The organism is Streptomyces sp. NPDC038213, from assembly GCF_055600495.1.
The window spans coordinates 1-57,671 of sequence record NZ_JBVJYM010000039.1 but is presented as its reverse complement, the minus strand read 5'-3'; the positions used below and the strand labels follow the sequence as shown (position 1 = coordinate 57,671).

Annotated in this window: 36 protein-coding genes and 2 pseudogenes (1 of these 38 running past the window's edge); 12 read left to right on the top strand and 26 right to left on the bottom strand. The window is 70.3% G+C overall.

What is annotated here, in order from left to right; all coding sequences use genetic code 11:
- The 3 genes in view from ACZ7JZ_RS32920 to ACZ7JZ_RS32910 are tightly spaced (each overlapping or abutting the next) and all read right to left on the bottom strand, a layout consistent with a single transcriptional unit that may run on beyond the window.
- Positions 1-1,504: the 5' portion of an integrase gene (locus ACZ7JZ_RS32920; protein WP_470945992.1), read on the bottom strand. 638 nt of this gene lie to the left of the window's left edge; only the first 1,504 of its 2,142 coding nucleotides appear in the window; its start codon is at positions 1,502-1,504; its stop codon lies beyond the left edge, outside the window.
- Positions 1,501-3,234, bottom strand: a complete 1,734-nt coding sequence (locus ACZ7JZ_RS32915) for a hypothetical protein (protein WP_470945989.1) — start codon at positions 3,232-3,234, stop codon at positions 1,501-1,503. Before ACZ7JZ_RS32915 ends, ACZ7JZ_RS32920 begins: the two co-directional genes overlap by 4 nt.
- Positions 3,231-4,760, bottom strand: coding sequence for an integrase (locus ACZ7JZ_RS32910; protein WP_470945987.1), 1,530 nt, complete (start codon positions 4,758-4,760; stop codon positions 3,231-3,233). The genes ACZ7JZ_RS32915 and ACZ7JZ_RS32910 overlap by 4 nt, the downstream gene beginning before the upstream one ends.
- 51 nt (positions 4,761-4,811) lie before the next feature.
- On the opposite strand from ACZ7JZ_RS32910, the gene ACZ7JZ_RS32905 reads away from it, so the two are divergent.
- A complete protein-coding gene (locus ACZ7JZ_RS32905) occupies positions 4,812-5,189 on the top strand; it encodes a hypothetical protein (protein WP_470945984.1) in 378 nt (125 codons plus the stop codon).
- 302 nt (positions 5,190-5,491) lie between these two features.
- On the opposite strand, the gene ACZ7JZ_RS32900 is transcribed toward ACZ7JZ_RS32905, so the two are convergent.
- The gene (locus ACZ7JZ_RS32900) at positions 5,492-7,561 is read right to left on the bottom strand and encodes a Shedu anti-phage system protein SduA domain-containing protein (protein WP_470945981.1); all 2,070 of its coding nucleotides are present in this window, start codon (positions 7,559-7,561) and stop codon (positions 5,492-5,494) included.
- Between the two features lie 380 nt (positions 7,562-7,941).
- Here ACZ7JZ_RS32900 and ACZ7JZ_RS32895 point away from each other — a divergent pair, with 380 nt between their 5' ends.
- Positions 7,942-8,115, top strand: coding sequence for a hypothetical protein (locus ACZ7JZ_RS32895; protein ID WP_470945980.1), 174 nt, complete (start codon positions 7,942-7,944; stop codon positions 8,113-8,115).
- Between the two features lie 9 nt (positions 8,116-8,124).
- On the opposite strand, the gene ACZ7JZ_RS32890 is transcribed toward ACZ7JZ_RS32895, so the two are convergent.
- The 13 genes and pseudogenes from ACZ7JZ_RS32890 to ACZ7JZ_RS32830 all read right to left on the bottom strand — a co-directional run bounded on the left by ACZ7JZ_RS32890 (position 8,125) and on the right by ACZ7JZ_RS32830 (position 30,741).
- Positions 8,125-9,975 carry a hypothetical protein gene (locus ACZ7JZ_RS32890; RefSeq protein WP_470945977.1) on the bottom strand — a complete coding sequence of 617 codons (1,851 nt, stop codon included), beginning with the start codon at positions 9,973-9,975 and terminating at the stop codon, positions 8,125-8,127.
- 836 nt (positions 9,976-10,811) lie between these two features.
- Positions 10,812-10,958, bottom strand: a pseudogene (locus ACZ7JZ_RS32885) (IS256 family transposase); the annotation flags it as partial.
- 237 nt (positions 10,959-11,195) lie between these two features.
- Positions 11,196-12,026: an SDR family oxidoreductase gene (locus ACZ7JZ_RS32880; protein WP_470945975.1), complete on the bottom strand. Its 831-nt coding sequence runs from the start codon at positions 12,024-12,026 to the stop codon at positions 11,196-11,198.
- Entirely contained in the window at positions 12,023-12,751 is a 729-nt protein-coding gene (locus ACZ7JZ_RS32875) for a thioesterase II family protein (RefSeq protein ID WP_470945972.1), read from the bottom strand. Before ACZ7JZ_RS32875 ends, ACZ7JZ_RS32880 begins: the two co-directional genes overlap by 4 nt.
- A 34-nt stretch (positions 12,752-12,785) precedes the next feature.
- Positions 12,786-13,928: a cytochrome P450 gene (locus ACZ7JZ_RS32870; RefSeq protein ID WP_470945970.1), complete on the bottom strand. Its 1,143-nt coding sequence runs from the start codon at positions 13,926-13,928 to the stop codon at positions 12,786-12,788.
- Complete coding sequence (locus ACZ7JZ_RS32865) at positions 13,925-15,202, bottom strand: MFS transporter (RefSeq protein ID WP_470945968.1); 1,278 nt, start codon at positions 15,200-15,202, stop codon at positions 13,925-13,927. Before ACZ7JZ_RS32865 ends, ACZ7JZ_RS32870 begins: the two co-directional genes overlap by 4 nt.
- Before the next feature lie 17 nt (positions 15,203-15,219).
- Complete coding sequence (locus ACZ7JZ_RS32860; protein WP_470945967.1) at positions 15,220-16,257, bottom strand: amino acid--tRNA ligase-related protein; 1,038 nt, start codon at positions 16,255-16,257, stop codon at positions 15,220-15,222.
- A gap of 2 nt (positions 16,258-16,259) precedes the next feature.
- The gene (locus tag ACZ7JZ_RS32855; RefSeq protein ID WP_470945966.1) at positions 16,260-17,660 is read right to left on the bottom strand and encodes an FAD-binding oxidoreductase; all 1,401 of its coding nucleotides are present in this window, start codon (positions 17,658-17,660) and stop codon (positions 16,260-16,262) included.
- Positions 17,661-17,665: 5 nt separating this feature from the next.
- Entirely contained in the window at positions 17,666-25,309 is a 7,644-nt protein-coding gene (locus ACZ7JZ_RS32850; RefSeq protein ID WP_470945964.1) for an amino acid adenylation domain-containing protein, read from the bottom strand.
- 50 nt (positions 25,310-25,359) lie between these two features.
- Positions 25,360-26,628 (bottom strand): condensation domain-containing protein, encoded by a 1,269-nt coding sequence (locus ACZ7JZ_RS32845; RefSeq protein ID WP_470945963.1) that lies wholly within the window; start codon positions 26,626-26,628, stop codon positions 25,360-25,362.
- 6 nt (positions 26,629-26,634) lie between these two features.
- Complete coding sequence (locus tag ACZ7JZ_RS32840) at positions 26,635-29,346, bottom strand: amino acid adenylation domain-containing protein (protein WP_470945962.1); 2,712 nt, start codon at positions 29,344-29,346, stop codon at positions 26,635-26,637.
- Between the two features lie 2 nt (positions 29,347-29,348).
- Positions 29,349-30,362: a methyltransferase domain-containing protein gene (locus ACZ7JZ_RS32835; protein ID WP_470945959.1), complete on the bottom strand. Its 1,014-nt coding sequence runs from the start codon at positions 30,360-30,362 to the stop codon at positions 29,349-29,351.
- A 73-nt stretch (positions 30,363-30,435) separates the two neighbouring features.
- A complete protein-coding gene (locus ACZ7JZ_RS32830; RefSeq protein ID WP_470945957.1) occupies positions 30,436-30,741 on the bottom strand; it encodes an MbtH family protein in 306 nt (101 codons plus the stop codon).
- A gap of 301 nt (positions 30,742-31,042) precedes the next feature.
- Here ACZ7JZ_RS32830 and ACZ7JZ_RS32825 point away from each other — a divergent pair, with 301 nt between their 5' ends.
- The 3 genes from ACZ7JZ_RS32825 to ACZ7JZ_RS32815 all read left to right on the top strand — a co-directional run bounded on the left by ACZ7JZ_RS32825 (position 31,043) and on the right by ACZ7JZ_RS32815 (position 36,463).
- Positions 31,043-34,003: an amino acid adenylation domain-containing protein gene (locus ACZ7JZ_RS32825; protein ID WP_470945999.1), complete on the top strand. Its 2,961-nt coding sequence runs from the start codon at positions 31,043-31,045 to the stop codon at positions 34,001-34,003.
- A gap of 16 nt (positions 34,004-34,019) precedes the next feature.
- Positions 34,020-35,012, top strand: a complete 993-nt coding sequence (locus ACZ7JZ_RS32820) for an aspartyl/asparaginyl beta-hydroxylase domain-containing protein (protein WP_470945954.1) — start codon at positions 34,020-34,022, stop codon at positions 35,010-35,012.
- Positions 35,013-35,119: 107 nt separating this feature from the next.
- The gene (locus ACZ7JZ_RS32815) at positions 35,120-36,463 is read left to right on the top strand and encodes an ATP-grasp domain-containing protein (protein ID WP_470945952.1); all 1,344 of its coding nucleotides are present in this window, start codon (positions 35,120-35,122) and stop codon (positions 36,461-36,463) included.
- Here the strand turns inward: ACZ7JZ_RS32815 and ACZ7JZ_RS32810 are convergent.
- The 3 genes and pseudogenes from ACZ7JZ_RS32810 to ACZ7JZ_RS32800 form a co-directional block, all read right to left on the bottom strand.
- Positions 36,442-36,765, bottom strand: coding sequence for a hypothetical protein (locus ACZ7JZ_RS32810; protein WP_470945951.1), 324 nt, complete (start codon positions 36,763-36,765; stop codon positions 36,442-36,444). The genes ACZ7JZ_RS32815 and ACZ7JZ_RS32810 overlap by 22 nt on opposite strands.
- A gap of 52 nt (positions 36,766-36,817) precedes the next feature.
- A pseudogene (locus ACZ7JZ_RS32805) lies at positions 36,818-37,353 on the bottom strand (transposase family protein); the annotation flags it as partial.
- A 776-nt stretch (positions 37,354-38,129) separates the two neighbouring features.
- Positions 38,130-38,474, bottom strand: a complete 345-nt coding sequence (locus ACZ7JZ_RS32800) for a DUF6415 family natural product biosynthesis protein (protein WP_470945948.1) — start codon at positions 38,472-38,474, stop codon at positions 38,130-38,132.
- 101 nt (positions 38,475-38,575) lie between these two features.
- Here ACZ7JZ_RS32800 and ACZ7JZ_RS32795 point away from each other — a divergent pair, with 101 nt between their 5' ends.
- Positions 38,576-39,418 carry a helix-turn-helix domain-containing protein gene (locus tag ACZ7JZ_RS32795; protein WP_470945946.1) on the top strand — a complete coding sequence of 281 codons (843 nt, stop codon included), beginning with the start codon at positions 38,576-38,578 and terminating at the stop codon, positions 39,416-39,418.
- 17 nt (positions 39,419-39,435) lie between these two features.
- Positions 39,436-40,005: a class IV adenylate cyclase gene (gene cyaB / locus ACZ7JZ_RS32790; protein WP_470945945.1), complete on the top strand. Its 570-nt coding sequence runs from the start codon at positions 39,436-39,438 to the stop codon at positions 40,003-40,005.
- Between the two features lie 42 nt (positions 40,006-40,047).
- Here the strand turns inward: cyaB and ACZ7JZ_RS32785 are convergent, their stop codons facing one another.
- From ACZ7JZ_RS32785 to ACZ7JZ_RS32775, 3 genes are read right to left on the bottom strand one after another with little or no spacing between them, the layout of a single operon-like run.
- Positions 40,048-40,275, bottom strand: a complete 228-nt coding sequence (locus tag ACZ7JZ_RS32785; protein WP_470945943.1) for a hypothetical protein — start codon at positions 40,273-40,275, stop codon at positions 40,048-40,050.
- Positions 40,276-40,298: 23 nt separating this feature from the next.
- The gene (locus ACZ7JZ_RS32780) at positions 40,299-40,631 is read right to left on the bottom strand and encodes a DUF6233 domain-containing protein (RefSeq protein WP_470945942.1); all 333 of its coding nucleotides are present in this window, start codon (positions 40,629-40,631) and stop codon (positions 40,299-40,301) included.
- Between the two features lie 5 nt (positions 40,632-40,636).
- Positions 40,637-40,813: a hypothetical protein gene (locus ACZ7JZ_RS32775; protein ID WP_470945939.1), complete on the bottom strand. Its 177-nt coding sequence runs from the start codon at positions 40,811-40,813 to the stop codon at positions 40,637-40,639.
- 198 nt (positions 40,814-41,011) lie between these two features.
- Here ACZ7JZ_RS32775 and ACZ7JZ_RS32770 point away from each other — a divergent pair, with 198 nt between their 5' ends.
- The 3 genes from ACZ7JZ_RS32770 (at position 41,012) to ACZ7JZ_RS32760 (ending at position 46,006) form a co-directional block, all read left to right on the top strand.
- Positions 41,012-41,857 carry an alpha/beta fold hydrolase gene (locus ACZ7JZ_RS32770; RefSeq protein ID WP_470945937.1) on the top strand — a complete coding sequence of 282 codons (846 nt, stop codon included), beginning with the start codon at positions 41,012-41,014 and terminating at the stop codon, positions 41,855-41,857.
- Positions 41,858-42,710: 853 nt separating this feature from the next.
- The gene (locus ACZ7JZ_RS32765) at positions 42,711-45,122 is read left to right on the top strand and encodes an AAA family ATPase (RefSeq protein WP_470945936.1); all 2,412 of its coding nucleotides are present in this window, start codon (positions 42,711-42,713) and stop codon (positions 45,120-45,122) included.
- 557 nt (positions 45,123-45,679) lie between these two features.
- Positions 45,680-46,006 carry a hypothetical protein gene (locus ACZ7JZ_RS32760; protein ID WP_470945933.1) on the top strand — a complete coding sequence of 109 codons (327 nt, stop codon included), beginning with the start codon at positions 45,680-45,682 and terminating at the stop codon, positions 46,004-46,006.
- Between the two features lie 93 nt (positions 46,007-46,099).
- Here the strand turns inward: ACZ7JZ_RS32760 and ACZ7JZ_RS32755 are convergent, their stop codons facing one another.
- Entirely contained in the window at positions 46,100-47,080 is a 981-nt protein-coding gene (locus ACZ7JZ_RS32755) for an endonuclease/exonuclease/phosphatase family protein (RefSeq protein ID WP_470945931.1), read from the bottom strand.
- A 494-nt stretch (positions 47,081-47,574) separates the two neighbouring features.
- On the opposite strand from ACZ7JZ_RS32755, the gene ACZ7JZ_RS32750 reads away from it, so the two are divergent.
- Positions 47,575-53,778 (top strand): RHS repeat-associated core domain-containing protein, encoded by a 6,204-nt coding sequence (locus tag ACZ7JZ_RS32750; protein ID WP_470945928.1) that lies wholly within the window; start codon positions 47,575-47,577, stop codon positions 53,776-53,778.
- Positions 53,779-53,876: 98 nt separating this feature from the next.
- Complete coding sequence (locus tag ACZ7JZ_RS32745; protein WP_470945926.1) at positions 53,877-54,305, top strand: hypothetical protein; 429 nt, start codon at positions 53,877-53,879, stop codon at positions 54,303-54,305.
- A 222-nt stretch (positions 54,306-54,527) separates the two neighbouring features.
- Here the strand turns inward: ACZ7JZ_RS32745 and ACZ7JZ_RS32740 are convergent.
- Both ACZ7JZ_RS32740 and ACZ7JZ_RS32735 read right to left on the bottom strand, forming a co-directional pair.
- Positions 54,528-55,738 (bottom strand): IS3 family transposase gene (locus ACZ7JZ_RS32740; RefSeq protein WP_470945997.1). Its coding sequence is split into 2 segments (ribosomal slippage): positions 54,528-55,447 and positions 55,447-55,738, totalling 1,212 coding nucleotides; the frame shifts between segments, so codons are not numbered across the junction.
- 221 nt (positions 55,739-55,959) lie between these two features.
- The coding region (locus ACZ7JZ_RS32735; protein WP_470945923.1) for a trypsin-like serine protease at positions 55,960-57,671 on the bottom strand (1,712 nt) is incomplete at its 5' end.

Below are 57,671 nucleotides of genomic sequence, written 5' to 3'. Positions count from 1 at the left end.
TGCGGAACCGTGACATGCCGATCGCTCCGTGCGGGTCCTCGGGAACGGTCTGACGGGACAGCCCCAGGGACGTGGCCTCGCGATTCACCCAGACGACGAATCTCTCGATCCGGTCGTTCAGCGAACCGCCCTTCAACGCTCCGTGGTGCCCGCCTGGGGAGGCGAAAGCGTGGTGACGGGCGCTGAGGAGGAGTTCCCCGTCAGGAACCATGCGTTCCAAGACACGGATGGCATGGACGACCGGAGTGATGGCCACCCAGGGAACTTCGCGGTCCTCGCCTGCGGAGATGTGGTTGCCGTCTTCGTCGGTGACGTTCTTGTAGTGCTTGCTGCGGATCAGGTGCCGCCCGGCGGCGCCATCGGTCGTGGGCTGGGGTTCAGGACAGCAGCCTGATCGCAGACCCTGCACTTCCTGCGGACGCATACCGGTCAAATACAGGCAGAGGATCACTGCGGCTGTGCCGAGATGCCTCATCAGCTCGGCGGCCTCTTCGAAGTCGATGTGCTCGCGCCAGGGCTTCCCCCCAATCTGGCCGCGGATCGGCACGCGCAAGGGAGACGTGCCCGGACGGTCGGCGAGCAGGCCATAGAGCTGGTGCTTGGTGGCGAACCGGTTGACCTGGCTGGTGCTCGCGCCCGTGAGAGCGGCTATGTAGGTGCGGGCCAGTGTGCTCCGGCCTTTTTGGCGGATGGAGGGCAGCGGGGTGCCCAAGCGAACCCGGGGCAGCAGGAACTCTTCGAGGGCAACCTGGCTCTCGGCGGTCGCCTGGTTGGCGGCGGCTGCAGCGAACAGCCGGCATCGTTCGGACCAGGCCGCCAGGATGTCGTCGGCGAAGTCGTCGACGAAACGGATCGCCCAGACCAGCAGAGGGCCGAGAACCTGCGGGTCCAGCGGCTCGGTGCTGTTCTCGCCGCCGTCCGAGCCGCCGACCGGGGGAAGGAAGTCGTCGACTCCCTCGATGTCCCACGGAGGCCGGACGGCGCCGGTGGGCTGGGCGCTGAGCTGATCGAACGCCCACAGATCCGTCAACATGGAGCAGATCTTCTCCGCATGACCGCGGCCAACATCGCTGCAGCGTTCGGCAATGTAGGCCCGCCACACATCATCGGTGCAGCCGGCCAGGCGGGTGATGCGGCGTTCGTGCAGCCAGCGGGCCAGCCGTATCCACTCGCCGTGGGTGTCCCGAAGGTCATGGGCGGATGTGCGGGCCCTGGCTCCGGCTCCTCGGGCCTTGAGATGGGTGGGCCGGAGCCGTCCGTTGATCATCGTCCAGGTGACGAGCTTCAGCTCGTCGAGCAGCGGAGCCGGACACCGCTTCCAGTGCATTTTGACGAGGTAGGTGCTGGGGTTGTCGATCAGTGGTGCCAGAGGCCAGACGGTATCTCCGTAGCGGGAGTTGGGGTGGGTATTGCCGGGGCTGATCCACTGGGGCAGCACTACCGGGGTCTGCGGGGTGGGAAGGGGCAGAACGTAGGGGTCGTACTCGACAGCGGGGCTGGTCACGGGCCGAGATCTTCTTTCAGTAGAAGCCGGACAACGGTGCGGTCGGCCTCGCTGACACGGGCCAAGGACGCCTTCCAGGCGACCGGACCGATCTTCTTGTGCAGGTCTTCCAGCCGCGTCAGATGAACGCTCCATCGCTCACGGAACGTGGCCTCCTCCAGGACGGACCGCAGACTCACGATCTGCTGGTGCAGGTGGGCGAGCCGGGGATGATGGCCGGGATGTACGTATGCGTTGGCGCAGGCCAGGCAGAGCAGGAAGTCCGCTCTGCAGCCGCCTTCGGGAGCCGGCCAGGGGCTGGCTTCCTCGTCTTCGCAGTCCACTGTCGCCGTCTGCTGATGTTGTGGATTCGGCTCGTTCGCCATCGTTCCGCCGAAGACGACGGCCCGGGCCTGGTCCAGGGCCTCGAGGGCGCCGTCGGCGAACACATCGCGCGAAGCGCGCTGAACCCTTTTGTCGGGCAGCACGTAGACACTCTCGTGCGTGTCTTGGGTGTGCTGCAGGGGGCGTCTCTGGTTCGTCACGGTCGTCCGGCGAGCTCGCTGGAAGGGCGACCCGCCGAGCCCGCTGCTGGCGGCCCACCACCTGCTCATCCCGAGGGAGACGCCGAAGGACAGGGGCCAGTGTACGGCCGGCCGGTCCAGGTTCGTGTGCTCGTCCTCACGCCGGCGGACGCGAGCAACCATCAGCAGATCGACGCCCGGCTGCAGCCGGTGGCCCAGTGCCCGTGCATGAGCCGTGGCCTCCAGGGCCTGGGTAATCAGCCTCCCGGGCGAGTCGGCTCCGGAATCGGTGACGTTCTCGGTGGAGAACCACCGTCCGCTGCCTGCTCTGCGCTTCTCGACCTGGACCTGATAGGTCAACGAGGTGATCTCCCCGGCTGACGGCGCGAGCGTCGGCACCGGCATGCGGTCGTACTGCGACAGGTTCCACCCGAACCGGTCCGTCAGCAGCACGGCCAGGGCCGTGAGCTCACCGCGGGACAAGAACAGCCGCCCCCACGTCCGCTCGGCCCCCTTGCCGCCCAGCAGACGGCCGCTTCTCACGGCGCGTTCTCCGCTCGGGTGCACAGTGTGGGGGACATCGCCGGTGCGGGCGAGGTGATCAAGAATCTTCCCGATCTTCCATCCACGGCTTCCCTCGGCAAGATCGTTGGCTCGCCAGCTGTCCAGCAGCCGTGTGTTCTCGCTGATCCGCAGCCAGGCCGACCGGAACTGCCGTTGAGCAGTCAGCACCACCCGCTCCCACGCGGCATCCTCAAACGACTGTTTGCTCGGCTTCAGGGCCGGGATCCGGCGGGCCAACTCCTCCGCCGCGACCCCCGTCGCCAACCGCACGTCTTGTCGCAGCACCGTGCGAACCGCGGACTGCTTGTTCGTGCCGGCGCTGGTGCCGCTGTTCACCTCCCGCCAGCTCAGCATCATGGCCGGGGTCAGACCGTCCAGGTCCTCGGGCGGGCTGTCCAGTTCCGAGAGGAAGTCCGCGAACAACTTCAGGCTCGACCAGTAAGTCTGAGCTGACCGGTGGCTTGTCCAGTTTCTGGACTGGCTGGCGAACGCGCCGGCCAGGGACCGCTGCATCGGACCGGCCACAGGAAGTTCAGCGAAGTCGTACTCCTTCTTGAACCCGGCCTTGTTGATGACCGTCACCACCAGCCCCTGCGGGCCCAGCGGCGGCTCGACGTGGTGGTCGGGCGGTGGCGGGACGGCCTTGCGGCCACGCCCGCTCACGACGCCACCCCAACGATCGTGTCGATGTCCTGGATGCCGACCGTCTCCCGGGCCAGCCGGGCGAACACGCCGTCCATGTCCTCGATGTCCTGGCCCTCGTCGGCGCTCTCCGCGGCAGCGAGGATCGACTCCAGTTGCAGGTGGGACACGGGCGCGAGGTAGTGCCGCTTGGTCGTCTCCACGTCCGAGTGCCCCAGCAGCGTCTTTACCAGCCACCACGGATCACCGAAGAGCTGGGCGAAGTCCCGCCGATCCTTCCGGGTCAGCCCGTAACGCTTCTCGAACAGCTCGTTGAGCAGGATCAACATGTAGAGCGCGAACGAGTGCCGGCCGGAGTGCGGCGTCGCGTACGGACTCTTCCCCCGCACCTCAGCAAGCCGGAACCTGCGGTGGACCGCCCTGTCCTCCTCGGTGAGCAGGGCCTGCTCGCAGCGCAGATTCGCCGCCCTGAACACACCGTTCCACCGGTCCGGGGCCATCGGCAGACCCTGCTCGGTCAGCCACAACCACGCCGGCTCCGGCCCGTCGGGCCCTTCGATGAACAGCCACAGCCGGTCCCGCCAGCCCAGTCGGCTCAGCTCCTGAGCGCCGGCGACACCGTTCTGGTCCACCCACTCGACCTTCGGCCTCAAACCGCGGGTCACTCCCGTGATCAGCCGTATCACCGGCAGCCGCTCATAAAGGCCCCGCTCCTGGGCCCGCTGAACGGCCCACGCCCGCTCCGACTCCACATAAGCCTCGACCTGGCCGACCGAATCCACCGACGCGTAGTAGGTCCGGCTGTTCTTCGACCTGGTCGACGCACTCGCCAGCTGGCCATGCACATAGCGGCCGCGGCGAAGACGCTGGGTCGGCAGCTCCAGCGTCAGCAATGAGCCGCACTCCTGCCGACGGAGCCCAGAACTCAGCACCAGCTGCACGAAGCTGGTGTTCCGCAGCTCCGTGCGCGATTCCCACCCCAGCTCGGTGACGCCGGCACGGGTATGGCCGCGCAGTCCGATGTTCAACCACAGATCCCAGGTCCGCGGCGTCAGCCACGACACCCGCGCACTCACCGAGTCCGGCGCCCTGTCCTCGCGCCGGGAGACGTCCACCGGCAGTGGGTAGACCTTGCCCCACTTGAACAGCTTCGTGAACGCGGCCGCCTCACGGTCCCACTTCGACCCACCGATCCGGCCCGGATTCTCCGGCGCATCACACCGCCAGTGCCGGTAGTCCGCCAGATCCTGCCGCGTTGCTTCCCGCCACGACAGCCCACGCGAGGACAGGAAATTCAGTAACGGCCGGTAATCCGTTCCGTAATTCCGCTTCGTCTCCCGCTCCAGATTCCGGAAGACCTCGGACCGTACGAAATCCAGGAAGTCCGGGTCCACCTTGCCGTCCGGCCGTAAGTACACCGGATCACCCGGCCTCAGGCCCATGCGGGCCACCGCTTCTGGCAGGTCCGGCACCCCAAGGACACCCTCCGCTGGCAGCGTTCCCCATCGGTCTGGATCCGGCACCCACTCCACGTGCCACTCGCTCAACTAGACCCCTCCTGATGCGCTTGAACACACCAGATCATCAGGGAAGCGGTGGTGGGCGCCGTCACCGGGACCCTGGCCCGTCCCCAGGTCCTGGTCTTGGGCTGCCCGGATGCCGCCGGGGTGCTGCACGTGGTGGGGCGTACGGTGCCGTTGCGGCCGGAGCAGTCCCGGCAGGCCGGGGAACACCTCGTGGCTGCGGCCGGTGGGCATCCGTGGGAGGGGGTGCGGTTCACGGCATCGTGGCGCAGCCGCGCCGTCCTCGACCTGCTGCTCGTAGACCCCGTTCTGGTTGCGGAGGTGAGTGCGGACCGGGCGGTGGACCGCGGCGGGGTCTACCGCCATCCGCTGAGCTTCAAGCGTCTGCGCCTGGACGTGGCGGCGGGGGAGGTGCCGCTGTTCAACGGGGGGTCTGCGGCCGCGGCTGGCTGACCGTGGTGGCTGGGGAGGCCGGGGAGGCGGGCCGTACGCGAGGGGGGCGGGGGAGGCCCCTTGCGCGGCCCGCCGCCTGACGTTTCGGGGCATGGTCGTCAGGGGCCGGGTCTGTCCAGTAAATGGCCGTACAGACCCCCGTCGAAAGCCGCATAGTGCAGCGCCGCCCGCCCCAACCGATCCCGATCCGTCATGCCGCCGTCCTGACCCGCGACCTTGACCAAACAGATAGGTGCACCCCCCGTACTTGTAACACTCCGTCACCGGGGCATGTCGGCGAGCTGGCCTGGCAGAGATCTGTCTCAGTGATCTCCGACGATGAAGCAGGCCCTCTCGTAGAGTTCGTCGAACGTGATGACCTCGACGTCCTGGATGGACGTCCGGTACAGCTCGAAGGAGCTCAGCTTTTCCGGGTTCACGTCGCCGTTCTGGATGAACTCGCGCAGGCTCCCGATCACTACGACCTGTCGCGGGCGCGTGGTGGACAGCTCGATGCCTGTAGGGGTGCCGTCTTCCTCGTAGATCCGGGTGAGGAACTTGCTGGAGATGAGCTGCTGGGCCCTGCTGGCTGTCTTCTGCACCTGCGCCACGCCGCCGCCGAGTTCCTTGGATGCCTGGAAGACGCCCGAGCGGTAGGGGGTCCGGGCGAGCAGTTCGGTGTCGTGTCTCTTGATCTCGCAGAAGAGCATGCTGCTTATCAGGCCTCTGGACCGCATGATGGCGTCGATGCGCTTACCGGCTCCGCCGAAGAGGTTGGCGCCGGTGGTGATCTGTTCCAGTTTGCCGTCGTTGATGGATTCGCAGGCGATGAGGTTGAGGCCGTAGCCGAATATCCACTGATTCGCCTCGAAGAAGGCCTGCCAGACCGCTTCCACCCCACGTGTCGTTGCCAGACTTTCCTCCTGCCGGAAATATTCCGGATCGTTCAGCAGTCGCTCGAACCTCTGGAGCTGTTCCTTGCGGTTGCTGATCAGCCGGATGTCCTCCTCCGTGAGACCTCCGCCGATGGCTGTCCTGACCGCGCCGAGAACCGTGGTCCGGTCCTGGCCGGTCAGCAGCTGGGCCAATTGGGTCTCGTCGCCGGCCACGAGCTGGAAGGAACTGCCGGGTGTGCTCAGGCTGGTGCAGCCCTGAAGAAAGTTGATGACTTTCCAGAAGTTCTCGTGGGCGTCCCCGGTGTCGACGAGTGCTTTGACGGCCCGGGTGGTCCCGGTCTCAGGCACTGTCTGCGTGGCGGCGACTTCCCCAGCCTTCTTCTTGTCCTTCTTCCAGAGCTTGATCCTTGGCGTGAAGGTGTCGCCCTTCTTGATGATGGTGACGTTGCACAGGGTCGCTACCTGCGGTCGTTCGTCGAGAACGAAGTCCGTGATCATCCGGGATGCGCGGATGTCGTAGAGGTAATGGAACCCTCTGCTGTCCTGCGTGCCGCGGATCTCCAGGTCGGTGAAGTCCCTGTGGCTGACGTCGAACTCGGTGGTGGAGAACGGGAGCCGGAAGCCTCGAACGATGGGGGTCGCGGGTGCTGCGGCCTGGGTCCGCCAGTCCGGTGGGATGCTGGGCAGCGGGCGGGTGTCGCCCTCGATAACGAGGTCCTGGACGTCGACGCGCCCGAGCTGGATGAGCACGGACTGCAGCGTCTGCCAGACCGACTCCTTCACCTCCGGGGTGCAGGTGGGCAGAAGCTCGCGTTCAACCGTCAGGACCGCCTCGTAGGTGGAATCCGTCCAATTGTCACCAGGTATGGGGTGGAAGCTGCCACCATCACGACGGAGGGTCAGTACCGCGGTGCGAAGCAGGTCGCGTGCGGTCTCCTCGCCAGCGCAGTCCAGGAGGCTGAAGGCCTGGCCGAGGACCAGGTCGAGCTTGCCCGTGTCCTCGTCCTCAAGCGGCAGCGAGACCAAAGGGCCACTGGGTGGAACTCGTACCGGCTCGTACAGGGGGCGGCCCGAGAAGAACTCGTGCGCACGCAGACCCCATCCGTCCGGTGCCAGAAGCAGGTTCAGTTCCTCGACGTGTCTTGTGGCCTCCTCGACATCAGTCGCCACCTCAGGGTGGACCACCCGCGCCAGAAACCTGAGCAGTACCTCGTCCGGCCCGTCGGAGAGCTCCAAGCGGGAGTCCTCGAAGATCCAGTCGTCAGGCAGGTCATCGTTGTTGAACCGGTGCTGGCGGATATCGGAACGGACAGTTGGAAGCTGACTGTCCCCGACTTGAGCTCGGTCCAGGTCGTAGAGGCCCTCTAGGAACGTGACCTCGTCCATTTTCCCCCACCAGGGGCGCGATATCCCGCCCAGGTACGTGAAGATGTCACGTCGTGTGACTGCGGTGATGCTCGGCGGCTCGTTCGCGCTGGCGGGAACTGTGGAGGTCATGTGTCCAGGATGGACGGTTAGGCAGCAGGGCGCCGGATAATTGCGGCTTTCACCCAGGCGATCACGATGCCACCCCGGGCGTGGGGCCTGGGGTACATGTCCGGCGAGTCCAGGACGCCGGGAAGCGCCGCCCGGCCGCCGGGCAGTCCGCCGGCCGGCCCCGGTCCGGGCAGGACTGGATCGGCAACGCGGCAACGCGCCGCGACGCCCGAGAAGGACGGGTTGCTGGAGCTCGGTGACCCGGGTGCTGCTCACCCGCGAGCGGATGCGCGCGTACGGCCTCCTGGTGATGGAGGGTAAGCGCGGCGACCCGTGGTGGCCGGCCTTCACCCGCCTCTACGGAGGTCGACTTCGAGCGCCCGGGCCAGTGGGAGGTGGAGGTGCTGGAGCCGGACGAGCTCAAGCGCCTTGTCATCGAGGCCGTCGCCCTGTACGTCGACCGCGATGTCCTCTCGCAGGAGAACGCCCGCGAGGAACAGCAGCGCGTTGTCCTGGAGAGGGGTCGCCGGTCGGTGGGGTGCGCCGAACAGGGGGCCGTCCTAGGCGGGCCCTGATTCGGGCTTCTACGCCGTGGTGGTTTCGCGGGGAGGCAGGCCCGGGATCACGCCGTCGACCAGGTTGGTGCGGATTTCGCGGACGGCTGGTCCCGGGGTTCCCCTGAGTTCGGTGCAGGCGATGATGACCTGTCCTCCGCTGCCCGAGGGATCTTCGAAGGCGGCGAGGTCGGTGAGGCCGGCGAGGAGAGCATTGCCGGTCCGCTGGTCCTCCGGGCTTTCGCCGAGGCCGGTGAAAGGGCCGTCCACCATCAGGAACTGGGGCACCGGCATCGCCGGTACTTCCCGGGCGGCGTCGCGCAGGGCCAGCAGGACACTGACGTTCGTGCGGGTCATTCCGTGGCCGGCGACGACCCGCGCATCGAAGGTGCCGCCGTTGATGGTGACGGAGAAGTCCTCCGCGCTGATGGAGACCGTGTTGATCTCCGGGTCGCAGGCCTGCATCCGGCGCAGCGCATGATGCGACCACCGGTCGGTTCCCTGCTTCACCATCAGGTCGGTGTCCTGCCGGGCGGCGGCATACGCGGACTCGGCGACCGCCTTGTCCTTCTCCAGCCGGGGGAGCCGTTCTCGTAGTTCCGCCAGTTCCGCGACCTCGCGCAGGTGCTCGGCGTTCTGCTCCAGCCGTGCGGCGAGCTCACGCACCGCCGCCTCGGCCTCCACCACGATCCGCTGCTGCGGCGCGATCTCGTCTTGAGCGAAGGCCCGTGCGGCAGCCGCCGCCTCCACCACGGCCCGGTCGGCGTCGCCGACCCGGCCGCGGGCGTCTTGTGCCGCCTGAGCCGCACGGCGAGCCGCGTCGCGCGCCTGCTCGGCGGCCTGCTGCGCGCGGTCCATCCTCTGCTGGAACTGGTCGGCGCGCTGCTGGCGTTCGGGGTCGAAGCGCCGGCACGTGGGGCAGTCGTCTTTCGACAGCCCTGTCAGATCGAGCGCCCGCACGCAGGTGGGGCAGAGGCTGGGGTCGGTAGCGGCCTCCCGCAGCCCGGCCAGACGCCCCTGCGCCTCGGCCGCCGCCGCTTCCAGCAGCCGCGCCGTACGCTCCCGGTCGTCGGCGGCCTCACGAGCGGCCCGCCGAGCCTCCTCTGCCGCGGACGTCTTCGCCTGGAGCTCGGCGAGCCGGGCGTTGAGACGGCTGAGCTCGGCCCCGGCCTTCTGCGCCACCCGCGCCTGCTCCTTGTGCTGCGCGGCCCACTGCGCGCCGCGGCGCTGGAGGTCCTCGACGGACGGCAGGTCACGCTCCTCGCGATCGCGCAGGATCCGCGCCACGCGGTTCTTCGCCTTGCGCCAGTCCTTCTTCCGAGTGTCGGCTTCCTGGCGCAGTTCGTCGACCGCCTGGTCATCGGCTCCCAGCAGCACGCGCCCCACCGCGATCCGCTGCTCCCTGCTCTGCCGGCCTAGGTAGTCGCTCGGCAGATCGCGCTGGCGTGCGTAGAGCCACGGCACCAGCAGGTCCAGCGTCACCCGCGTACGCCCCGCGCCCAGCCGGGGAATGCCGAGGAGGTCCTGGAAGACATCAGCGGCCGACCTGCGGGAATCGCTGCGCTTAACCGGGTGACGCTCCTCGGCGTTCAGCGCGCCGCGGGTGAAGGACACGTCTTCCCTCCGGGCGGTGGTGCTGCGCGTGATCTGCCACCGCTCCCCGTTGATCCGGGCGACGAACCCGACGCGACCGCACATCGCCGCGGCATCCATCAGCTTCGCGTTCTCCACCGCCAGCGCCCACCACACAGCTGCTTCCAACGCCGTGCTCTTGCCTGACCGGGTCACTCCCGTCAGCGCGGGCAGAGGGGCATCGAGTCTGACCTCGCCCAGCACGCCGCCGACCTCGAACAGCATGCACTCGATATTGAGTGTGATCACCCGGTGCCTCCCGCAGCCTCGACAGCGCTTCAGCGCTCGTAGCGGGTAACGACACGCAGCCGCCCCAGTGACGTGCCGCCCCAGACCGGCGCCGACTCTGCGAAGATCCGGTAGCCGTCTACGTTCCGAAACGCGACTAGGACGGTCTGCTGCGCTCCTCAGCCTCACGCGAGATCTTGTTGACAAGGTCCCAGAATGGACCCCCCTGACCAGCACCAGCGCCCGGTCGGGGAACAGCACCCACACCGAAGAGCTGACCGATGCGAGTCTCCCAGCAACCCCGGCACTGGCAGTCCCCCGCACTGTGAGTCGGGCAGACCCGGTCAGCCGTCTCGACGACCAGCGCGGCCAATGCCTCCGCACGCTCCTTCCAGCGTGCCGCGCCGGAATGAGCCTCCGACGCCTCCCGTTCTGCCCGCCGCCGCGCGCCGATCATCGCCCAGTCAGGACCGCCTCCGCCGTAGTAGCCCACCACTCGCTCCCGCTCGTCCCGACACCCTTTCATCCGAGGACAACGCCCTCACCAGCAACAAGACACGTCACATCACCCAGGAGGCTCCGAAACCTGGGACGTGGGGTGTCGCCTGCACCGCCGGCGCCCGGCCGCACCTGATCCGCGCGGACCGGGCTCTGCTGAGCCCCCGGGCCGCCCCGCGGGGCGGCCTCCCCGTTGTGCTGGATGCCGACATCTTCGGCGGGCACTGGCTCGCCGACCGGATGGAAACGCTTGAGGTAGTCCCATCGCGACCGCTGCGGGCCCCGATGGTGTCGCCCCGGCCACACGCCCACAGGGAACCTGAACGCCGTAGCGCCTTCCGCTCCGATGGATCTGTACCCATCGCCGTGTAGCGTTCGCCCAGCTCAGATGCGGCGAAGGCATCAAGGGCCCGTTCTGCGGCCTGCTCGGTCGGGGCCGTGTAGATGGTCTTCAGAGTCGGCGCAGGCTTGGGGTTGTCCCGCACTGAGGGGAGCCGGAGCGCTGCCGTCCACGTGGCCGCGCCGTCGCCCTCGGCGCCGGCCTGCAGGCCCAGAACATCGGTTCGTCGCGGGGGCCGGCCCGCCGTACCGGGCCCGGTCCCGCCCGGGTTCCTTGAAGGGACATGCAACGAGCCGGACGCCGAAGCGAAGGACGAGCGTGTAGCCCGTGATCAGGAGGGCGAGGCCCAGGCGGACCTCTCCGGAGACAGCGCGGGGCCGGCCGCATCACGGCCCGCGCGCAGTCAGTAGGCGGTGTAGCCCCCGTCTACCGTCACGACGCTGCCGGTGACGCGGCGGGATTCGTCCGCGGCCAGCCACAGGGCGGCCGAGGCGATGTCCTCCGGCTCCATCAGGGCGTTCATGGGCTGGGAGCGGACGAAGATCTCTTCGTGTTCGGCGACCGGGACGTCGAGGGAGCGTGCGATCTCGGTCAGCATGCGCCCTTCGGCCTGGTCGTCGTCGCGGACCGAGCCCGGGCACACGGCATTGACCCGTACCTTGTAGGGGGCGTAGTCGAGAGCAGCCGCCTTGGTCAGGCCCACCAGGCCGTGCTTGGCGGCGACGTATCCGGCGAAATGGCGGTAGCCGACCAGGCCGGCGGTGGAGGCGATGTTGATGATGCTGCCCGACTTCTGACGGACCATGTGGCCGCCGACGGCCCGGATCAGCCGCCACGCGCCCGACAGGTCTACGTCCAGCATCAGCTGCCACTCCGGCTCGTCGATCTCGTGGACGGGCCGGCCCGACGGCGCGGCGATGCCGGCGTTGTTGACCAGCACATCGAGCCGTCCGAACCGGTCGAGCGCGGTCCGGACGGCGGCCTCGACCTCGGTGGTGTGCCGGACGTCGGCCTCGGTCACCAGTACGGCCGCTCCGGCCTCCCGGCACAGCGCCGCCGTGTGCTCCAGTTGGCTGGCCGAGCCGAGGGGGTAGGGAACGCCGGACAGGTCGGACGCCACGTCGAGGAGGACGAGGTCGGCGCCCTCCCGTGCGAAGGCGCAGGCGGTGGCCCGGCCGAGGCCGCGTGCCGCGCCGGTGATCAGGGCGGTCCTGCCGACCAGTCGGCCGGTCATCGCGCCGCCACCGGACCTTCCCGGAGGGCCTCGGTGACGATGCGAAGAAGGTCCTCCGCGCTGTCGGTGAGGTACATGTGGCCGCCGGGGAGTTCGGCACACTCGAATCCGCCGGTCGTGGCGTCCGCCCACTGGGCGGTCTCCTGCGAGCTGACGAGGTCGTCGTCGGCGCCGCGCAGGGCCGTGATGGGTGCGCTCAGCGGTCCGGGGTACGAGGGGCGGTAGTTCTCGTGCATCTCCACGTCCGCGCGGAGCAGCGGGACCAGCAGTTCGAGCATCTCCTCGTCCTGCATGGCCTGGTGGGTGTATCCGGCGAAGCCCCGTACCCGGGTCAGGAACTCCTCGTCGCCCAGGCCGGTGGCACGGCGGGCCCGGGGCTTCCACGGGCCCGCCGATCCGCTGACCACCAGTCGCTCGACGGGCAGCCCGCCCAGGTCACCGATGCGGTGCGCCAGTTCGTACGCGAGGACCGCGCCGAGGCTGTGTCCGAAGACGGCGACGCCCTCGGCGCCGTCCAGCTGGGGCTCAAGCCAGGCCCAGGCTTCGTCCATGGCCGCGGAGGCGTCCGTGTGGAACTCGTCCAGGAACCGTTCCTCGCGGCCGGGCAGCTGGACGGCGGCAATCCGCAGGCCGTCCGGGGTGAGGGGCTGCCACTTGCGGAAGAAGGAGGCTCCGGCTCCGGCGAACGGGAGACAGACCAGGACGGTGGGCTCGATGGATTGCATGGGTACCTCTGCTCGGGGTTCGGGGGGAAGTCGGCTACCGGCGGGCGCCGTCGAGGTCGAGCACCAGGCGCTCGAAGCCGCGGAAGGTCCGGTTCTTCCGCCAGGTGACGTCCTGTACGGTCGCGTCGGGGAACCGCCTGGCGAACCCGGTAAGCAGCTGGGCCACCGTGAGGCGGGCGAGCGGGGCTCCGACGCAGTAGTGCATGCCGAAGCCGAACGCGACGTGGTCGGAACGGTCCGTGCCCTGGGGGTGCGCGGTGGGGGCGGTCGGCAGCTGCGGGGTGTCGAAGAGGTCCCGGCCGGTGAGGGACACCAGTACAAGGTCTCCCTCCGGGATGGTTTCGCTGCCCAGTTCGGTGGTTGAGGTGGCGATGCGGGCGACATGGCCGAGCGGCGCGTAGACCTCCAGGGCTCGCTCGACGACGTCCTTCGCCGCTTCGTCGGTGTCCGCGGCGGCGATGCGGGGGGCCAGGCCGTTGCCCAGCATGTGCCAGAGGGCGAAGCCGATCAGTCCGACGGTGGTCTCCAGGCCGCCGAACATGACCATGGAGGAGGTGGCCAGGCGGTCCCATTCGCTGCCGCTGGCGCGGCTCCAGATGCTGTCCTCGTCGGGGGCGTTCTTGATGAACTCTCCCATCTCGCGGAGCGCTTCCTGGGCGTCGACGGCGCAGTCCCGGCGGTAGGAGGTGCCGAGGAAGTCAGTGAGTGCCTTGGCCCAGCGGTGCAGGCTGAGGTGGTCGCCGCCCGGCAGGCCGAGCAGCAGGCCGATGGTGCGGGCCGAGATCCGGTCCGCCAGCTCGGGGACGGCGTCGCGGCTCGCGGACGCGGCGTAGGCATCCAGCTCCTCTTCGATGATGACCTCGATGGTCTCCTCCAGCTTGCGGATGCGGCGCGGCGAGAACAGGGGCTGCACGGCCCGGCGGGCGGTGGTGTGCCCGCTGCCGTCGAGCAGGACGAACCAGCGGCGCATCGTCTCGATGAGGTGCGAGCACTCCTCGTGCATGTCGGCCGGGAGGTAGCTGAGGTTGGCCGCTTCGAGGGTCTCGGAGGAGAGGCGGGGGTCTTCCAGGGCGGCCTGGGCCGCCTGCCGACCCCATACAACCCAACAGCCGAGTTCGTCGTAGTAGCGGACCGTGGAGCCGGTGGTGGATGCGGTGGTGGTGCCGTCGGCGGTCACGTTCTGTCCTTCTCTGGGTTGTCGGCGGACCGGGGGCTGGTGGGGAGGTCGCGCTGGCGCCGCATCGGGCCGAAGGCCAGGACGATCCAGCAGGGCGCCAGGAGTCCGGTCATGATCCACATGGCGCTGCGCGGCCCGAGTGCATCGCCGAGGAATCCGCCGAGGAGCGAGCCGAGGGGGATGGTGCTGTGGTTGAGCACCATGGTGGTGGCCACGACGCGTCCCAGCAGGCGGGGCGGGCAGTACGTCTGGCGGAAGCTGCCGAGGACGACGTTGCAGGCGGTGATGCCGACACCGATCACGAACGCCCCGGCCGCGTAGAAGGCCAGGCCCGCCCCCTCGGAGGCCAGGGGCATCAGCAGCGCGAAGGGGCTGGTGAGGAGCTGCATCAGCAGCATGCCGCGGCCGGTGCCGAAGCGGCGTCCCACCGCTTCGGCGAGTACGGCCCCGACGATACCGCCGATGCTCCCCGAGGTCAGCAGCAGCCCGACGGTGGCGGAGTTGACGCCCACCGTACGCACCAGGAACACGACATGGACCGCCTGGTAGCCCATCAAAGCCAGGTTGACGAGTGCCCCATAGATGACCATGGGCCGCAGGTAGTGGTCGCGGAGGACGAACCGCAGCCCCTCGCGGATCCTGGTCCGCAGGCTCTCTTCCGGGGCGTCGGGCGCCGGGGGCTCTTCCTTCGCCCGGATCGAGGTGAGGCAGAGCGTGGAGACGAGGAAGGTGAGGGCGTCGAGGAGCAGTCCGGCGACCGCTCCGATGAACTGGGTGATCAGGCCGGCGAGGCCGGGGCCCGCCACATTGGTCGCCGACTCGCTCGCCTGGAGCTTGGAGTTGCCTTCGAGTAGATCCCCTTCCGCCAGGACGGTGGGCAGGTATGCGTGGTTAGCGGTGTTAAAGAAGACCGCGCTGGTGCCCAGCGCCACCGCGACGACCAGCAGATGTGTGAAGGTGAGGGCGTCCAGCCAGGCTGCGAGCGGGACGCTGGTGCAGAGCGCGGCGGACACCGTATTGCAGACGATCATCACGGGGCGTCGGCGCATGCGGTCCACCCAGGCGCCGGCCGGCAGACCGATCAGCAGCCAGGGCAACCAGACGGCGGCCGCCAGGACGCCCACCGCCGTGGCACCCGTGTCTAGCACCGTGACCGCGATCAGCGGCAGGGTCACGAAAGTCACGCTGTTTCCGAGGGTCCTGGCGGTCTCGCCGGTCCACAGCAGCCGGTAGTCCCGTATTCGCAGCACCGAGCCACGCAATGTCGTGTTCATGAGAGTATCCTGCGCCCTTACGGACGGATCACCGCGGCCGGGAAGGCGGGGGTCTCGTTGATCCGGTCGATCAGGGGGATGTCGCGGATGTCGCCGTGTCCGAGCGCCCACATCAGGAAGCGCTCCACGCCCATGCCGAACCCGGCGGTGCGCATGGGGAACTCCTCGCGCATGCGGACGTACCAGGCGTACTCCTGCTCGTTGACGTCGTGCATGACCATGGACTTCCGCAGGAGCTCCACGTCCGCGTGGCGTTCTCCGCCGCCCACGATCTCGCCTAGGCCGAAAAACAGGTCGGCGTTGCGCGCGGTCCGTCCGTTCTCGTCTCCGAAAACCTGGTAGAACGGGACCGCCAGGGAGTCGAAGTGGTGCACCCACACGAATTCGCTGACCCGATCCATCAGCAGCCGCTCGCCCTTGCGGGTGAGGCTCCGCCAGTTGCCGGCGTCGTGGACGCAGCCGTCGGTGTCGCCGACAATCCGTACGGCCTCCGCGAAGGAGAGCTGCTCGAACGGGGCGCCGTGGTCGGCCATGCGCTCCAGGTGGGAGATGTCGCCGCGGGCGGTGGCCAGACGGTCTCCGTGCTGGTCCAGGATCGCGGCGGCCAGGGCCTTCACATAGCCGTCGACGTAGTCGATCATCTCCTCAAGGCCGCCGGGTATCTCGGCCTCGCTGTGCGTGTATTGGTTCAGGTGGGTCTCGTCGGGGGTCTCGCCCCGGTACGAGGGCTGGATGTCCCAGCAGCCGCCGGGGGCGAGCCGGCAGCCGTACTCGAGCGCGAACTGCATGGAGTCCGGAAGGTAGGTCTCGACGCCGAGGACGGAGACGGGGACGGGCTCGGAGTCGCTGCCGAGCGCGGTCGGGCAGGTGACGGTCCGGGTGGTCAGCGGGAAGGGGAGGTTGCGCAGGCCCCGGCCGTTCGCGTAGTCGGCGGTAGCCGTGCGCACGGTGTGGAACAGGTCCGCGACCAGGGCGTACCAGGGTGAGCGCAGGGCGTGTACGAAGGCGTCCGGCTCGTTGATGCCGTGGGTGGACGGCGGTTGCAGGATCGGCATGTTCAGGACTCCTTGCTGCGGTTTTGCTGTTCGTCCGCCGTGGGCGGGATGTTCTGGTTGCGGTGCAGGACGTTGCCGGGGTCGTAGGTGTTCTTCACCTTGGCGAGGCGGGCGTGGCGGGCTGCGCCGTACACCTCGCGCACCCGCCCGTCGTGCTCGTCCTGGAGGTAGTTGACGTACGCACCGCCGGTACTGAGGGGGGCGAGCCGCTCGAGGGAGCGGCGCGGCCAGGCGGTGTTCTCGGCGTCCTGTCCGGGGTCGGTCCACTGTGAGGAGACTGTGCAGATGTAGCGGGCTTCCCGGCTGGGGAAGGCGGAGTCGTCGTCGGGGACGTCGGTGATGGCCCCGCGGAGGTACTCGAAGTCGACGGAGGACAGCCGGGAGGGCATATCGCGCGCGATCGCCGTGAACTCCTCGGCCTCCTCGGGTGAGAGCTCGTCGAGGTAGCACGACTTGGTGAAGTACCGGTTGCCGTGTGGTTCGCCGTGGTCGCCGAGGGCCTGGAGCTCCGCGTAGGACAGCAGACGGGTGAGTTCGGCCGCGGGCCTGACGTCCGCGAAGAGGGGGGCGGTGCGGGAGGGCCCCTCGGCGGGGTCGCCGAACCAGGCCACGGCGAGGACCAGGGCGCGTTCGCCCCGGAGCTCGGCGGGGATCCATTCCTGGTCGCCGGCGAACTTCAGGCATCCGACGGCGTGCAGGTCGGGCCCCTGCCGCTCGGCGTACGTGCGGTAGGCGGCCAGCGCGGCCGGGGCCTGGTCCAGTGGGTAGACACCGACGTGGTGATGTACGGGTCCGACCTGCCTCAGCCGGAGCGTAAACCGCGTGACGATGCCGAAGTTGCCGCCGCCGCCGCGGAGGGCCCACAGCAGCTCGGGGTGGTTGTCCTCGTCGGTCTCGATGACCGTGCCGTCGGCCAGAACCACCTCGGCGGCAAGGATGTGGTCGCAGGTCAGCCCCCACTTGCGGGCGAGCCAGCCGTATCCTCCGCCGAGGGCCAGTCCGCCCAGCCCGGTGTGCGAGACGACGCCGGCCGGACAGGCCAGCCCGTGCGGGGTGGTGGCGGCGTCCACGTCGCGGAGCAGTGCGCCGCCCCCGGCCCGCGCGGTCCCGGCGACGGGGTCCACGTCCACGTCCGACAGCGGGGCGAGGTCGATCAGCAGGGCACCGTCGGCGAGCGCCGTCCCGGCCACGTTGTGGCCTCCGCCCCGGACTGTAACGTCGAGGCCCGCGGCGGCGGCGTGCCTCAGGGCCAGTGAGACCTCGCCCGCGTCGCGGCAGCGGGCGATGAGAGCCGGACGCCGGTCGTGCATGCCGTTCCAGATGCGGCGGGCCTCGTCGTAGCCGGGGTCCTCGGGGAACAGCCAGTGGCCCGGCAGGGAGGCGGGAGGATTCGCTGTGTGCATGGGTGTCACTTGGCTCCTTGCGTGTCCGCCGCGGCACCCCTGGGTGCGGGGGCAACGGCCTTGAGAATGTCGGTGAGGGTTCGCGCGATCACCGCGCGGGGCTGCTCCGCCATGGCCTCCTCGTGGGCACAGGCCAGCGCAACGGTGTTCAGTTCGCGCACGTACGGCAGCCATGCCTCGGGCACGGGCCCGTCGGCGTTGCGGCCCTCGGTGGCGGTGAAGAACACGGCCGGCCCGTCGAAGGTCTCGGGGTGCCAGGCGGAGGCCAGCCTGCTGCTGTTGACGCCGACGTCGACCATCCGGTCGAACTGGTCCCGGTCCATCGGCAGGCGCCGCGCGGCGTCGGCCCGGAGTGCGGTGAGCCATTCGCCGAAGTCGGCGCTCTGTCCCGCCGGGTCCAGGGGTTCCCCGGCCAGCGTTGCGAGCAGGGCGTACTCGTCCCACTGTGCCGGGTCCGCGTAGTCCGGGCAGGGCCAGGTCTCGCCCGGGTAGGAGTCGATGAGCGCGAGCAGTTCGACCTCGTCTCCGTCCGTGCGGAACCGGGCGGCCAGGGCCTGGGCGATGTTGCCGCCCAGCGACCAGCCGAGGAGCCGGTACGGGCCTTCCGTCTGGACGGTGCGGATCTGCTGGGCGATCCGGTCGATGACGGTGGCGAAGTCCTCTGGCACGGCGGCGCCGGGCGCCAGGCCGGGGGCCTGGACGCCGTACACGGGCAGCCATGCGGGTAGTTCCCTGGCCAGTTGCGCGTAGCTCCAGGCCAGTCCGGTGGCGGGGTGGACGCAGAATAGGGGGCGGGTGCCGTCGCCCATGTCGGGGGCTCCGCCGGGTTCCGTCGCGGTGGCGGCCCGCAGGGGCAGCAGCACCTCGTAGTCGGACGCCTCTCCGCCCTGGGCGCCGAGGAGCCGTGCCGGGGTGGGGTGCCGGAACAGGTCGCTCACGGCGAGCCGGGTGCCGAGTTCCGCGCGGACCCGGGAGACGAGGCGCATGGCCAGCATGGAGTGGCCGCCGAGGGCGAAGAAGTCGTCGTCGACGCCGACCCCGGGCAGCCCCAGCACCTCGGCGAACAGCGCGCACAGGATCGCCTCGCGGGGGGTGCGGGGAGCGCCGTCGGCCGGGCCCGCCGTGTGCCGGGGGGCCGGCAGCGCGGCGCGGTCGAGCTTGCCGTTGACCGTTAGGGGCATCTCGTCGAGGACGACGAACGACGACGGCACCATGTACTCGGGCAGGGCCTGGGCGACATGGGCGCGCAGGGCCGCCGGATCGGCTTCGGCGGCGGGTCCGTCGGCCACGACGTAGGCCACCAGCCGCTTGTCACCGGGTAGGTCCTCGCGGACAAGCACGGCGGCCTGTCCCACCGCGGTGTGGGCCTCGATGACGGCCTGCACCTCGCCCGGCTCCACCCGGAAACCGCGAACCTTGGCTTGGTGGTCGACCCGGCCGAGAAATTCGAGTTCGCCGGCGGCGTTCCAGCGGGCCAGGTCACCGGTGCGGTACATGCGCGTGCCCGGTTCCCCGTACGGGTCCGCGACGAACCGCTCCGCGGTCAGCGCGGGCCGCCGCGCGTAGCCGCGGGCGAGGCCGGCGCCGGCCACATACAGCTCTCCGGGGACCCCGGTCGGCACGGTCCGCAGTCGCGCGTCCAGCACGTACGCCCGAGTGTTCCACAGCAGCCGGCCGATAGGGGCCCGGCCCCCGGAGGGCAGGGCTTCGGGCCGGATGACGGAGATGGACACGTCGTCCGAGCACTCGGCGGGGCCGTAGACGTTGGCGAGGGGGATGCCGGGGAACCGCTTGTACCAGCGGACGACCAGGTCCGGCGGCAGTTCTTCGCCGTGTACGAGCATCCAGCGCAGTCCGGCGCAGTGCTCGGCGGTGCGGTCGTCGGCGTCCCACAGGTCGAGGAGGGCCCGCAGGACCGCCGGGACGATCTGGATGACGGTGACCCCGTGTGCCGCGATCGCCTCGGTCATGGCCTGCGGGTCGCGGGCGGTGTCGTCGTCGAAGACATGTACCCGGCCGCCGGCGAGCAGCAGGGTGAGCGTCTGCCAGATGGAGACGTCGAAGGTCAGCGGGGCGTTGAAGGCGATGGTGTCGGTCTCGTCGAGTCCGTAGAGGTCGATGACCGCGCGCAGGTGGTTGGACAGGCCTCGGTGCGGAACCATGACGCCCTTGGGGCGGCCGGTGGAGCCCGAGGTGAAGACCGAGTAGGCGATGGCCTCCGGGTGGGGCACGGGGGTTGCCGGGCCGCCGCTGGCTGCGTCAGGGGTTTCTGCGGCGGGGCCGCCGACGGCCCCGGCCGGGACCGATCCGGGCAGCACCACGGTGACGGGGTCCCCCGTGCAGGCGGCAGCGATCTCCCGGGCCCGGTCCACGAGTGCGGGCGCGGCCAGCAGGTAGCGCACCTCGGCGTCCGACAGCATCTGGGCGGCCCGAGACACCGGCGTGCCCGGGTCCATCGGCATGTAGCCGCCTCCGGTTCCCAGTGCGCCGAGCACGGCGGTGACGAACCACGGGCTTCGCTCGGACAGGACCGCGGTGAGCTGGTCCGTTCCGGCGCCCTCGGCGGTCAGGGCCGCTGTCACCGCAGCGGCGGCGCGGGCCAGCCCCGCGTAGCTGGTGCTGCCGTGCGCGTCGGACACGGCGGGCGCGTCCGGGCGTCGGGCGGCCAGTTCCCGGATGCGGGCGGGAAGGTCGATCGGGATTTCGGCGACGGTGGGCCCGTTCCAGTCGGTGAGGAGGCGGTGCTGTTCCGCCGCGGACAGCAGTTCCAGTTCGCCGATCGGGCGGTCCGGGTCGGCGACCGCTGCCTCGAGGAGGCGGGTCAGCCGCTCGCCGAGGGCCACGACCGTGGCGTGATCGAAGAGTTCCGTCGCGTATTCGAGCACGGCGCGCAGTCCAGCCGGGCGGCCGGCTTCGTCGCGCCGGTCCTCGAAGTCCACCGACAGGTCGAACTTGGCGGTGTCGGTGCCGAGGGGCTGGAGACGCACGTCCGCGCCGGGCAGCCGGAGCCCGTCGCCGAGAAACCCGTCGTCGAGGGCCACCAGGACCTGGAACAGCGGGTGCCAGGCCAGGGAGCGCTCCGGGTTGAGTTCCTCGACAAGGCGGTCGAAGGCGACGTCCTGGTGAGCGTACGCGGCCAGATCGGCCTCCCGTACGCGCCGCAGGAGTTCCGCGAAGCCCGGGTTGCCGGAAGTGTCGGTGCGCAGCACGAGGGTGTTGACGAAGAAGCCGACCACGTCGTCGAGGCTTTCGTCGGCCCGGCCTGCGACGACGGTGCCGAGCGGGATGTCCTCGCCGGCACCGGAGCGGGTCAGGAGGGTGGCGACGGCTGCCTGGAGAACCATGAACAGGGTGGATCCGGTGGTCCGGGCCAGGTCCAGTACCCGCTGGTGGAGGCCTACGGGCAAGGTGAGTTCGACGGTGGCGCCGAGGTGTCCGGATTCGGCCGGGCGGGGGCGGTCCAGCGGCAGCTCGATCTGCTGGGGCAGCCCGTCCAGTGCGGTGCGCCAGTGGGCGAGCGAGCGTTCGTGGGCCTCGCGGCCCGGCCCCTCCTGAGTCTGCCGCTGCCACAGGGTGTAGTCCGCGTACTGGACGGGCAGCGGGGTGAAGGTGTGGGTACCGCCGCGGAGCCGGGCTTCGTAGGCCTTCGTGAGGTCGCGCAGCAGGGGGCGCATGGACAAGCCGTCACCGGCGATGTGGTGGAGCAGGACGAGCAGGACGTACTCGCCCGCGCCGTCGTGCCCGTCCGCGGGGGCAGCCTCGAACAGCCAGGCCCGCAGCGGGATCTCGGTGGTCACGTCGAAGCTGTACCGGGCTGCCCGGGCAGCCTCGTCGTCAAGTGCGGCGGCGGGGATGCGCCGGACGGTCAGTGACGGCTCGGCCTGGCTGATGGGCAGGATCAGCTGGTGGGGCTCGCCGTCGGGTGCGGGGAAGAGGGTACGCAGTGCCTCGTGGCGGGCGAGTACGTCGCCCAGTGCGGCCCGCAGGGTGGTCGGGTCGACGTGGCCGGTGAGCCGCAGCGCGAGCGGGATGTTGTAGGTGGGGGCGGGGCCCTCGACCTGCCCGAGGAACCACAGTCGTTGCTGCGCGTACGAGAGGGGGATGCGCTCGGGCCGGTCGACGGTGGCCGTCGCGGGGCCGGCCGGGGCGGTGGTGCCGTCGGCCGCGTCGAGTACCGGGACCAGTGCGGACACAGTGGGTGCCCGGAAGAGGTCGCCGATGTCGATGCGGACGCCGAGCGCCGCGCGGATGCGGGAGACGAGGCGCATGGCCAGCATGGAGTGGCCGCCGAGGGCGAAGAAGTCGTCGTCGACTCCGGCCCGGGGCAGCCCGAGCACCTCGGCGAACATGGCGCACAGGATCTCCTCGCGGGCTGTGCGGGGTGCGCCCGCGGGGCCGGCGGTGGTCTGCGGGGCGGGCAGGGCCCGGCGGTCTAGTTTGCCGTTGACGGTGAGCGGGAGGGAGTCCAGGACGATGACGGACGACGGGACCATGAAGTCCGGCAGGGTGCGCCGGGTGAGGTCGGTGAGGACGGTAGTGTCCACGCCGGTGTGGGGGTCGGCGGGGACGACGTAGGCGACGAGCCGCTGCTCTCCTGGGCGGTCCTCGCGGACTACGGCCGCCGCCTCGGCAACCGAGGCGTGCCCGGCCAGTGCGGCGCCCACCTCGCCGGGTTCGATGCGGAAGCCGCGGATCTTGACCTGGTCGTCGGCGCGCCCGGCGAATTCGAGTTCACCGGCGGTGCTCCAGCGGGCGAGGTCGCCGGTGCGGTACATGCGGCTGCCGGGCTCCCCGTAGGGGTCGGCGACGAACCGCTCGGCCGTGGCGGCGGGCATGCCGAGGTAGCCGCGGGCCAGTCCGGGCCCCGCCAGATACAGGTCGCCGGTCGCGCCGTGGGGTACGGGCCGCAGCCGGGAGTCCAGCACCATGGCGCGCATGCCGTCGAGGGGCCTGCCGATGGGCAGCGGCTCCGGCACGGGGCTGGTGGCGGGGGCGGCGAACCGGGTCGCGAAGGTGGTGGTCTCGGTGGGGCCGTAGGCGTTGACGACCCGCACGCAGGGGAAAGCTTCGCGGAGCCGGCGTACGGCGGACGCGGCGACGACCTCGCCGCCCGCCCAGATCTCCTTGAGCGACCCGAGGGCTTCGGGGGCGACCTCCGCCATCAGGTGGAACAGGCTGCTGGTCAGCCAGGCTGCCTCCACCCGCCCGCCGGTGATCACGGCCGCGAGGGATTCGGCGTCGAGGTCCCCGGAAGGCGCCAGGACGCAGCATCCGCCGTTGAGGAGCGGCACCCACAGCTCGTAGGTGGAGGCGTCGAAGGCTGGTGAGGAGTGGAGCAGGACCCGGCGGTGGGCGGCCCCGGTGAAGCTACTGTCCGCGGCGAGCGCGGTGATGCCCGCGTGGGTGGCCATGACGCCCTTCGGCGTGCCGGTGGAGCCGGAGGTGAACATGACGTAGGCGAGCCGGTCGGGGTGCCCGGCCACGGCGGGGAGGAGGTCCGTCACGGCGGGGAGCGGGCCGTCAGCCGGGTCGACGAGGATCCGGCGGAGGCCGGTGCCGAGGCCGTCGTCGTCGGCGTCGCTGTCGGTCAGCAGGACGCGGGCGCCGGTCGCGGCGAGGATCGAGGCGATCCGCGCCGGCGGGTAGCGGCGGTCGAGAGGTACGTAGGCCCCTCCGGCCTTGAGCACCGCCAGCTCGGCGACGACGAGCTCCACGGAGCGGTCCAGCAGGATCGCGACGGGGGTCTCGGCGGTGATCCCGTCGGGTCCGGCCTGCAGCCGGGCGGCGAGGGCGTCGGCGCGGGCGTCGAGTTCGCGGTAGGACACCTGGCGGTCCCCGCGGACCAGGGCGACCGCTTCGGGGGTCGCGGCGGCCTGCCGGGCGAACAGTTCCGGTACCGACGGGGCGGCCGGGGCGGCGGTGGCGCCGGTGGAACGGTCCGGCAGTGCGACCGGGGTTCCGGCGGGCAGCAAGTCGAGCTCGCTCAGGCGGACGCCCGAGCCGTCGGGCAGTTGCTCCAGCACCCTGAGCAGCGAGGTGACGAGCCGTTCCACGGTGGACCGGTCGAACAGGTCGGTCGCGTATTCGGCGAAGCCGGCCAGGCCCTGTGGTTCGCCTTCGGACGCCTCCAGTTCGCGGATGTTGAATCCGAGCTCGAACTTGGAGACGGAGGTGGGGACCTCGTGGATGCGGGCTCCGGGCAGGGCGGGCAGGTCGCCGGTGCCGACCGCGCTGCCGTTGAAGGCGAGGGACACCTGGAAGAGGGGGCTCCAGGCGAGGGAGCGCTCGGGGTTGAGTTCTTCGACGACCCGGTCGAAGAGGACGTCCTGGTGTGCGTAGGCCGCGAGGGCGCCGGCCCGGACCCGTTCGAGGAGCTCGGTGAACGTCGGGTCGCCGGAGGTGTTGGTGCGCAGCACCAGGGTGTTCACGAAGAAGCCGACCACGTCGTCGAGGCTCTCTTCGGCGCGGCCCGCGACAGGTGTGCCGATGGGAATGTCCTCACCGGCGCCGTACCGGGTCAGTACGGTGGCCAGGGCGGCCTGCAGCACCATGAAAAGGGTGCTGCCCGTCGCACGGGCCAGGCCGGTGAGCCGGGCGTGCAGGGCGGCGTCGATGGTGAAGTCGACGCCCGCGCCGCGGAAGGAGCGGGTGGCGGGGCGCGGCCGGTCGAAGGGCAGCGGCAGCTGTTCCGGGGCGCCGGCGAGGGTCTGCCTCCAGAACTCCAGCTGGGTGTCGGGCTTGCCGTCGGTGGCCGCGGCGGTGCCGTGCTGCCGGACGCTGTACTGAGCGTAGCGCACGGTGAGCGGGGTGAACCGGGGTTCGGTCGCGCTGAGCCTGGCCTGGTAGGCGTGGGCCAGGTCGCGCAGCAGGGGGCGCAGTGACCAGCCGTCGCCCGCGATGTGGTGCATAAGGATGAGCAACACGTGCTCGGTGGCCGGGTCCGCGTCGTCGCCGCGCGGGGTGGCTTCGCCACCCGTCTCGTGGACGGTGAACAGCCAGGCCCGCAGCGGGGCTTCGGTGGTGATGTCGAAGCTGACGCTGACCGCTGCCGCCGAGAGGGCCTGGTCCAAGCCGTCGCGGGGGACAGCGGCGGTGGTGAGGGACGGCTGGGCCTCGGCCGGGTCCAGGATTTTCTGGCAGGGGATCCCGTCGAATTCCGGGTAGACGGTGCGCAGCGGCTCGTGCCGGATCACCACGTCGGCGAGGGCGGCCTCAAGGGCGGCCGGGTCGACCGTGCCGCGCAGACGGACGCCGAGCGGCATGTTGTAGCGCGGGTTGAGGCCTTCGACCTGGGAGACGAGCCAGAGGCGTCGCTGGGCGGGCGACAGCGGGATCCGGTCGGGGACGTGGACGTCCGCCAGGGGTGCGAGAGCCGGAGCCGCCGGGGAGGGCTGTTCGGCCTGTTCCAGGGTTCGGGCCAGTCCGGCGACCGTTGGGCTCTCGAAAAGCTTGCGGATGTGGATGCGGGCACCGAAAACGGCCCGGATGCGGCTGATCAGGCGCATCGCCATGAGCGAGTCGCCGCCTGCCTCGAAGAAGTTGTCATCGACGCCGGTCCTCGGAGCCCCCAGGACCTCGGCGAACAGGCCGCACAGGATCTCTTCCCGCGGCGTGCGGGGCGCGGAGCCCGTGGAGGCTGAGGAAGACACAGGAATGCCCTTCGTCGCGAACGGTGTGGAATCGGTGGTGAGGTGGTGGGTCAGTCGTGGTCGGTGTCGAGGAGCCGTGACAGGGTGTCCTGGAAGGCGGCCCGGAGTCGTTCGGCGTCGTCCTCGGTGAAGGCGTCGGCCGACGCCCGGAGGGTGCCGTGGATGTTGCCGACAGTTCCCCAGCCGAACTCCCACAGGGCCGGGAAGTTGGCCCAGCGCGGCGGGACCGGTACGGGTGAGGTGCGCAGGCCGTGCAGCGGCAGCCGTGGTACCTCCGTGTCGATGTTGACCAGGTGGAGGAAGAGCGGGTCGCCGCCGGGGAGCCGCAGGAGACCGGCGGCTCGCAGGATCCGCGAGTACGGGAGCTCGCTGTGCGCGAGGCTCTGCTCGATGGCGTCGGCGTGGTGGAGCACCAGGTCCCGGGGGGACGGCCGGCCTGTCCACGCGGTGCGCACGGGGAGGGTGTTGAGGAGCGGGCCCATGGTGGCCTGGAGTTCCTCGGTCTCGCGCCGGGCGGCGGGCATGCCGACCGTCGTATCGAGCTCCGGTCCTTCGCCGGCCACCGCCGCGCTGACCGCTGTGAACAGTACGACGGACGGGGACACCCGGGCCGATCGGGCGAGCTCACGGATTCCCTGGGTCTCGGTGGCGCCGATGCGCAAGGGAAGCGGGAGGAACGCTCCGCGGTCGGTCTCGTCGGGCGGGGTCCGGCGCGGGTACGGCTGGGTGCGTACGCCGGCCAGCCGGCTCCGCCACCAGGAGTCGTCGCGCTCGTGGTCGCGCTGGTGCCCGGCCATGACGTCGGCGAAAAAGTCCGGGGCGGGCCCGGCGGGTTCTGCCGGTGCGCCGCGGCCCAGGGCGGCGTATGCGAGGCCGATCTCACGTGCCATCAGGGACAGCGACCAGCTGTCTCCGGCGACGTGGTGCACGGCCAGTCCGAGCCAGTGTTCCGTGGCGGAGCGGGAGATGACGCCCGCGCGCACGGGGGGCTCCTCGTAGAGGTCGAACGGTACGTTCCAGAGCTCGGCGAGTTCCGCCGGTGGGTTCGTGTCCCCCGGGACGCTGGTGCTGGCGTGCCCGGTGCGCAGTGGGGGCAGTGGTGCCGTCGGCGGGAGCGGCACGGCGTGGGCGTCGTCGTAGGTGGCGTGCAGCACGGGGTGGCGCCGGATGACGTGGTGCAGGGCCTGCTCAAGCCGTGCGGTGTCGAGGTCGCCGTTGATGCGGAAGCAGAGCGGCATGGTGTACATGGGCCGGTCGCCCAGCGCCTCGTGGACGATCATGGACTGTTGCATGTCGGAGAGGGGCGGGAAGGAGTCCACCGGGGGCTAGCCCTTTCCCTCGGCGACAGCGGGCTGCGGGATCCCGGCGAGCCAGGCTGCGAAGCTCGGTGCGCGCAGACAGGAACCGGGGGACACCTCTGCGCCGGTGAGCTTGCGGGCGCGGGCGCTGACGCGCAGGGCCAGCAGCGAGTGGCCGCCGAGACTGACGAAGTCGTCGTCGTCCATGACCTCGTCGACGGCGAGGACCTGCCGCCATGTCTCACGCAGCTGTTCCACGGTCGTGACGGTGCCGGCGGGTCCGTCGGTGCGGGCGGTGCTTCCCGCTGTGGACGGTGGCGGGGGGAGCTCGCGCCGGGCGAGCTTGCCGTTGGGCAGGCGGGGCAGTTCCTCCATGAAGACGAACTGGCTGGGCTGCATCGCCGTAGGCAGCCGGTCGCCGGCGTGCCGGCGCAGTTCGCGGGCGGTCAGCAGGGTCCGGCCGGGTTCGGGGTCCGGGTCGGTCGTGGGAGTGGCTTGCGGCGTGGTGCCGGTCCGGTGGGCGGGGGTGGGATCGGGTTCGGGCCGCCCGGCCCGGTCGGGGTCGCGGGTCGCGTACACGTAGCTGACGTCGGCGTCGGTGCCGACGCTCCAGTCGTCGACCGAGTGCATGGTGAATCCCGCGCCCTTGAGGATGGTCTGAATCTCGGCGCCGACGACGTTGCTGCGTTCGACTTCGAGGCAGACCTGCCGGATGGTCTTCCAGCGGTCGGGGCTGATGCCCCGGAGGACGCTGAGCTCGGCGCCCTCGGTATTGATCTTGAGGAGGTCGACCCGGTCGACCTCCAGCCGGTCCAGCAGGCTGGACAGGTCGGTGGTCTGGACCTCGTGCAGGGTGGCACTGAGCCGGTCCTCGGCGTCGTGGAGTAGACCGGCGATCTCCTCCGCCGTGCCGGCGCCGCTACCCTGCGATTGGCGGTAGTGCGACTGGACCAGCTCGATTGCCTCGTCCTGGCGGTCCGCGCCGAGTCCGGACAGGTAGCTGAGGTGGGGGAAGGACGTCAGAGTCTCGGCCCCGATCCGGTCGGTGACGGCCACGGGGACGACGTCCGCCTCGACCCCGCCCAGTTCGAGGTTGACGCGCAGGTAGGGGAGGGTGTCCGGGTTGGGCTCGACGGCCACCAGGCGGATGCCGGGGGCCTGGCGGTGCGCCCAGAGCCCGAACAGCCCAATGTTCGCACCGACGTCGACGACCACGTCGTCCTGGCCGAGGCGGACGCCGAAGCGCGCGTACTCGTCCTGCTCGAAGATCTGGCGGTAGAGGAAGAGCGCTTCGTCCGGTGACGAGGTGGCGACGGTGATGCCGCCGGGGAGCTGGATCCGCTGGAGGCCGTCGACCACCGGCGAGTGGGCGCGTTTGGCGGCGACGTAGGCGACCAGCCGTACGCCGTCGGCCTCGTCGGGGACGGCGATCACGGCGGCGTCCTGCACCATCGGGTGGCTCCGCAGGACGGTGTCGACCTCGCCCGGTTCCACGCGGACTCCACGCACCTTGACCTGGTCGTCGAGGCGGCCCCGAAATTCCAAGGCTCCCGTGCCGAGGAGCCGGACGAGGTCACCTGTGCGGTAGAGGCGGCCGCTGTCGGTGAACGGGTCGGGGCGGAAACGCTGGTCGGTTAGCGGCTGGTCGTCGAGGTATCCGCCGCCGACGGCGACACCGCCGATCCACAGCTCACCGGTCTTGCCGGTGGTGACCGGCCGCATCTCCTCGTCCAGGACGTGGCAGTCGACCCCGTCGATGGGACGGCCGATGGGGGCGATGTCACCGTCGAACGATTCGTCGCAGTCCCAGTAGGTGGCGTTCACCGACGTCTCGGTGGGTCCGTACTGGTTGTAGAGGGAGGAGGCGGGCAGCAGCTGGCGGAAGCGCCGCACCAGGGTCATGTCCAGGGCCTCACCACCGCAGAACACCTGGCGCAGGGAGGTGCACCAGGCCAGCTCCTCCTCGTCGATGACGTAGCGGAGGACGGAGGGCACGAAGTGGGCGGTGGTGACCTCGGTCTCCTGGATCAGCCGTACCAGGCCGAGGCTGTCGAACTGCAGCCCGGGCGGGGCGATGACGAGGGTGCCGCCAGCAATGAGCGGGGAGAAGATCTCGTGGATCGCGGCGTCGAAGGCGGAGGACGCCTTGTGCAGGACGCGGTCGGTCGCGTCGAAGGCGTAGCGGCGGTGTCCCCACCGCAGCCGGTTGACCAGTCCCGCGTGATGCAGGCGGACGCCCTTCGGACGGCCGGTCGAGCCGGAGGTGAAGAGGATCATGGCGGTGAGCGCTTCGGCGTCGTCGGTCCGGACCCGGAGCGTCTCCAGCTCAGTCACCTGAACCGGCCGGCTGTCGGGGACGAGCCAGTGGGCGGCGTCCGCGCTGTCGGCGTCCCGGAGTTCGGGGGCGCCGGTGCCGTCGTACAGGATCACCCGCGGCCGGGCGGCCGCGACGACCTGGACGCGGCGCTCCGCGGGGAACTCGGGGTCGACGGGGATCGCCACCGCGCCGATGGCCATCGTCGCGATGAGCGCGCTGACGTAGGCGGCTGAGCGGGGCAGGTGCAGTGCGACGTGGTCGCCGGGCCGGACGCCGGCCCGGTGCAGCTGGACGGCCACCGCGGCGACACGCTCCCACAGTTCGCGGTATGACAGCGCTCCGTCAGGGCCGAGGACGGCCGGGCTGTCGGCGTAGGGGCCGTCTGCTGCCTGCAGCAGGTCGGGGACGAGGATCGCTGCCATGTTCAGACCGCCTTCCGGGCCAGGGCCACGATCGCGACCCGGGGCACCTCGGCCGCAAATACGCCGTCGACTTCACGGATCACCGGGCGCACAGGGCACTCGGGGAGTGAGGAAATCCGTTCGAGATAGGCCGAGTGGTTGAAGAAATCCGTGAGGAGATCCCAGACCTCGACAGGAGTCCGTTGGGCGGAAAAATAGTTCCGGATACCGTACATATCCGCGATGTATTCGCACATCCGGTCGCGCGCTTCCTCGGCGGTGGCGCCGCGGACGATCAGCGGGTCGTAGACGTCCACGACGCTGACCGATACCGGAAGGCCGGCGAAGAGGTCCGTCAGCTCCGCCCGGGTGAAGTGCCGGTAGTCGTGGCCGGTGGGCGAATGGAGGTGTACCGCCTCGGTGAAGAACCGTGCCATGGGGCTGGTCTCGTCGAAGTCGTGCAGGACGACCCGGCCGCCGGGGCGGACGACCCGGACGGCCTCGGCGGCGGCCCGGGCGCGGTCCGCCGGGGCGATGTGGTGCGTGCCGTACGCAAGGAGGGCGGCGTCGACGGATCCGTCGCGCAGTAGCAGCGCCTCCGCCGCCTGGCGCACCGCCGGCAGGCCGTGCGCCAGCGCCTGGGCCACCATCCGGCCAGAGATGTCACCGGTGATGACGTTCAGTTTGGCGGCGTCGCTGTCGGCGCGCCCCGCGACGGCCCGGGCGATGGTGCCGTCGCCGCCGAGCACGTCGAGGACGACCACGTCCCCGGCCGCATCCTCGGGGGTGGCCAGAGACAGCAGCCGGTTGGCGCCGGTCCACCGGACGTACACGTCCCGCTGTGCACGCCGGTAGGAGTCTCCGCGTCCGGTCTCGTCCGAGTCGAACTCGTTGGTGAGGGAATGCAGGGCGGACAGGGTGGCGGCCGATCGGGCGCGCTCAAGGTCGAGCAGAGCGTGGAGCCGCGGATGGTCCGCCGCGACGGTGCGGATGTAGTCATCGAACGGGACGGAAGGCAGATACGAGCCTTCGGACACGGTGAACCGACCCCTTACCGGTGGTTTGCACTGAAGAACTGGAATGCGGCCGGGCCGTCGGGCGCGGCTGGAGTCAGCCGCTATGGCCGTTGACGAGAGCGACCGGCCTCATGTCGGTCCACTGGGTGTCGATGTAGGCGAGGCAGTCCTCCCTCGACCCCTCCGCCACGGACTTCCAGCCTGACGGAATTTCAACCCAAGACGGCCACAGAGAATGCTGATTCTCGGCATTGATCAGCACATGGAAAGTTCCCGAAGCTTCGGATTCAAAGGGGTTGAGGGACATGTCTTTCCCATCATTTTGCAGCCCACGGTAATTCGCCTTGGCGACGCCAGGACTGCCAGCCTCCGGCGCTAGGCCGCTGACGTGCAAGTTCATCCTGCCTGGAGGGTCACTCGAAGATCAATGTAGCCTAGGTCACATCTGACGTACCGCCTGTTATGTCCGAAGTAAAAACTGGATCGCCGGAAGTAATCCGGAACACCAAACTCCGCCTGAAGTGCATTTCAGCCAACACTGAACAGGCCGGATCTGGACGCTTGACGCCAGCTCGAAACTCTCTTGATAATCAACCGGCCCCGACCTTGATCACCTCTGGAGTTCGGTCGTGCCCGCTCATCGAAGCTCCCAGCTGCTACCGGCCGGGGAACACTTCTCAGTCCACAGTCACTCGTTGCATGTGACGCTTCCCAACGATGCTGATGCGAACCGCCTGACCCGGCTACTCCCCGCGGGGCTCTGGCGGGAGGACGTACCCTATCCGTCGGACGCACCCGCCGCCCGCCGCCGTCTCCAGGCCGAGCTGGTCCGCCCGGTCGATCCGGCCGCCGCACAGCCGCGCGCCGTTCTGCTATGCCACACCGACGGACGCACCGACCTGGTCCTGTCCGCCCACCGGTCGGAGCTGGACGCCCGCGCGCTGCGCCTCATCGCCGACACCCTGGTCGCGGCAACGGCCCGGGACCACGGCCTGGACGGTGGGCCGGCCGCCGGACGAGGAGCTGTCCCGCGTCAACTCCGGCGGCAGGACGCCTTCCTGCCGCCGCCGGCCGGCCCCGGCTCGGACGCCTGGGAGGCGTGGAGCTCCGCAGAGTACTCCCAGCGCCCCGGCTGGACCTCGCCCGGCCCCGCCGCCCTGGCCGCCCCGGATCAGGCCGCGGCGACCCGCACCGCTGTGCTGCGCATCCCGGTCCAGGCCGGTCCGGCAGGATCAGGGGCGGCCGGAGCGGGGGCGAACGGAACCGGCGCGGCCGGATCCTCCACAGTCTCGGCGGTCCTGGCCGTGGCCACCGCCATCGTGCTCGGCCGCTACGAAGGCCAGGAACGACCCGTGCTGGCGGCGGTCGCACCAGACCCCGGCCGACTGCCGCGGGCCCTCGGTGCCCACGACTTCACCACACTGGTCGCGCCCGCCCTCTCGGGGCCCGAGGACGTGCCCGGCCTCGTCGGCGCGGTACGGCAGCAGCTGCGCGACCCGTCCCTGCGCTGCGACGCCGTCGGCTACACCACCCTCACCAGCCTGGTCGGCGGCCGGGTCCTGGTCGGACTGCTGCCGGAGGCGGGCGAGGGAGAGGTCCCCTGCCACAGCGCGCCCTTCCCGCTCACCCTGCTTCCCCGCCGCGACGCCGGCGCCGGCCTGTGGCTGGAAGTCCACTACCGTTGCGCCGAGTTCGACGCGGACTCCGTACGGCGCTTCGCCGGGCACGTAGCCCGCGCGTACGAGGCCGTCACCGCTGCCGAGCCCGGCACCTTCCCCCAGGACATCGACCCGCTGGGGCCGCAGGAACGGACCTCGCTCACCGCACCGCGCGACCTGGCGGGCGGCGTGCCCGCGTCACCGCACCGCGAGGTCCGGATCGACACCCTGTTCACGGAGCGGGCCATGGCCGCCCCCGACGCCATCGCGCTGACCTGCGAGGAGGAACAGGTCACCTACGGCGAGCTGCTGGCCCGGGCCCGGCGTCTCGCGGCAGGCCTGGTCGCCCAGGGCGTCCGCCCTGGCGACCACGTCGGCGTCTGCCTGGAACGGTCCGCCGAGCTCGTCGTGACCCTCCTCGCAGTGCTGCTCGCCGACGCCGTGTACGTGCCCCTGGATCCGGCCTATCCCTCGGCCCGGCTCAGCGGCACGGCGCGCGACGCCGGCCTGGGGCTGATCGTCACCGAACTTCCCGGCATACCCGGCGCCGAGGACCTCCTCCTCATGACACCTGCCGCGCTGATGGCTGCCGAGGCCGATAGGACCGCGCTGCCGGAGCCTGCCCGGGGACCGGACGCCGCCGCCTACATCATCTACACGTCCGGGTCCACCGGCCTCCCCAAGGGCGTCGTCGTCCCGCACCGTAATGTGGCCGCCCTCCTGGACGCCACCCGCTCCAGTTTCCGGCTCGGCCCCGACGACGTCTGGACCCTCTTCCACTCCAGTGCCTTCGACTTCTCGGTCTGGGAGATCTGGGGCGCGCTACTCACGGGTGCCCGGCTGGTCGTCGTACCGTACTGGGTCAGCCGCACTCCGGACGACTTCCGCGCGCTCCTGGTGCGGGAAGGCGTGACGGTGCTCAGCCAGACACCCTCCGCCTTCGGCCAGCTGGCCGAGGCGGACCGCCGACACCGGGCCGAACTACCGCTGCAGCTCGTCGTCTTCGGCGGTGAGCCCCTCGACACCGCCCCGCTCGCCCGCTGGTTCGACCGGTATCCGGAAACCCGCTGCCGACTGGTCAACATGTTCGGCATCACCGAGACCACCGTCCACGTCACCGCCCACGACGTGCGGCGCCGCGACGCACTCACCGGATCCCGTTCGGTTGGCCGGCCCTTGCCCGGCTGGCGGGTGTACGTGCTCGACCCTTGCGGCCGGCCCCTGCCGTACGGGGCACCCGGCGAAATCCACGTGGCCGGGGCCGGGGTGGCGCTCGGCTACTGGAACCGGCCCGAACTGACCGGACAGCGTTTCGTGCCGGACCCCTTCCACGGCGGCCTCATGTACCGCAGCGGCGACCTCGGGCGACTGCGCCCGGACGGGACCCTCGAACACCTGGGCCGGCTGGACAGCCAGGTAAAGGTCCGCGGCTTCCGGATCGAGCTGGACGAGATCCGCTCGGTCCTGCTCGACGACCCCGACGTGGGCACCGCCGCCGTGGTCCTGACCGGCGACCAGCCGGGCGGCGACGCCGCAGGCATACGCATCGACGCCTACGTGGTCGCCGCGGAGGGCGCCGCCCCGGACCCGTCCGCCGTCCGCCGCCGGGCGGCCCGCACCCTGCCGGAGTTCATGCTGCCAGCCGGGGTCACCGTACTGCCCGCCCTCCCCCTCACCGTTAACGGCAAGCTCGACGTACGCGCCCTGCCTACGCCCGCGACCGTCACTCCGCAACCGCCCTCGCACGCGCGCCCGCTCGAACGGCCGGGGCAGGAGCAACAGTCCACGGACCTCGCGAGCGCTCTCGCCCGGGTGTGGGAGCGGGTTCTCGGCGTGCCCGTGGGGCCTGACGACAACTTCTTCGAGCTGGGCGGCAACTCGCTCCAGGCAGTGCGCGCGGCGGCAGCGGTCCGCGAGCAGGGCATGCCCGCCGTACCGCTACAAGACCTGTACCGCACCCCGACCGCGAACGCCCTGGCCGCCGTACTCACCGCCGAACAGTGAAGGACGCCCCTCCCACATGACCGACAACACCGCTCACGCCGCCCTGCCGGACGTCGTCAGGCTCCTCCCCCACGCGGACCCCGAGCAGCTCCAGCGGGAGCTGTTCTCCCTCGGCACCCGGTTCAGCCCGCAGGCCACCTTTGACGCCGGCACGATCATCGAGGACGAGTACGAGGGCTGGCGCGTGCTCTCGCTGCGCGGCCCCGACGGCGACCCCGGCCGGACCGACGCGGGCGGCCCCGGCCTCGTCGACTACGCCGACACCCCGTTCATGGCGAAGGTTCCGTACACCGCGTCCGTGCTGTCCGGCCTCGGCCCGGCCCTGCGGGCCGTCCGTTACATGTCCCTCGAACCGGGAGCTTCGGTCGGGGAGCACACCGACTACCCATACGGTCTCCCCGTCGGCTGGGCCCGGCTGCACCTCCCCGTCACGACTAACGAGCAGGCCGTGCTCGTCATCGACGGGGCCGAGCAACGCTGGCAGCCCGGCGAGCTGTGGTACGCGAACTTCGGGCGTCCCCACCACCTCTACAACAACGGCGACGCGCCGCGGGTCCACCTGGTCATCGACTGCTTCTGCGACCCCGCGCTCCTCGACCTCTTCCCCGCCGAGCAGCGCGCGCTCATGGACCCGGCGGAAGTGATGCTCCGCGCGGCGGCGGTACCCCCGGCGCCTGAGGACCTGGCCCGTCTCACCGGCCCGCTGTCGGTCCCGGCCGCCTTCCTGCTGCCGTACGCCGACCCGCCGAGCAGCGCCGAATGGGCCGACCCGGGGCGGCCGGACGCCGACGGGGAGCTCGTCGTACGAGACGGTCGGCTGGTGCTGGTCGCCGAGGGCGAACCGGACGCCGTGCTGGAGCACATCGGGGCGGACGAGTTCCGCTACCAGTGCTGGAGCGAGGAGCGGACCGTGGCGTTCTCGTTCCGTGGCGGCGTCCGGCACGCCGAGTTCCGCTACCGCCACGGCAGCTACCGCACCCAGGTCTCCCGCCCCACGGTCCTCGCGTGACCGAGCGGCTCGCCGCAGCCCAACGAGTCCCACGAGGCCTGCAGGGGCCTGTAAGCACCACAACGTTGACACCTCGCGCGCACCGCGCAGTCTGGAGAACCACCGCCATGCCCGAACGGCAGGACACCTCGATACTCAACCTCGGCGTCGACCGGTACGTACTGCGCGCCTGCCAGAGGCACGCGGCGGAGACCGTCGCCCTGTGCGCCCCCGAACCCTGGGACTTCGGTCCGACGGTCCCCGAGGACGGGGTCCGGATCCTCAGGGCGGACGACACGGGCAACCCCGAGTCCGTCCTCGGCACTCTGTACCGGGCGGGTCTTGGCGAGCACCGCTTCAGCGCCGTCCACTCCGGCGAGGAGTTCGGCCTCGTCACCGCAGGCCTGCTGGCACGGCAGCTCGGATGCTCCGGCATCGACCCGTTGGTCGCCCTGCACTTCCGCGACAAGGCCCTGCAGAAGACCCGGGTCCGGGAGGCGGGCCTGTCGACGGCGGCGACCATCGTCATCGACGACATCCACGACGTCAGCCACCTCGCCGACACGCCGTTCGCGCGTTCCGTGCTCAAGCCCCTGTCCTACGGCGGCACCGGCTATACGGTCACCGTCTCCGACCATGCCGGCCTGGAGGAGCTCAGCCGCGAGTTCCGGGCCGGGCAGCTGGACCGCCGTACCTTCCTGCTGGAGGAGTACATGGAGGGAGAGGAGTGGATCGCAGACGGCGTCGTGTTCGACGGAGAGGTGCTCTTCTTCGCGCTGGGCAAGTACGGAGAGCCCTGCCTCGACGCGATGCGCGGACAGCGCCCGTTGTGGGTGCGGGCGTTGGACCCTGAGGCCGAGGGGTGGGCTTACGACCTGGCTGCGCCGATGGTGCGCGGCGCCCTGGAGGCCCTGGGCATGACCTCGGGCGTCTTCCACATGGAGCTCTTCCACAACCCGGCCACGGGGACGTTGAGTTTCGGTGAGTGCGCGGCCCGCCGCGGCGGCGGCCTCACCGAGGAGCAGGTGCTCCACAAGTTCAACGTCGACCTGGCCGAGTGCGGGGTGCTGTGCGCCCTCGGCAAGCGGCCGGACCTGGACATCAAGGTGCGGCCGGGGGCGATCGGCCACACCCATCTGGTTGGCCGCCCCGGCACGATCCTCGGCTACCCGTCGGTCGGTGAGCTCGAAGAGCTGCCGGGTGTCGAGTACGCCCGCTACGAACACCCGATCGGCAGCTCGCTGCCAGAGTCGTTCCGGTTCCACGGGCAGAGCCTCGGCCTGCTGCTGGTGAGCGGGGACGACGACGCGGAACTCGCCGGAAGGGTGCAGGAGCTGCGCGGCTACGTGAACGAGCGGCTGGTGGTGGCAGCACCCCGGATGACGTTCCGCGAACACCGCCAGTGGCACGAAACCCAGTGGCCGCACCACACCGCCTTGGGCGGCGGCGTCTACGCCCCGCCGACACCGTAGCCCAGGCCCCGCGCCCGATCCGCCAGGGCCTCACGCGACCTGGCGGATCGCTCCGGCTCCGGGGCACGTTGGACAAGCATGTGATCGGGCTGGTGGGCGGCGACGTCGTGGGCGGCTCGGACGAAGGCGGCGGCGGATCGCGAGGTCTCCGGCCAGGCGAACGTGACCGCGCTGAGGCTGAGGCTGGCGACCGGCCGGTATGCGATGTCCGGGCGCTGGTGCCACTTGGTGGTGGAGAGCGACAGGAACGCCACCGCCCGGCCCAGCGCGACCCCCTCCAGGAGTTGCTCGATGCTGGCCACGAGCGGCCCCTCTGGTGGGTTGGCCGCCGCCAAGCCTGTGTGGCCATCGGCTGCGGTCGGGCAGGACGTCGATCCGCTCGCCGCTCTCGGCGTCGATGAGCACGGTCGCGTAGCGGCGCCGTCGCTTGAGGGTGAAGTCTTCGATGCCGAGCACACGCGGAACGCGCGGCTGCGGCAATGCTTGGCGCATGAGCACGCGCAGGGCGGTCGAGCGAGAGATACAGCAGGCCAGGACACGGGGGAGACGGGCACTCACCCGGTCCTTCACCACTCTGACTTGGTCGGCCAGCCGGCAGTGCGGCGCTGGTAGCGCTCCACGACGCCGGAAACCTGCTCACGAACGTCTGCCGCGAACAGCCGAGCACCGGGCATACCAGCCGCCGCAACCTCGCCGAGACGGTGACTCGTCGGCCGTCCACCGGCACGTCCGCCACCGTCCGATGGTGGAAGCCGTGCACCCGCCCTGTCGGCGTGCCGCACACGGGGACACGGCACTGGATTCTCCCGGCTCCGCGCGGTCACCCGGATCACCCCGCACTCGCCCGCCACGGCCTCGACCGCCAGCGCCGAACAAGGTCGGCGAGGCAGAACGGGCGAACTGTGTCACAGCATCTGCAGGACCACCGCCAGGACCAGAAGGCCGCCGAACACGCTCCACACCACCCAGGGCTTGCCCGCCCAGGCTGGCGGTGTCGCGGTGACGTAGTTGGTGAACACCGCCCGAGCACACACCCCAACCGCGCCCGCCCCCGACACCGCCCGCCCGTACGTTCCGCTGCCGCACCCGCATCCCCCAGCTTCGCGCCCTGACTGGTCCTGTCCAGGCTCGGCGCGGGGACGCATGCGGCTGGCCCTTCGCCGACATCGCTTTCGGATGACCGGCCCGGCGTCCGGGTGAGACCCGACGATGCCGGGCTGCCGTGCCGCATCGGCCGAGCCGGCCACCTGGCCGAGATCCCCCAGGGGCCTGCCCTGCGGTCCAGCGTGGAGGCGGGCCCGGCTGACTGCAGGTGTCCGGTCCCGGTCCCGGCATTTGCCGTTCCCCGTGCCCAGCCCCTGGTTCGCGGTGCCGGGCCCCGAGGAGGACTGGGCCAAGCCGCTCAGCAGCTACATGCCGCCGGTGAGCGACTGAAGCGACCGGCTTCCGGCGTCCCTCCGGAGCTACCAGGTGATGCGCTGTGCGGTGCCGCCGGAGCATTGGGGGCAGGGGCGTTTTCCGGTCCGGTTGCAGGTGGTGCAGTCCTCGAAGGCGAAGCCGCAGCAGTCGTCGCACCAGATGAGCCCGTGTCCCGTGCAGATGCCGCAGAAGCCGGATCGTGGACGGGCCGGGCGCTGCGGCTCTTCGGGCATGGGACGGCGGCCGCTCAGGAGCCGGTGCCGGGGACGTCGAGGCATTCGCGGGCGAGTGCGCGCAGTTCGACCTCTGCGAGGTCCGGCTCAGGGGGAAGGCCGTCGGCCAGGCCGTGCCGGATCCAGGTGTCGATGGAGGCCACGAGTGTCCGCGTGCCGTCGTCCGCGTGCGCGGCGTTCTCCGCCGCGAGGGGGAGGAGGAGGTGGAGGTGGCTGCGCACTTGGGAGTACCACTGCTCGCGCTCGGCTGTCTCCGGGGTGGTGTCGCGGGGCTGGAGGATGGCCGCGACGGTCTTCCGGATGGCCGGGACGTCGACGGGAGCGCCCGCGGAGGCGGTGGCGGCGGAGTCTGCGGTCACATCCTGAGGATCTTGGTTACGGGCCGTGCGCTGCGATACCCGGGGGGTAATCTCACGGTGGGATGGGTGAGCATCCCACCCGGGGATGGAGGGGGTTGGCGGTGGCTGGTCACGCCCTGCCCGTGCTGCCCGGTTGGGCGTGGGAGACGGCGGAGGTGCGCGGGGCGCTGTGCGCGCGGGACGTGGGTGCGCTGTTCCGGTGCGTGCAGAAGTACGGCGGGGCGAGTCAGGCGAGGATCGCGGCCGCGGTCGGGCTGACGCAGGCCCGGGTGAGTGAAGTCCTGCACGGCCGCCGGGAGGTGGCCCGCCTCGACGTCTTCGAGAGGATCGCCGAGGGCCTGGCCATGCCGGACACCGCCCGGCACCTCCTCGGCCTGGCCCCGGCCCAGGCCCGCGGCGCCGGGCCCGGCGCGATCGACCTGTCGGCGTTCCCCGAAGTCGTCCGCGTGTACGCCGAGCAGGCTGCCGCCCGCGAGGAGATCCAGCAGCACGCCCGCACGGCCGACGAGATCGACGTCCTGGCCGTACGCGGCCTGGGTCTGATCGGACTCAACGACTCACTGCTGAGGGCCCATCTGGCCAGGGCCGGGCGGCGGGTGCGCGTACGGGTGCTGCTCCTCGACCCGCAGTCGCCGGCCCTGGCCCTGCGGGCTGCGGAGATCGGGGAGTCCGCCGCGTCGCTGGCTGCGGGGGTGCGGCTGGCCGAGGCCCGCCTGACGGAGCTTTCGCCGGACTGCGACATCGAGGTGTACCGGTACGCCATGCTGCCCACGTGGCGGGTCATCCGATGCGACAACACCCTGTTCGTCGGCACCTTCGACGCGGGCTGGGAGGGGCACGAGTCCGCCACGTACAAGGTGATGGAGACCCCCGCCGGCCCCCTCTACCGCGGCTACCGGCGGATGATCGAAGCGATGGTCACGGGCGCCCAGCGCACCGTGTGAGGGAGGGGCGGGCCCAGATGATCGAGGCGGAGCTCAAAGCGCGCGTGCGCGCGCCGGAAGACGTGAAGCGGCGGTTGGAGAAGCGGGCCGCTGGCCGCGCGGAGGTCTACCGGGACACCTACTACGACACCCCGGACGGATCCCTGGCAGCACGGGACGCCGAGCTGCGCGTGCGCACCGTCCAGGGCCCCGGCGGGGTCCGTACGGTCCTGACCTACAAGGGCGCCGCCGTCGACGCCGAGTCGGGCTCGAAGCCGGAGCACGAGAGCGCCGTGGCCGACCCGGACGCCGTGCACGCACTGCTCCAGGGCCTCGGCTACCGCCCCGTGATCGACTTCTCCAAGCACTGCCGCAACTACACGTTCACCGCCGACGGCCGGCCGATCCTCGCCACCCTCGTCCGCGTCCCGGAGCTCGACGGAGTGTTCCTCGAAGTCGAGACCCAGGTCGAGGAGGACGACCTCCCCCGGGCCCTCGCGACCGTACGCGCCGTCATGGCCGACCTCGGCATCACCGACACCGACCTGACCCGCGAGCTGTACACCGACGCCGTACACGCCCGCAGGACGGCTCTGCCGCGCACCTGAGACGCGCTCCCGTGGCCCCGTCGAAGCTGGCGGGGCCGGGGCTCAGGCCGGGCCGGTGTCCGGGGACCAGGTGGACGGGCCGCCGCCGCGCCACTCGATCAGCATCGGATCGTCCAGCCGGACGGTATCCGGATCAAGGCCGGCCCGCCTCAGGAACTCCAGAAGGTCGCCGGCACCCATGGCACGGCCGAGGATTTCGCCGTCGCACCGTACGCGGCGCCCGCCCTCGGCGTCGGGCGGGTACACGACGATGCGCAGGTCGGAGCTCATCTCTCCACCCTGCCGGTGCCCGCTCAGTCCAGCACCCCGAGCAGGGTGTCGGGGCGGCAGTGGATACAGGCCGGGACCCCGTCTGTGAGCAGCCGGCGGGCCTGCTCCGGGCTGGCCGCGGCGGTGCGCTTGCCGCGGTCCCAGCAGTTGCCGGTGTGTATGCGGACGGGGAGCCGGCTGGCGCCTATGCCGTGCTCGACGAGCCAGGGGGGCGGCTCCGCGGCGGCGCGCTGCCGGACGGGGGCGGCCTCGCTGGCCTCGGCGGCGGCCAGGGCCTGCTCCGCGCGGCCCAGCTCGCCGCGGAGGTAGGTGACGAGGGTCTGGAGCCGGGGGCGGTCGGGCGGCAGTACGGACACGGTGGTCAGCAGCCGTAGGTGTCCCGGTGCCAGGCCTGGCAGGCCTCGCACAGCGGTGAGGCGTGGGAGCCGTAACGGCGGGTTTGGGCGTGGCAGCGCGTGCACGGGCCGAGCTGGCTGGCGGTCGGGGCGGGCAGGGGCGCCTGCGGGCTGGCGGCGGGGGCCGGTGCGGGGGTGGTCATGGCGGTTCTCCTCAGGTGAAAATTCAATTGGAGCATGTGTTCGAATTCTTCTCCTAGTCACCCGGTCGGTGCGTCGGGTCGGCTGCGTCTGTCGTGTGCCATCGAAGAGTGATTGTTGTCATCGAAGTTTGATCACCGTTAGGTTCGTGCCATCGAAGCCTGAGTGACTGACGGAACTTCAAGGGGCAGGGGTGGCGGATGACGGAGATCAATCTGCAGCTGGATGATGGCCGCATTCTGCATGTCTACGACACCGATGCGGATGACTCTGATGGCCGACTCGTCATTTTCTGGCACCACGGCACGCCGAACATCGGCGCACCTCCCAAGCCTCTTCTTCCGGACGCTGCTCGGCTCGGCATCCGCTGGGTGTCGTATGACCGTCCGGGATACGGCGGATCGACCCCTCACCCAGGCCGGAAGGTCGGGTCGGTGGCCACCGACGTCGCCGTCATCGCCGACGCACTGGGCATCGATCGGTTCGCGGTCATGGGCCACTCCGGCGGCGGTCCGCACGCACTGGCATGTGGTGCTCTACTGCCGGAGCGTGTCCTGGGCGTCGTCAGCGTGGCAGGACTGGCGCCGTTCGGCGCCGAAGGGCTCGACTGGTTCGCAGGCATGACGGACTCCGGTGCGGCTTCCCTGCGTGCTGCCGCCGAGGGACGCGCGGCCAAGGAGGTCTACGAGGCGGGTGCCGAGTACGACCCCGAGATGTTCACCCCGGCCGATCACGCTGCACTCTCTGGTGAATGGTCCTGGTTCGGCGAGATCGTCGGTCCCGCCGTGGAGGCGGGCCCAGGCGGGCTGATTGACGACGACCTGGCCTACGTCTCCCCCTGGGGATTCGATCCTGGGGAGGTCATCGCGCCGGTCCTCCTCCTGCACGGCTACCGGGACCGGGTAGTTCCGAGCTCACACAGCGAGTGGCTTGCGACTCGCTGCCCCAAGGCGGAACTGCGTCTGCAGCCGGCCGACGGACACATCTCCGTCCTCAGCGCAGGAGCCGTCGCCATGGACTGGCTCGTGGAGCATTCCAACCGCTGATGGTCCCGCGTGGTTCTGCGCAATGAGGCTTGCTCAGACTTCGATGGCACACGCTCAACGTCCACTGACACGGGACAGCGTCTTCGGGGAATCGGGCCCGGTGGGCCCTTGTCCCGTCTCAGTCGATCTGGACCCGGTCTCATATGATCTGGTCCGATTCGCTCCTCGTCTCAGACGGTCTGGTCCGCCGGGGCATCTTCCGGCGGGGAGGAAGCCTTCGGCCAGTGAGTACAGGGTCCACTGGGGCTCTCGCGTGGCGTTGTCATGGTGACTGGCGTGAGCGCGCTGGCATCACGCCCCTGGGGCACAGGGTGGGATTGTTTGATTGGCTTTCGTGAAGCCGCCCATTCTCGTAGCGTGTCCAACCCCGGTGAGGGTGTGGACGTGGAGGGCGGTGTGGGGTGGATCCAGTCTCGGTGGCGCTGCTGGCGGCGCTGGCAGGCGGTGCCGGTGGTGAGGCCGGACGACAGGCTTGGTCAGGGCTGAGCGCCTTGGTGCGGCGTCCGTTCCGGCGTGGTCAGGGAGATTCCCCCGATGCTCCGGCGGTCAGCTCTGGGGAGGCCGAACTGGCCAGGCTAGCGGAGGCGCCAACAGATCCGGCTCGCGCGCTGGCCCTGAGCGCCGTCTTGGCGGTCAGGGCCGCGCTGGACACAGATTTCTCTGCTGGTTTGCAGCGGTGGCACGAGCAGGCGCGGCTGGTGCGCACCGGTGACGGTGAGGTGCACAACACGATCAGTGGTGGGACCTTCTCCGGTCCGGTGCTGCAGGGCCGGGATTTTTCTGGAGTCTCCTCCACTGCCCCGCCGCCGGCTGCCCCCGGCGCCAGTGCGCCGCCAGTAGAGGGCTGATCGCCATGGCCGAGCCGGACGCGTTCGGCGAGGACGGCGTGAGCGAGTCGATATCGAACAGGATCAGCGGCGGCATCTTCTTCCGTGCGGTGATCCAAGGTCGAGACATCACGGTGCAACTGCCGGCTGAGGTCCCCCTGGCGCTGTCGGCACTGCCTGCTGGCAGTTCGGAGTTCATAGGCCGGGAGCCCGAGTTGAACGTCTTATTGGACGTCCTCGACCCTCGTTCGACGGGCCGGACGGCGCTGTCGGTGGTCACGGGCCTGCCGGGAGTAGGTAAGACGGAACTCGCCGTCCAGGCCGTGCGCGCGGCCAGGCATCGCGGCTGGTGCCCAGGGGGCGTACTCTTCGTAGATCTACACGGCTATGACGGGCCAAGGCGACTGATGCCGGGTCAAGCCCTCGACGGCATACTGCGGGCGCTCGGCGTACCGGCCGAGCACATCCCGCCACGTCCCGACGAACGCTCACGCCTATACGCCTCCATTCTGACGGCCTACGCGCAAGACGGCCAGGCTCTGGCCGTAGTACTGGACAACGCGTCGAGCGTCGAACAGGTTCGCAGCCTCCTGCCAGTCGACGGCAGGACTCGTGCAATCGTCACCTCGCGGAATAGCCTGGCCACTCTGGATGCCCGGTTGCTCGATTTGGACGTGCTGGACGAGGGGACCTCGGTAGGGCTCCTCGCGGGCATCCTGCGACGTGCCCGCGGTACCGACTACCGCACCACCGGTGACCCGCAGGCTGCTTATGCGATCGCGAGACTCTGTGGGTACCTCCCCCTGGCATTGCGGATCGTTGGAGCGTTGCTCGCCGAGGAACCCTCTCGTCCACTGGCGGAGCTGGCGCGGGACCTTGAGGACGGGCGAGCCCGGCTCGCGGAGCTGGAGGTGGAGGACCTGTCGATCCGTTCAGCCTTCGACCTGTCCTACCGGACCTTGACGGGCCCCGTCGCCGAGATGTTCCGGCTGCTGGCACTCCACCAAGGGCCTGACATCTCGACCGAGGCTGCCGCCGTACTCAGCCTCACGGACGAGCGAGAGTCGCGCCGGGTATTGGAGTCTCTGGCCCGTGCCCATCTGCTGCACCATGGCAGCACACGAGGTCGCTGGCGACTGCACGATCTAGTACGGCTCTTCTCCAGTGAGCGCCTGGCGTCTGACACCCCGGCTGACCAGCGCAAGGCGGCCGGGGAGCGGCTGGTGACGTTCTATCTCAACGGAATACGTCGAGCCGCGGGCATTTTGCGGTTGGACTCACCGGTGATGCGCGGCGAGGAGATCTACTTCGACCCTCGCTCAGATCCGGACGACACCGCGACCGAGCGGTTCCGGGAGCACTTCCGCTCGACTGTCCGGATGGCTGTCGAAGTCCTCAGCGAACAGATGCCCTACCTGCTGCCGTTCCGGGACGCCGCCGGAGCGGATCAGGAGCGCCTGCTGCGCCGTGACCCCCTCGGCGAGACCCGGCGTTCCGAGGTAGCGGAGGTCCTCACCTGGCTCGAATCCGAGCGCGCAAACCTACTGGCGACCGCCGCCCACACAACATCGTCGAACGAGGGGGTCGGTCTCACCAGCCTGCTGGCGTCGCTGGCCAGTCTGCTGCGAGATGTCGCGGAAGCCATGCGATGGAATTCGGAGATCGGGGCGATGGCCTCCGAGGCCCACTGGCAGGCGGCCGCGCTTCACCGGGGCCTCTCTGATCCGCGTGCGGAGGCGGTGCACCTCAACAACAGTGCCGTCATGGCCGAGCAGCCGGACAAGCAGAGCATCGAACGGCAGGCGAGGGCCGTCGAACTCTTCGAGGGGCTCGGGGACCACGCCGCTCATGCGACAGCCCTCGCTAACCTCGGCACCGCCCTCCACTTGCTGGGCCAGTACGAGGGAGCCGCCGCAGCGCGGAGGCTGGCCGCCGACGAGTTTCACCAGGTCAGAAGCGCGAACGGTTTGGGCGAGCAACTTGTCCGACGGGGGATCTCCCTGCGTGCGGCCGGGCGGATTGATGACGCCGTCGACGCGCTCGGCCTGGCGGCCAGGGTCTTCGACAGCAACCGCTCTCTCCAGGGCGAGGACTACGCCCTCGAAGCCCTCGTGGAGCTGCTGGACGGGGTTACCGAGCCCGCCCTTGCTGCGTCGGTGCTTGGCAAGGCTACCGATATCTTCGGTCGGGCCGGCGAGGTCTGCAAGCAGGGGTTCGCACTCATCAACCTGGGTCTGGCTCTGCGTCACCTGGGCCGCCACGACGAAGCGGCCACGGCCCTGCAACGGGCGGACAAGCTCTTCGTCCCCTTCGTCGACGAGACCTGGGCAGCGGAGCCCTCGGAACGAGTACGGCGCTACCTGGCCGACCCGACGCCGAAGACTGGCCAGGACTGGTGGGCCCAGCGCCACCGCTTCGCCCGCTGGCGCTGTCCTTGAACAACGGAACTCAACACCGTCACAGCCAGCCAGCCGGTCGCCTGACGGGCGACCACCGGACCAGATCCACTGAGACGCACATCCTTCCGGGGCCAGATCGCCTAGGACTCCCCACAACTCTGGCGTCTCAACTGATCCGGTCGCCGCAGGTCACAGCACCGTCAACAGGCCAGATCGTCTGAAACGGGACAGCCCTGCGGGGCGGGCAGGGTGGGGTGCATGGGCGGTCGGGAGTGGTGGGCGGGGCGGCGGGTGTACGGGGCGGATCGTGAGGATCCGGATCCGGGGCCGGGGCGCGAGTACGTGGAGCTGGTGGGAGGGCCGCTGGACGGGCGGCTGCTCGATGTGTCCGCGCTGGCGCCGGCGGAGCGGGCGGAGGGCGCGGCGCTGATCGCGGAGGCGGGCGTCTACGAGGGCGGCCGGTCCCTGTACGGGCCGCAGGACGGCGGCCCCGGCAGGGGTGTGGGTGTGGGAGGGCGACGTGCCGTGAGGCGCGGCCCGCGGGTCGCCTGTGGGGGTTGCGGAGGCGGGGCCGCCGGTGTGATCAGGTCCGGGAGGTGCACACCTGTCTGCAAGTCGTCCCGCGCGCCCCGGACGCGGTCGGCATCACGGTGTGGCTCCAGGTGAAGAAGCGCCGGGGCCACGACCACGCCAAGGGGCTGGCGTGGGTCCCCCAACGGGGGCGGCTCTGGCTGGAGGTCCGCAAGAACGGTGGCCCGCCACGGAAGGTGCGTACTCGGGTTGCACCGTCGTACACCGACACGGTGGGGTGGCCGCTGATCACGACGGGGCCGGTGTGGGAGTACGACGGCCCCGGGGTCCGGATCCGGGCGTGTGCGTCCGCGGCGGACGGGTCGCTGCTGACCTGCACCCGCTCCCACTGACCCCCGGCTTTCGAGCCGGCTGATGCGTCAACCTGCCGCCACTGTTGTGGCCGCAGGGTCGACGGCCTGTGAGCGTTCTTCCGGGACGGCGTCCTACTTGAGGGTGACGGTGCCCGTGAGGACGCGGTGGTCGGAGCACAGGCCTTCGTGCACGGCTGCGATGTTGACGCATGTCTTCGGTGTGGTGAGGGCGTCGGCGTCGTAGCTGCCGGGTGCTGCCAGCTGGTTCTCCCGCACGAAGATCATGTCGATCTTGGCAGACTCGTACGAGCACGGCGGGGTCTCGCCGCCGGTCGTGTTGACGGTGCGCTCCCCGTACCCGAGGCAGGCGCCGGGGTCGTTGTCGTCGAGTTCCCGGTACGCGCCGACGTTGTTCGTGTTGTTTGCTGCGACGTTCGGCGAGTACCAGCTGTTGAGTTCCGGGTGGTCGGGCTGGACGTTGAAGTCGCCCGCGACGAGGACCTGCTTGCCTTCCGCGCTCCACGTGTCGAGCTTGGACCGGACTTCGTCCAGCTGGGTCTGCTTGTAGTCCGGGACCGTGGTGAGGTGCACTGTGCAGAACCGCACGCGGGAGGTCTGGTCGGCCAGCGGCGCGCACAGCATGTTGCGGCGTTCGCGCGTGTCGTCGTGGGTCAGTGCGATGCGGTCCGCGGTCCCCAGGGGGCGCTTGCTGAAGATCGCGTTCCCGTACGCCTCCCCGGCCGACTCGGGGTCCCCGCCCTTGCACACCCCGGTGCCGGCCGCCCGGCTCGGCTCGAACCGGGCGAAGTTCGTCTCCACCTGCGGCCAGTTCCTGTCCGCGAGCTCCTTCACCAGCCGGTCCCACTGCTGCTTGCAGATCTCGTTGACGGCCACGAAATCCGCACCGCGGGCCACGATCGACCCCGCGGCCTGCGACAGCACGTTCGTGTCGGTCCGCCCTCCGTGCATCGTGTTGCCCGCGATGTTCCAGTGCCAGACGTTGTACGTCTGCGTGGTCGCGGCCTGAGCCGTCGCCGAGGGCAGGAGGGCGGGGAGACCGAGCAGTGCCACGGTGCCCGCCGTCGCTCCTGCCAGCAGCCGGGAGATCTTCATGTGTTCGCCTTAGATCATGCGACCCGGACGCCGCCTCCTTGCGCACCGGATGCGGCAGGAGGAAGACGTCAGCCCGGGGCGCCGGGTGAGTGCCTTGCGAAGTGGAGACCCGCCGCGCGCCTGCAGGGTTGTACGCCCGAGAGGAAATTTCTGAGAGGAGGAGCGCCTGGTCGAACATGCCCGCAGCCCCGCGCCGCGTCTGCCGCGACACACCCGGGATTGTGACAGGGATCATGGAACCGATCGGAACCCGCAACTCCGCATTGCGATCTTGGTCATCGTTTGAGGCTTTTGGTCTCCGTTACGTTCACCTTTGCGCCCCACCATGGGGCCCGAACTGACGCAGTACGCACACGAAACGGGGACACATGCAGTTCCACATACCCGCTCCAGAAGAGCGCGGACGGCCTTGGAACGGGAGGAGCCTGGCCTACATCGCCGGCGGGCTCGTCCTAGCCCTCGGCGTCTCGCTGATGGACGGAGCGAGTGCTGCCATGGCAGCAGAGAACAAAGCCCTGGCTGCCGCAGCCGCTGCGGCGAAGGCAGAGAAGCCCAGCGTCACGACGGCGGCGGACATCCCGTCCGCCCGCGTCGCGGCACGCCTGTCGGGCAAGCGGGTCGAGGCACTCTCCGAGCGCACCGAGACGTCCACCACGTGGGTGAACAAAGACGGTTCGCTCACCTCCGAGATCGCGGGCGGTCCGATCCGCTTCCGCGACGCGGAGACCGGCCAGTGGCGCGACGTCGATGTCGCCTTGGCCGCCAGGCCCGACGGCTCCGTGGAGTCCAAGGCCCACCCGCGCGGTCTGCGGCTCGCGGGCAGGTCCGGCGCGAAGGCCGCCTCCCTGAAGGCTGCCCAGGCCTCCCCGGCCACCGACCTGGTGACCCTGGGCGAGGGCGACGAGCAGATCACGCTCCAGTGGCGCGGCGGCCTGCCGAAGCCGGTCCTCGACGGAACCCGCGCGACGTACGTGAACGCCGTTCCCGGCGCCGATGTCGTGGTTGAGGCGACCCGTACGGGCTTCGAGCAGTTCGTCGAGGTCAAGTCGCGCCCCGCGGCCGGGTTCTCCTACACGCTGCCGCTGAAGACCAAGGGCCTGAAGGTCACCCCGCAGGCCGACGGCAGCGTCCTGTTCACGGACAGGAAGTCGAAGAAGACCGCCACGATGCCGGCGCCCGTGATGTGGGACGCCACCGTGGACAAGTCCTCGGGTGAGCACACCAACCGTTCGCGCGTCGCCATGAAGGTCGTCAAGACCAAGGGCGGCGTCGACCTGGTCGTCACCCCGGACGCGGAGTTCCTCGCGGACCCGGCCACGAAGTACCCGGTGACGGTCGACCCCTCGACCTCCAGCCTCAGCAGCATCTTCGACACCTACGTCCAGCAGGGCGAGACCGTCGACTGGTCCGCGGACACCGAGCTCGACCTCGGCAACCCGGGCACCAAGAACGGCGACGGCACCTGGCGCACCGCCCGGTCCTTCATCACCTGGAACACCGCGCCGGTCGCGGACGCGCTGATCTCCAGCGCGACGCTGTCGCTGTGGAACTTCCACTCCGGCAACGCCCCGGAGTGCACCGCCCAGTCGTGGGAGGTGTGGACGGCCAACAACGCCTCCACCGCATCCCGCTGGACGAACCAGCCCTCGATGGTGACCAAGATGGCCACATCCACCCAGACCAGGGGCAACACGTCCTGCACCTCGGCGCCCGACGGCTGGATCACCGCGGACGTCAAGGACCTCGTCCAGCACTGGTCGAACAACAAGTGGGGCCACTCGGGCATGGGCCTGCGGGCCACCGACGAGCTGAACACCAAGCAGTGGAAGCGGGTCAACTCCGCCAACGCCGCCTCGAACCCGCCCAAGCTGACGGTCACCTACAACTACCGCCCGCGCACGGGTACGAAGCAGGAGGCGGGCGCCCCCTTCTTCTCCTACGGCGGCGCCTACGTCGTCAACACCCTCACCCCCACCCTGCGCGACACGTTCGTCGACGTGAACGGCGACAAGGTCCAGGGCGCGTTCCAGATCTTCGACAACGCGACCAACGCGCAGGTCGGCGACGTCCTGCGCTCCGCGTTCGTCCCCTCCGGGCAGCCGGCCTCCGTCAAGGTCCCCGCCGGGGTGCTGGCGAACGGCAAGACGTACCGCTTCCGCACCTCGCCGTACGACGGCACGCACTACAACCTGGGCTGGTCCGCGGAGAAGACCTTCACGGTCGACACCACCGCCCCCTCCGCCCCCACCGGCATCACGTCCACGGACTACCCGACGAACGCGTGGGTCAAGGGCGCGGGCCAGGCCGGCACGTTCAACGTGACCCCGCCCGCCGCCGACCACAACTGGCTCGAGTGGTCCCTCGACGGTGTGACCTGGACCAAGGTCACCACCGGCGGCACCGCCGGCGCGAAGGCCATCTCCGTCACCCCGCCGAAGGACGGCACCCACACCCTCCAGGTCCGCACGGTCGACAAGGCGGACAACAAGTCCGAGGCGATCGACTACACCTTCCACGCGGGCCCGGGCGGCTTCGTCCAGCCCGCCGCCGGCGAGCGCACCGCGCGCCGCCTGGCCCTGGTCGCCGAGGCGGACGGGGGCAAGTACAACAGCGTCTCCTTCTCCTGGCGCCGCTCCGAGGCCGACCCGTGGGTGCAGATCCCCGCCGGCCACGTCACCTCCGGCGGCACCCCGCTGGCGTCCTGGCCCGTTGCGATGACCGGCGGTCAGAACACCCCCCTCGTCTGGAACGCCACCGACACCGTCGACCCCGACGGAACGGTCCAGATCAAGGCCGACTTCACCGGCCCCAACCTCGCCACCGGCGCCACCCAGCCGCTGACGGTCATCGTCGACCGCAATGCCGAAGGCGCTGCCACCGACGAGGTCGGACCGGGCTCGGTCAACCTGCTCACCGGTGACTACACCCTCTCCGACACCGACGCGTCCGCCTTCGACATGACGGTCACGCGCACCGCCTCCTCACGCACCCCCGACAAGGGCGCCAAGCAGGAGGGCCAGGCCGCCATCTTCGGCAAGGAGTGGGTGGCAGGCACCGAGTCGGAGCTCACCGACTCCGAGTACAGCCACGTCCGCAAGATCTCCGACACGGCCGTCGCCGTCGTCGGCGTCGAGGGCGACTCGCTGCACTTCACCGCCAACGCCGCCAAGACCGGCTGGATCGCCGAGCCCGGCGCCGAGGACCTGACCCTCACCGGCAGCGTCACCGGCTCCTTCACCCTGTCCGACACCGAGGGCGCGGTCACCCAGTTCACCAAGGTCGACCCCGCCGCCGAGACCTGGCAGGTGTCCAGCACCCTGCTGGGCGGGCTTACGCAGGCCTCGACCACGGTGGTCTCCGAGGCTGTGACCGTGGACGGCAAGAAGCTGGCGCGTCCGAAGCGGGTCATCGCCCCCACCTCGGCCGTCTCGGCCGCCACCTGCACGGCCACGCCGAGCGCCAAGGGCTGCCGCGCCGTCGAGTTCGTCTACGCGGCGTCCACCACGGCTACGGGAAGCGCCTTCGGCGACTTCCTGAACCAGGTCAAGGAAATCCGGCTGTGGTCCACCGAGCCCGGTGCCGCCGCCGCGACCTCCAAGGCCGTGCAGACCTACGCGTACGACAGCTCCGGCCGCCTGCGACAGGCCTGGAACCCGCTCGTCAGCCCCGCGCTGAAGACCGAGTACGCCTACGACGCGGCAGGACGCGTCACCGGCCAGACCGAGCCGGGCGAGCTGCCCTGGACCTTCACCTACGGCCAGGCCGGCAGCGCCGCCACCGCCGGCCCCGGCATGCTCCTCAAGGCCTCCCGCTCCGGGCTCCAGCAGGGCACCGCTGACGTGGAGTCCGGCACAGCCGCCACCAGCGTGGTCTACGGCGTGCCGCTCACCGGCACCACCGCCCCGCACCCGATGGGCCCGGCGGACGTGAAGGCCTGGGGCCAGACCGACGCCCCCACCGACGCCACCGCCGTCTACCCGGCGGACGCCGTCCCGTCGTCCCACGACGGCAGCGCCCTCGCGGCCGGCGCCTACACGCGCGCCAGCATCACCTACATGGGCGTGTCCGGCCGCGAAGTCAACTCGGCCGCCCCGGGCGGGCACATCACCACCGTCGAGCACGACCGCTTCGGCAACACCGTCCGCGAGCTGTCCGCGGCCAACCGCGCCGTCGCCCTCGGAACCTCCGCCGCCGACCGCGCCGTCCAGGCCGACCTCGGCATCGCGCAGCTCTCCTCGGCCGACCGCGCCGAACTGCTGTCCACCCGCTCCGTCTACGACGAGCAGGGCGTGCGGGAGCTGGAGGAGCTCGGCTCCCTGCGCCGCGTGGACCTGACCGCCGACCTCAAGTCCGGCACCACCGTCCTGGTACCCGCCGGCACCTCGGTCACCGCCCGCTCCTGGACGGTCAACGAGTACGACGCGGGCCGCCCCACGGACGGCACCGCCAAGATCAAGGACCAGGTCACCAAGACCACCGTCGGTGCCCAGGTCCGCGAGCACCCCTCGGTCCTCGGTGACGCACGCGTCTCCCAGACCCAGTACGACTGGGCCAAGGGCCTGCCCGTCAAGTCCATCCAGGATCCGGGCGGCCTCGCGCTGACCACCACCACGGAGTACGACGCCCAGGGCCGGGTCACCAAGGAGATCCCGCCCGGCTCCACCGGCACCGACGCCGGCACCCGCGTGACCACCTACTGGTCCGGCACCGGCACCGGAGCCTGCCAGGGACGCCCCGAATGGGCGGACGCGGTGTGCACCACCGGCCCGGCGGGCGCCATCACGGGCGGCGGCTCCAACCCCACCACCCTGCCCACCGCCACCAGCGAGTACGACTGGTGGGGCCACCAGGCCAAGGTCATCGAAACCTCCGGCGCCACCACCCGCACCACCACGCTGACCTTCGACGCCGCCGGCCGCCAGACCAAGTCCGCCGTCACCGGCGGCCTCGGCCAGGCCATCCCGGAGACGACCACGGAGTACAGCCCGACCAACGGCGACGTCGTCAAGACGACCTCGACGGCCGGCGGCACCATCACCAAGGCGTACGACAAGCTCGGCCGCCAGACCTCGTACACGGACGCCGACGGCGGAGTCACCACCACCGAGTACGACCTCCTCGACCGGCCCGTCAAGGTCTCCGACAACGTGCCCTCGACGGTCACCTACACCTACGACCACACCGCCGAACCGCGCGGCCTCGCCACCAAGACCACCGACTCCGTCGCCGGTGCCTTCGAAGTCGTCTACGACGCGGACGGTACGGTCACCTCCGAGAAGCTGCCCGGCGGCTACACCCTCACCCAGCGCGAGGACACCGCCGGCGCCGCCGTCGAGCGCAAGTACACCCGCGACAGTGACGGCACGCTCGTCTACTCGGACACGGTCGACCAGTCCATCCACGGACAGAAGACCGCGCACGCCGGATGGTCCAGCCAGGCCTACCAGTACGACAAGACCGGTCGCATGCTGACGGTGGAGGACTCCGCCGACACCATCTGCACCCGCCGCACGTACGGCTTCGACACGCGCACCAACCGCACCTCCCTGACCACCGCGGCCGGCACCCCCGGCGCCGACTGCCCCACCACCGGAGGCACCACCACCACCCACACCTACGACAGCGCCAGCCGCCTGGTCGACGCCGGCTACGTCTACGACGCCTTCGGCCGCACCACCACGGCACCGGGCAACGGCACGCTCGGCTACTACACCAACGACCTCGTCCACCAGCAGACCTCGGGCTCCAACCGCCAGACCTGGCAGCTGGACTCCGCCCTGCGCTTCCGCTCCTTCAAGACCGAGACCGGCGGCGGCTCCACCTGGACCCAGACCGCCTCCAAGGTCAACCACTACGACGGAGACGGCGACAACCCCCGCTGGATCACCGAGGACACCGCCACCGGGACCCTGACCCGCAACGTCGACTCCGCCTCCGGCGACCTGGGCGCCACCACCGGCAAGACCGGTGAAGTCGTCCTGCAGTTCACCAACCTGCACAACGACGTGGCCCTGCAGCTGCCGCTCGACCTCTCCCAGGCGCCCGTCGCCCTCGAGGCGGACGAGTACGGCAAGCCCCGCGCCGGTCAGCCCGAGGCCCGCTACGGCTGGCTCGGCGGCAAGCAGCGCTCCGCGGAGACGCTGACCGGACTCACCCTGATGGGCGTCCGCCTCTACAACCCGTCCGCCGGGCGCTTCCTGTCCGCGGACCCCGTCTACGGCGGCAACGCCAACGCCTACGACTACTGCTACGGCCAGCCCACCAACTGCTACGACCTCGACGGCAAATGGGCCTGGCTCGCCGTCGGCGCCGCAGCCTGGGCCTGCTCCCGCTGGTGCCCCGGAAAGAACACCCGACGCGTCGCCGGAGTGGTCTCGATGGTCGCCGGCGGAGGCTTCCTCCGCAGCATGGCGATCAAGGGAGGCTCCCGCCTCCTGGCGAAGAAGGCCCTGCCCAAGAACAGCGTCCACACCAAGCGCGGCTACCGCGTCGACGTCCGCGGCAAGAAGCCCCACTTCAACAAGCAGGGCGCCCGTCCCAAGGGCAAGGGCCTCGGAGCCCGCTGGCGCCGCCTGCGGTACAACAAGAGGAGCATGGGCTTCCCCCACGTGCAGTACTACAACGGCGGCCGGCGCTACGGAAAGTGGGCCTACCGGCCCGGCCTGCGCCACCTCTGGCACGCCTGGCGCTCGCTGTAGCGGCGCCGGAAAGCCAGTGATGTAACACTCGGGGGTGCGGTACGGGTCCAGCGACCCCTACCGCACCCCCGACCCACAACAAAGACGAAAGGCTGGCCATGTGGGAAGGCTGTACCCCGGTCCTGGGGGCGGAGACCAAACCGTCCCTCCACGAAATCACCGGCTGGGACATCCCCGGCGTGGGGGAGATCGACGTCGAATCCCAGGGCTACCGGATCTCGGTGCTGCCCTCTGACAGACACCTGAACGTCGAGCTGACGTTCTCGGAAATGTACGCCGAGTCGCAAACCGCGCCCTACCGCAAGCTCGGGCCCGGACGTCTCGTCCTGGAGCACGTGCAGTCCCTGGACGTAGAGACCCCCGGTTCTCCGGGCGGCCCCCTGTGGAAGCGCGCCCTGCAGGGCGACTCCCGCGACGAACCCCTGCGCATGTCGTGGAACCAGGACCAGGACGTCCTACACATCAGGGAAGCCGGGACGGCCCTGCACTGCCGTGGAGGCAGCTGGCGCTGGCAGCTCGGAACCTGACCTGAGAGGCGGCTGCACCGAACCGCGGCCCGTCTCCGTCGATGCGTCGTCGCATACCGAAGCGATCTGCAGCGTCTTGAAACGCCGGAGGGGCCGAGCGCGCGCGGCGGCCACGGAACGGCCGCCGCCCCCGCTCCAGCGCATCCTTCACCCGGCGCTGTTCCGAGGGCCGAGACATCCGTGGTTCCCCAGAGGGGCCTTGACCCCTGATGTTGAACACGTCTATGCGGCTTGGGTCAGGGTAGTTGGTGCTGGTCGGAGGGCGTTCTCATAGGCAATCGGGGATCGCTGGCCGAGGCGGGAGTGCCGGCGGCGGATGTTGTACCGGGTCAGCCAGCGGAGGGCGTCGAGTCTGGCCTCGCGCTCGCTCGGCCAGGGTTTGCGGCCTTTGAGTGTCTCCCTCTTGAAGGCGGCGTTGAAGCTTTCCGCAGCCGCGTTGTCCGCACTGGAGCCGACCGCACCCGTGCTCTGCCGGACCCCTGCTGACCTGCAGAGTTCTGCGAAAGCCCTGCTCGAATATTGAGATCCGTGGTCCGTGTGCATGATCGCTCCGGCCAGGCTCCCGCGGGTCCGCCCAGCAGCCGTCAGGGCATCGATGACGAGCTGGGTTCGCATGTGATCGGCGATCGCCCACCCGGCGAGCCGGCGTGAGGCGAGGTCGATTACGGTCGCCAGACAGAGCGGCTTCGAGCCGCTGACCGGCAGATATGTGATGTCGCCGACGTACTTCGTGTTCACCGCGGCCGCGGTGAAGTCACGTCCGATCAGATCCGGGGCCTTCGCCGCGGTCTGGTCCGCGACGGTGGTGCGGTGCCGGCGGCGCAACCGGACTCCCTCGAGCCCGATGGTCCCCATGATCCTCGCGACGCGCTTGTGATTGACCACCCGGCCGCCCTCCTCGCGGAGTTCCGCGGTGATCCTGGGGGCGCCGTAGGTGCCGTCGGAGTCCTGGTGGATCTTGCGTATCCGGGCCGCGAGCCCGGCCTCGACGGCGTGCCGGGCCGCTCTCGCGGCCGCGGTGCGGCGCCAGTAGTAGAAGCTCGAGCGGGCCAGGCCGAGGATGGTGCAGAGCCGCTTCACGCCGTGACGGCGCTGATGATCGTCAACGAACTGGTAGCGGGTCACCAGCGCGTCTCCGTCGCGAAATACCGGGCCGCCTTGCGGAGAATGTCCCGTTCTTCCTCGAGCTCGCGGATCCTCTTGCGTGCGGCATCCAGCTCCGCCTGAACAACGTCGCCGACGGCCTGCGAAGCGGCCGTCGGCGACGAGTGGGCGCCAGGACGGCGGCCGTCGGCGGCCCGGATCCAGTTCCGCAGCGTCTCGGTGTTCACCCCGAGATCGGCGGCGACGGACTTGATCGTCGCTCCCGGCCTCGACCGGTACAACGCGACCGCGTCCGCCTTGAACTCGGCGGGGTAATGCTTCATCCCCACAGGGACTCCGTTCTCCTGGACCATCAAGATCCAAGTGTCTCCGGTGTCCAAAATCCGGGGTCAAGGCCCCCCAGTACCCTGCCCCGCTGTTCCCGCGCCTCAGGGTGGCCACGCGACCGCGGGCTCGCGGTGCTCCCACACGGGTTGATTCGTTACGGCTCCGCCCTCCGGTGCCAGGAAGGGCGCCGGAGGGCGGAGGACCGGGTCGGCCGAAGGCAGGGTTAGGGGAGCTGGATGGCGTTCCAGTCCCAGTTGTTGGCGGGGACCTTGTAGCTGGCGGTGAAGGGCTGGATGAGGCCTGCGGTGTTGGCGAGGCCGGTGTACATGGTGATGCTGCTGTCCGCGTTGCGGTACATCATGCCCATGTCGGTGCGGTGGTCGCCGTTGAAGTCACCGGTGATGAGCTTCATGGCGTTGCGGTCCCAGCTGTTGGCGGGGACGGTGTAGCCGGCGTTGAACTCGTTGAAGCCGCCGTCGGCCTTGGCCAGTGAGGTGGAGAAGGCGATGGAGGTGTTGGCGTGGTGGTAGGCCATGAGGGCGTCGGTGCGGCCGTCACCGTTGACGTCGCCGGAGTGGAGCTGGATGGCGTTCCAGTCCCAGTTGTTGGCGGGGACCTTGTAGCTGGCGGTGAAGGGCTGGATGAGGCCTGCGGTGTTGGCGAGGCCGGTGTACATGGTGATGCTGCTGTCCGCGTTGCGGTACATCATGCCCATGTCGGTGCGGTGGTCGCCGTTGAAGTCGCCGGTGATGAGCTTCATGGCGTTGCGGTCCCAGCTGTTGGCGGGGACGGTGTAGCCGGCGTTGAACTCGTTGAAGCCGCCGTCGGCCTTGGCCAGTGAGGTGGAGAAGGCGATGGAGGTGTTGGCGTGGTGGTAGGCCATGAGGGCGTCGGTGCGGCCGTCGCCGTTGACGTCGCCGGAGTGGAGCTGGATGGCGTTCCAGTCCCAGTTGTTGGCGGGGACCTTGTAGCTGGCGGTGAAGGGCTGGATGAGGCCTGTGGTGTTGGCGAGGCCGGTGTACATGGTGATGCTGCTGTCCGCGTTGCGGTACATCATGCCCATGTCGGTGCGGTGGTCGCCGTTGAAGTCGCCGGTGATGAGCTTCATGGCGTTGCGGTCCCAGCTGTTGGCGGGGACGGTGTAGCCGGCGTTGAACTCGTTGAAGCCGCCGTCGGCCTTGGCCAGTGAGGTGGAGAAGGCGATGGAGGTGTTGGCGTGGTGGTAGGCCATGAGGGCGTCGGTGCGGCCGTCACCGTTGACGTCGCCCTTGACCGACGAGTAGCGGATCGTCTCCTCAATCCACTTGGCGAGATCGTCGACACGGGTGTCGTAGGCGCCGGTCTTGGTCTCGGCGGCGTCGAGGCAGCTGCCCTGCCAGGAGCGGCTGCCGATGCCGACGACGGCCGGCTTGCCGTTCTCGGTACGCACGGCGGGCGCGCCGGCATCGCCCTTGCAGACGGTCGCGTCCGCCGGTGTCTTCGCAGCGATATCGAAGCCCGTGGCCGCGACATTGCCGACGGTGAAGGCGGCGGTGTGGACCTTGCTGGGGGCCCAGTCGGTCTGGGTGCGGCCGAAGCCGGCGACGGTCAGCACCTGGCCGGCGGCCGGGGCGGTGGCGGACACAGCGGCGGTGGCGATGCCGAAAGCGGGCTTGTCCAGGCGGGCCAGGACCAGGTCCCGGTCGTTTCGCGGTACGAGCTCGACGATGTCGGTGGTGTGGCCGCCCGAGGTCGCCAGGTCGGTCCGGCCGACGGTGACGGTGGTCTTCTCCTTCGGAGCCCCTGCCGTGACGGTGATGCTCTGGGCGGGGTTGTCCGCGAAGCAGCTCTTGGCCGCGAGTGGGCTTGATCCGCTTTGACGGACATCGGAGATCAGGGGCTTGGGCCCCGGAAGGATGATGTCCATCATGGAGAGCATGGGGAAGAAGAAGCCGC

Excerpts from the sequence above, each read along its gene's own strand:
- ACZ7JZ_RS32900 (WP_470945981.1), bottom strand. The coding sequence starts at position 7,561 with ATGACCTCCACAGTTCCCGCCAGCGCGAACGAGCCGCCGAGCATCACC.
- ACZ7JZ_RS32880 (WP_470945975.1), bottom strand. The coding sequence starts at position 12,026 with ATGACCGGCCGACTGGTCGGCAGGACCGCCCTGATCACCGGCGCGGCA.
- ACZ7JZ_RS32875 (WP_470945972.1), bottom strand. The coding sequence starts at position 12,751 with ATGCAATCCATCGAGCCCACCGTCCTGGTCTGTCTCCCGTTCGCCGGA.
- ACZ7JZ_RS32865 (WP_470945968.1), bottom strand. The coding sequence starts at position 15,202 with ATGAACACGACATTGCGTGGCTCGGTGCTGCGAATACGGGACTACCGG.
- ACZ7JZ_RS32860 (WP_470945967.1), bottom strand. The coding sequence starts at position 16,257 with ATGCCGATCCTGCAACCGCCGTCCACCCACGGCATCAACGAGCCGGAC.
- ACZ7JZ_RS32855 (WP_470945966.1), bottom strand. The coding sequence starts at position 17,660 with ATGCACACAGCGAATCCTCCCGCCTCCCTGCCGGGCCACTGGCTGTTC.
- ACZ7JZ_RS32840 (WP_470945962.1), bottom strand. The coding sequence starts at position 29,346 with ATGGCAGCGATCCTCGTCCCCGACCTGCTGCAGGCAGCAGACGGCCCC.
- ACZ7JZ_RS32830 (WP_470945957.1), bottom strand. The coding sequence starts at position 30,741 with ATGAACTTGCACGTCAGCGGCCTAGCGCCGGAGGCTGGCAGTCCTGGC.
- ACZ7JZ_RS32820 (WP_470945954.1), top strand. The coding sequence starts at position 34,020 with ATGACCGACAACACCGCTCACGCCGCCCTGCCGGACGTCGTCAGGCTC.
- ACZ7JZ_RS32815 (WP_470945952.1), top strand. The coding sequence starts at position 35,120 with ATGCCCGAACGGCAGGACACCTCGATACTCAACCTCGGCGTCGACCGG.
- cyaB (WP_470945945.1), top strand. The coding sequence starts at position 39,436 with ATGATCGAGGCGGAGCTCAAAGCGCGCGTGCGCGCGCCGGAAGACGTG.
- ACZ7JZ_RS32785 (WP_470945943.1), bottom strand. The coding sequence starts at position 40,275 with ATGAGCTCCGACCTGCGCATCGTCGTGTACCCGCCCGACGCCGAGGGC.
- ACZ7JZ_RS32775 (WP_470945939.1), bottom strand. The coding sequence starts at position 40,813 with ATGACCACCCCCGCACCGGCCCCCGCCGCCAGCCCGCAGGCGCCCCTG.
- ACZ7JZ_RS32770 (WP_470945937.1), top strand. The coding sequence starts at position 41,012 with ATGACGGAGATCAATCTGCAGCTGGATGATGGCCGCATTCTGCATGTC.
- ACZ7JZ_RS32765 (WP_470945936.1), top strand. The coding sequence starts at position 42,711 with ATGGCCGAGCCGGACGCGTTCGGCGAGGACGGCGTGAGCGAGTCGATA.
- ACZ7JZ_RS32755 (WP_470945931.1), bottom strand. The coding sequence starts at position 47,080 with ATGAAGATCTCCCGGCTGCTGGCAGGAGCGACGGCGGGCACCGTGGCA.
- ACZ7JZ_RS32750 (WP_470945928.1), top strand. The coding sequence starts at position 47,575 with ATGGCAGCAGAGAACAAAGCCCTGGCTGCCGCAGCCGCTGCGGCGAAG.
- ACZ7JZ_RS32745 (WP_470945926.1), top strand. The coding sequence starts at position 53,877 with ATGTGGGAAGGCTGTACCCCGGTCCTGGGGGCGGAGACCAAACCGTCC.